Genomic DNA, 54,825 nt, shown 5'->3' with positions numbered 1-54,825 from the left:
CGGCCGGCTGGCTGGTGACTTGGAAAAGCTTTCAGGAACTGCCGGTACTACTGTTTCTCATCCTGCGGGAGCAGGCCCTGCAGAGCGGTCCAGCGGGGGTCGACACCGTCCTCGTGCTTGTGGCCGGGCTCGTCGTCCAGTCGCACCCCACACTCGGGGCACAGACCAAGGCAGTCGTCCGAACACAAGGGCTGGAACGGCAGCGCGAGCACCACCTGGTCCCTCAACGCCGGCTCGAGGTCGATCAGATCGCCCTCCATCCGGCTGGCCTCGTCCGGCTCGGCGTCGCTCTCCGGGTAGACGTACAGCTCCTGGACGTCGGCGAGGAACTCGTCCTCGACATCGACCAGGCACCGCGCGCACTCCCCGACCAGCCGGCCACTGGCCGAACCGGACACGAGCACCCCTTCGACCACCGCTTCCAGTCGCAGATCGAACTGGATCGGGTCGCCTTCGGGAACGCCGATCACGTCGATTCCGAGGTCGGCCGGTGCCGGTGCCGTGAAGGAGACTTCGCGCTGGGACCCGGCGCGGCGTGACAGCTCGTGGGTATCGATCACGAGTGGGGACCGCGGGTCCAAGGCGCTCAGGACATCCCTTTCAGGCGTAGGCAGGCAGAATCTCGGTCTCAACAAGACCAGTGGACAACATTACCAAGTCTCCACCGTTCGACCCAATTGGGGGCCGTCCAGCGCGTCGCTAGAGCGCGGCGAGCAACCTGGCATGAACGGCGGGAGGGAGGAAATCGGCGACCGGACCGCCGAGTTTCGCAATCTCCTTGACCAGGCTGGAGGAGATGTAAGCGTTCTCCGGCGCGGCCGGCAGGAAGACGGTGTCCACGCCGGACAGCTTGCGGTTCATCTGGGCCATCTGCAGCTCGTAGTCGTAGTCGGCCCCGGTCCGCAGCCCCTTGACGATCACCCCGGCCTGCTCGGCCCGGCAGTAGTCGACCAGCAGCCCGTCGAAGGTGCCGACCCGGACGTTCCCGTACGGCGCCGCGATCTCGGTCAGCATCGCGACCCGGTCCTCGACGCTGAACAGCCGCTGCTTGGACTGGTTCACGCCGGTCGCGACGATCACCTCGTCGAAGGCGGCCGACGCCCGGGCGATCACGTCCAGGTGGCCGTTGGTGGGCGGGTCGAAAGTACCGGGGAACACGGCCCTAGTCATGGCGGTGACCGTACCAAAGCCGGGCCTCGCCGTACTTGCGATCCCGGAGCGCGGCGAACCCCTCCGGCCACTCCCAGGGCTCACGCTTGGCCCGCTCGACCACGACAACCGCATCCTCGGCCAGCCAGCCGCGCGCCGCCAGCGTCGTCAGGACTTCCTGCAACTCGGCGGTCTCCAGCTTGTACGGCGGGTCGGCGAAGACCAGGTCGATCGGGTCGCCCGAATTGGTGCCGGTGGCAACCTTCTCGACGGGCCTGGTCAGCAGGGTCGCACCTGGCAACGACACCACCTTGATGTTCGCGGCGATCACCTCGGCCGCCTGACGATCGGCCTCGACCAGAACGACCCGCTTGGCGCCGCGAGACAGCGCCTCCAGGCCGACTGCTCCCGATCCGGCGTACAGGTCGAGGACGTGCAGGCCGTCGAAACCTCCGAATTCGGCTTCCAGGGAAGAGAAAAGTGCCTCCCGGGTGCGGTCGGTGGTCGGTCTGGTGCCGTCACCGGCCGGTACGGCGATGCGTCTGCCGCCGGCTACTCCCCCGACAATCCTGGTCACGTTTTCTCCAAGTAGTCGGTGGCTTCTGACTCCAGCGCGCTGCGCACGAAGGAGCGTAGTACGGGGTACTCCGTGAGCTCGGCGTCGACGGAGATGAGCGAGTTGGCGACGTGCCGGGCGGTCAGGATGATGTCCTCGTCGCGGAGCACGCTGAGCAGCTTGAGACTGCTCCGGCGGCCGGACTGGGCGACGCCGAGCACGTCACCCTCGCGCCTGGTCTCCAGGTCGATCCGGGACAACTCGAACCCGTCCGTCGTCGCCGCGACCGCCTCCAGCCGCTGCATGGACGCCGAGCCGGGCCAGGTGTACGTGACCAGCAGGCAGAGCCCCGGCACCTTGCCCCGGCCGACCCGCCCACGGAGCTGATGCAACTGCGATATGCCGAACCGGTCCGCGTCCATCACCACCATCGTCGACGCGTTCGGCACGTCGACGCCGACCTCGATCACGGTGGTCGCGATCAGCACGTCGATCTCGCCGGCCGCGAACCGGGTCATCACCGAGTCCTTCTCGTCGGCCGGCAGCCGCCCGTGCAGGATCTCGACCCGCAGGCCGGCCAGCGCCGTCTCGAGCACCTCGGCCACCTGGAGCACCGAGATCGCCGGGCGGGTCTTGGCCTTGGACTCGTTGCGGCCGTCGTCGCCGTCGTTGAGGTCGCCCTGGGCGAAGTCGCCTTCCTCGTCGGCGGCGTTCTTCACGTCGTCGCCGATCCGCGGGCAGACGACGTACGCCTGGTGGCCCTTGCCGACCTCCTCCCGGACGCGCTGCCAGGCGCGCTCCAGCCAGTCGGGCTTCTGCAGCGCGGGTACGACGTTGCTTGCGATCGGCGACCGGCCGGCCGGCAACTCGGTCAGCGTAGAGACCGCGAGGTCGCCGAACACCGTCATCGCGACCGTCCGCGGGATCGGGGTCGCCGTCATCACCAGGGTGTGCGGGGTCGCGTCGCCCGACTTCGTGCTCAGCGCGGCCCGCTGCTCGACGCCGAACCGGTGCTGCTCGTCGACCACGACCAGCCCGAGATCGGCGAACTGCACCTTGTCCTCGAGCAGCGCGTGCGTGCCGACCACGATCCCCGCGGCGCCACTGGCCGCGTCCAACATCGCCGTACGCCGCGCTGCCGCGTTCAACGACCCGGTCAGGAGCCCCACCCGCGTCGCCTGCTCAGCCCCACCGAGCATGCCCTGCTCGGCAAGCTCACCGAGCATCTTGGTCAGCGTCTTGTGGTGCTGGGTCGCCAGCACCTCGGTCGGGGCGAGCAGTACCGCCTGGCCGCCGGCGTCGACCACCGAGAGCATCGCCCGGAGCGCCACCACTGTCTTGCCGGAGCCGACCTCGCCCTGCAGCAGCCGGTGCATCGGGTGCGGCCGGGCGATGTCGGCGAAGATCTCCTCGCAGACCTCGGTCTGCCCGTCGGTGAGCGTGAACGGCAGCCGCTGGTCGAACTCGTCCAGCAGGCCGCCCTTGGTTCTTTGGCGCGGTACGGCCTTGAGCGCATCCGTGACGGCCCGGCGCTGGGCCAGGATCGTCTGCATCACCAGCGCTTCCTCGAACCGGAACCGCTTCTGGGCGATCTCGATGTCCTTCTCGGTCTCCGGCAGGTGCACCTTCTGCAGCGCCTCGCGCAGGCCGATCAGCCGCTCCTTGCGCAGGATCAGCTCGGGGATCGGGTCGTCGAGCTCCTCGAGGTTGTCCAGGACGATCTTGACGCTGCGCTCGATCGTCGCCGTCGGCAGCTTCGCGCTAGCCGGGTAGAGCGGGCGGAACGGCTTGGCCCGGCGCTCGATCTCCTCCTCGGTCAGGTCCTCCTCGTCGAGGATCTCGGTGCCCGGGCCCTTGAGCTGCATGGTCTCGCGGAACATCGTCACCTCGCCCCAGAACAGCGCGGCGGTACCGGCCACCAGCTTGTTCGCCAGCCAGGGCTGGTTGAAGAAGGCCAGCTCGAGGTCGTTGCGGCCGTCGGTGACGACCACCTTGGTGATCGTCTTGTGCCGGCGGAACTTCTGCACATCGTCCGGGCGGATCTCCTGCTTGGAGTCCAGCGAGCGGACGGTGACCTTCTTGACCCGCCCGCTGACGGTCGCCTGGTCGCCGACCTGCAGCTCGTCGAACGGGGTCAGCTCGCCCTTCTTCAGGTACCGCCGCGGGTAGTGCCGCAGCAGCTCGCCGACGGTCTCGATGCCGAGCACCTCGGAGAAACTCTTGGCCGTCTTCGCCCCGACGAAGTCGCGGAGCTTGCGGTCGATGTCGGTCTTCATTCCACCCCGATCAGCAACGGGTACCTTTCCTGTCCTCCGTCGTACACCACGACATCGACATCCCGGCGAATCCGGCGTACGTGCCGCACCACCGCGTCGACCAGCCCGGCCTCCACCTCGCTGCCGGTGACGACCGTCATCAGCTCGCCACCGCCGCCCAGGAGCCGGTCCACGACGCCGGTCGCGGCCGTCTCCAGGTCGTCGGTGATGAGGCTGAAGTCGCCGTCCACGACGCCGAGCGCGTCGCCGATCCTGCAGGTGCCGGCCATCGTCCAGGCGTCCTTCACGGCGATCGTCACCGCGCCGTGGCGGGTCTGGCCGGCGGCGGCCGACAGCTGGACGACAGCATCGTCGAAGCTGCGCTCGGGGTCGTGGACCGCGATCGCGGCCAGTCCTTGCACCTGGGCTCGTGTGGGGATCACTGCTACCCGGATGCCGTCCTGTCGGGCTGCGGTGGCCGCTGCTTCGGCTACTGCGATGGAGTCGCTGTCGTTCGGCAGTATGACGATCTCGGGCGCACCTGACCGCTCAATGGCCTTCAGCAGCTCACCGGTCGAGCATCTGCGCCCCGGGCCGCCGCGGACGACTACCGCCCCAGACTCTTCGAACAGCTCCGCCAGCCCGTCCCCTGCGGCCACGGCGATCACCGCCCGGTTCGGGACCGGCACACGGTGGGCCATGTCCGCGAAGTGGGTCACCCGGATCCGGTACGGCCGCCCAATCCCGATCCCAAGCTCGATAGTCGCGCCGACATCATCCGTATGCACGTGGACGTTCCACAGCTCATCCCCACCGACCACAACCACGGAGTCCCCCAACCCCGCAAGCTGCCTCCGAAAGTCCCCGATCTGCTCATCAGCCGCGTCCAGCAGATACATCACCTCGTACGACGGCCCGTCCGGATCCAGGTCGGTCCCAACCGCCCCCGGCAACTCCTGCGGCGCCACCCGAGCCGGTACGCCGGTAGTAGCCCCCGGAGCCCGCCCCGACAACACCGACTCCATGGCTCCCAAGATGACGACCAGCCCCGCGCCCCCGGCGTCCACAACCCCCGCCCGGCGCAGCACCTCCAACTGCTCAGTCGTCTTGGTCAACGCAACCCGAGCAGCCGCCACAGCCGCCAAACACACCTCAGCCAAGCTCTTCCCTGCATTGGCCGCCTCCAGCGCCGCCTCCCCGGCCTTCCGAGCCACCGTGAGCATGGTGCCCTCTACCGGCTGGGCCACCGCGCTGTACGCAGCATCAGCCGCAAACACCAACGCATCCGCAAACGCCGCAGCCTCACTCATCCGAGCATCCGCCAACACAGCTCGCGTCTCGCTAGCGCGAGCCGCCTCGCCCACTGCGGAGTTGTCGCGAGTGCCGCCCTCGGCGGTGGCCAGGCCCTCCCCACGCTGGGTCGTGGCCGGGCCCTCCCCGCCCCGGGCGGTGGCCGGGTCCTCCCCGCCTCCCCCGCTGGTGGCCGAGGCCGCTTCGGCGGTGCTGTAGCGGCTCGGCCGGTCCCTGGGGAGGTTCTCGGCCAGGCGGAGGCCGCAGGCTCGGACCAGCTGCGAGGTGATTACGCCGGAGTTGCCTCGGGCGCCCAGGAGGGCGCCTCGGCCGAAGGCTTGGACTGCTTCGGCGAAGGTGAGGTTGCCGGCGGGGAGGGCGTCGCAGGCGGCCTCCCAGGTCAGGTACAGGTTGGTGCCGGTGTCGCCGTCGGGGACCGGGTAGACGTTGAGCTCGTCGATCTCGACCCGGGCGCGCCCGAGCTCGGACAGCGCGGTACGGGCCCAAGCTCGCAGTACCGCCGTCGTCAGCACCTCTCCACGCACATCCACGCCCGGAAGGCTAACCGGTCCGGCCGCTCGGGGCCTGCCGGTGGACGTCCTACCATGTGGCGTGCTCTCATCCCTCTTCTCGGTGGCTACCGACAGCTATGACCTGGCGGTCCGCGAGATCCGGGACGAGTTCGGCCCCCGGGTGAAGGTCGAGCGGGTCAGCGGCGACCTCGGCCGGATCGTCGAGAACGGCCCGTCGATCGAGGAACTGGCCGCCGCCTGCAACGACGGGCGGATCGTCTTCATCCGCCACCTGACCGTCGAGATCGCCGGCTTCGGGGTCGGCGAGGTGCCGCCGGGACATGAGCTGGCGGAGCTGATCCTGGGTGAGCTGCCGCGTCATCCGCAGGCTCTCGCAGTACAGACGTGGACGGACGGAGCCAGCAGCGGCGGGTCGTACTACCACCTGCTGGAGCCTGCGCTGGGCGAGCGCGGGATCGAGGTGAGCCGCGCCGGGCAGGAGTACGTCGTGTCCTGCTTCGCCTCGAAGAAGAGCGTTCTGATCGGGCTCAACCGGCTCGAGTACAGCCTCTCGGACTGGCCGGGCGGGCGGATGCGGCTGGCCCGCTCGGACGAGCGGGTGTCGCGCTCGGAGTTCAAGCTCGAGGAGGCGATCGAGACCTTCGGCCTGCAACTCCCCGACGGCGGCAAGGCCCTCGACCTAGGCGCGAGCCCGGGCGGTTGGACCCGCATCCTGCGCCGGCACGGCCAGGAGGTCTGGTCCATCGACCCCGGCGCCCTGGACCGCCGAGTAGCCGCCGATCGAGGCGTCCACCACGTCGCGACCACAGCCGGCGAGTTCTTCCGCCGCAACCAGGTCCCGTTCGACGTCGTCGTCAACGACATGCGAATGGATCAACTGATGAGCGCCCGCGTCATGCTCGACGCCATCCCCCACCTCCGCCGAGGCGCCCTGGCCGTGGTCACCCTCAAAGGCGGCGCCCGAAACCCCCTCGACGCCGCCCGCCGAGCCATGGACCTCCTCCGCAAGAACTACGAAATCCAGTCAGCCCGCCAACTCCACCACAACCGCAACGAACTAACAGTCATCGCCCGAGCCAGGTAGCCGCCCGCGCTGAGCAACAGAAAGTACCCGTACTCTCACCCAGCCGCCTGCGGTCAAGCGTTGGAGGGCTGGAGAGCGCTACTGCTGGTCGCTCAGTGCAGCGGCAGACAGGGTCACGGGTTCGGTTGGACTGAGGTCACCCTGAAGTCTGCCGTCGCATCACCTTTAAAACCGGCGTCAGTCGTGACAGAGACCGACAGGCGGTAATTGCCGGCAATTTGCAGGGCATCCGGAGAGACGGAGAAGGCGCGGGTACAACTCTCGCTTCGAGCGGTCTCGACGACACTGCTCCCCCGTCTGAGCACCCACGTCGGGTAGCAGCCGACCATCACTGATCGACCGTTCTCGTCATAGACCACGGCGAAGGCGGTCGGGTTGGCGCCCGTCCGGTACTCGGCTGGCCCGATCTTGCCGTTTGTGCCGATGCTGAGGATGACGGCCACAGTTCCTGGCGGCGGCAGCTTGATCGAAGGTGACACCGAGGTGACCGTCGGTTCTGGTGATCCGGTGGTAATTACCGTGGCCGTAACGGTCGGGGGGCGGAGAGCCCTACCCGAGTTGGGCCCGGCCGATATCAAGCCCGCCTGGGTGAATGCGATCGTGCCGAAGGAGCCGACAACGAGGGCGGCGCTGGCAGCCACACTGGCAACTGTGGCGGGGTGACGGTGCCAGCTGAAGCCCAGATTTCTCGGGGACCGGCGAGCGTCTCCTGGAGGCCCAACGAACCGCGACCGAACCGTCGGGCTCCGTCGGCCGGCAAGATGGCCCGACGGCCTCTTGACAGGTCTCGGCGACTTCGGATGAGCCATGGTGGTCCCCCCACCTGACGAACGCGGTGGCCCCCGGCCACCTGAAAGGACCACGATTGCTCAAAACGGCGGTCAGGTCCATAGCGGAGAGTGACCGAACAGCAGTAGGCGCCCGGGGGATCCCGGGCGCCTCTGGGGCCCTACACGGAGGACGGCCTGCTGGAGGCCGGTCGTACTAGCCGACTACGCGCTGAACCTTGCCCGCCTTGATGCAGGACGTGCAGACCTTCAGCTTCACGGGCGTGCCCTTGATGACCGCGCGGATCGGCTGGATGTTGGGGTTGAAGCGACGGTTCGTGCGCGCCTTGACCCGACGGATCATCGCGCCCTTGCCCAGCCGGGCAACGCTCTTGCCGAACATCGGCTTCTTGTCGCAGATATCGCAAACTTTAGACATGATTCTCCGTGATTAGGGTCGAGACACCGACAGGCCATGTTACACAGCTGCTGATGCGTCCACCAATTCGGTGTCAGCCCAGATCGGCCGCTGTCAGCCAGGTCACATCCTGGGCCGACAACTCCACCGACAAGCCGGGCAACGAGGTCCGCGTCTCGCTCAGCTGACGCGGTCCGATCAACGGGAACACCGGGTACGGCTGATGGAGCAGCCAGGCCAGCGCGATCGCCGTCGCACCCACACCATACTTGTCGGCCAGTTCCTCCGCGCGCCGGAGTCGCTCGAAGTTGCCGTCCGAGTAGAAGCAGCGCACCAGCTCCTCGTCCGACCGGTCCTCCGGCTTGGCCCGCCCGGTGAAGAATCCGCGCGCCTGACTCGACCACGGGAACAGCGCGACCTGCCGCTCCCGCAGCCACGCCTGCGACTCGTCGTCGCTGACATGACGACAGCCCGCCCACGGTACGTCGTACGCCCGCGCCAGGCTCAAGTGATTGCTCAGCAACGTGAACGGCTGCTTGCCATGAGCCGCCGCATACGCGTTGGCCTCGTCGAACCGGGCCGTCGTCCAGTTCGACCCGCCGTACGCCTTGATCCGGCCCGCCCGGAAGTGCGAGTCGAGGACGTCTACGAACTCCCCCACCGGGATCGACTCGTTGTCGCGGTGCATCAGGTACAGGTCGACATGGTCGGTCTGCAGCCGCTCCAGCGACTCGAACAGCTGCCGGGTGATCGACTCCGGATCGCAGTGCGGCGTGTGCGCGCCCTTCCCGATCACGACCACGTCGTCGCGGTTGGCTCGCGACTTCAACCACTGCCCGAGCAGCTTCTCGCCACGCCCGCCGCCGTAGACGTACGCCGTGTCGAAGGTCGTCCCGCCCCGCTCGACGAAGTCGTCGAACATGGTCGCGGCGTGCGGCAGCGTCAACTGGTTGTCGACGCCCATCACCAGCCGCGACACCTGCTTGCCGAGGCCGGGTACCTCGCCGTACGTCATTGGCGCATCGGTACGCCGTACGAGCGGCCGCCCGGTCACCGTCGGGATCAGGATGTCGTCGCGCTCACTCGCGTACTGCTGCCCGATCAGCTTGCGCCACTCGTCCTGTACTTCGAGATTGCCCAGCGTGTCCGACCACGACATCTCCGGAGCCTGCCTGGCCTCGATCGCCGCCGCCACCGCATCGGCCTCGGCCGTGTAGATGAAGGCCGGCTCGGCGGAGATGTCGCGTGGCTCCTCCCCCACCTTGTGCAGCGTCACATGCGTCGGCTTGCCGTCGCCGCCGAACCACGGGTCCTCGACCACGAGGTACCCCTCGCTGCCCAGCACCCGGACCCGGTTCTCGTCGCTGAGGCGGACCCCGGTGCTCACCTGAGCGGTCATCCCGCTGTCGAAGAACAGCGTCGCGACCGCCCATTCGTCCACCCCGGTCTCGCCGACCTGGCCGACCGCGGTGACCGCCGCCGGATCGGCGTACGGGGCTCCGATGGCGGCGCCCGCGATCAGGCGCGCGTACGAGACCGGGTAGCCGCCCACGTCGAGGATGCCGCCGCCGGCCAGCTCGTTGGCGAAGATCCGGCTCTCGGCGTTGAAGGACGCCTGGAACGCGAACGACGCCTGGATCTGGTGCACCTTGCCGATCGCGCCGTCGAGGACCAGCTGGGCGACCAGCTTGGTCTGCGGCAGGCAGCGGTACATGAACGCCTCCATCAGGAAGACGTCGTTGCGGATCGCGGCCTCGATCATCGCCGCCGCCCAGGACCGGTTGATGGCGAGCGGCTTCTCGCAGAGCACGTGCTTGCCGGCCTCGGCCGCCTTGATCGCCCACTCCGGGTGCAGCGGATGCGGGGTGGCGATGTAGACGGCGTCGACGGTGTCGTCGGCGAGCAGGTCGTCGTACGACGCGTGCCGGTGCGGGATGTCGTACTTGTCGCCGAACGCGTCGGCCGACGCCTGGCTGCGGCTGCCGACCGCGGCCAGCTCGCCGGTCGAGGACGCGGGGATCTGGCTGGCGAACCGGGACGCGATGTTTCCGGTGCCCAGAATTCCCCAGCGGAGTTTGCTGTTCTGCACAGAGGTTCCCCTCATCGAGGTGCGGTCAATAGGGTCAGAACTTCATGGCGCCGGCGGCGATGTCGGCGATGAAGTGGCGCCCTCCGATCAGGAAGACGCCGATCAACGGAATCACACTCATCAGGGCACCCGCCATCACCATGCTGTAATCGGTGCCATAGACGCCGTTCAGCTGCTGCAGCGCGACCTGGAGGGTGAGCTTGTTCGGATCCGTCATCACGATCAACGGCCACAGGTAATCGTTCCAGACGTTGATGAACGTGAAGATGCCGAGGAACGCCAGCCCGGGCCGCAGGACCGGCAGTCCGACGGTCAGGTACTGGCGGAAGAAGCCGGCGCCGTCGACCTTCGCGGCCGAGATCAGCTCGTCGGGGATCGCGCCCTTGGCGTACTGGCGCATCCAGAAGATGCCGAACGCGTTCGCCGCGCCCGGCACGATCAGCGCCTTCAGCGACCCGATCCAGCCGAACTCGGCCAGCGTCACGAACTGCGGGACGAGCGCGAGCTGGGACGGGATCATGAAGGTCGCGAGCAGCAGCCCGAAGAGCAGGTTGCGGCCGGGGAACTCGTACTTCGCGAAGGCGAACGCGGCCAGTGAGTCGAAGAACAGCACCAGGACGGTGACGCCGAGGCTGGCGATCAGCGTGATCAGCATCGAGCCGAAGAAGTCGATGTTGTCGAGCACGTGGCCCATGTTCTCGAACAGGTGCGAGCCGACCAGCAGCTTCGGCGGGTAGGCGAAGATGTCCGGCGTGGTGTTCGAGGCCATCACGAGCATCCAGTAGAACGGGAAGATCGAGACCAGCACGCCGGCCATCAGCACGACGTGGCCGACGACGGTACGGATTCTCTCAGTGCGCATCGGTCAGCTCCCTGTCCTGAGCCTTGTCCTGGGCCTTCTCCTTGGCGATCTTCGCGTCGATCCGGCGGGCCGCGCGTCTGGTGATCCGTTCGTCGTCGGTGCCGCCGATCAGCCGCCAGTTGATGATCGAGAACAAGACGATCAGGATGAACAGCGCCCAGCCGATCGCGGCGCCGTAGCCGAACTGGTTCGAGCCGAAGGCGTTGTCGTACAGGTAGGAGACGATGGTCAGCCCACCGTCACCCGGGCCGCCGATCGCGCCGCTGCTGCCGAACAGCACCTGCGACTCGGTGAAGATCTGCAACCCGCCGATGGTCGAGGTGACCGCGGTGAACAGGATCACCGGGCGCAGCAGCGGCACGGTGATCCGCCAGAAGGTCTGCCGCGGCGAGGCGCCGTCCACCTTGGCGGCCTCGTAGATGTCGGACGAGATCGCCTGCAGGCCGGCCAGGAAGATGATCGCGTTGTAGCCGGTCCACCGCCAGGCGACGATGCTCGCGATCGCGATCTTGATCCCCCACGGCTGGCTCAGCCACTCGATCTTGTCCAGCCCGATCGACTGCAGGAACGCGTTCAGCAGGCCGAAGTTGTTGCTGAAGATCGAGCCGAAGACCATCGTCACGGCCACCACCGAGGTGATGTTCGGGATGAAGTAGGCGATCCGGTAGAAGCTGCGGAACCGCGTCGCGTTGTGCAACGCGTTCGCGATCACCAGGGCCAGCAGCAGCATCGGAACGGTCGAGATCACCCAGATGATCAGGGTGTTCGTGATCGACTTCCAGAACGTCGGGTCGGTGAGCAGGTAGCTGTACTGCTCCAGCCCGACCCACTTCATCGCGCCGATGCCGTCCCAGGAGTGGAACGACAGCCAGATCGAGAAGAACACCGGGAAGGCGCCGAAGATCGCGAACAGCACGAAGAACGGCGACACTGCGGCGTACTGCGGTAGCGCCTGGCGGATCTTGTTCGGTGGCTTGTCGGGGGCGGGCTCCTTGGTGGTCACCGCGGCGGTGTTGCGAATCGCGTCGCTGACGGCCATCTCAGATCGCCCCCGCCCGGGTGAGCTCGCGGTCGACCTGATGCTGGGCGTCCTTCCAGGCCTGGTCGGACGTCTTGCTGCCGATCTCCACGTTGACCAACTCGGCCTTCAACGGGTCGTTGATGATCGAGTCGTACGGGCTGAAGTAGGCGCCCGGGTACTTCTTCGCGGACTCGGCGAACACGTCGACGATGCGCTGGCCGCCGAAGAACGGGTCGGGCTCGGCCAGCCGGGGGTCGGTGTAGCTGGCCGGCGTGGACGGGAAGAGGACCGGGTCGAGGAAGGACTGCGCCTGGTTCTTCGACGACTCCAGCCAGCTGATGAAGGCGAAGGCGGCCGCGGGGTCCTTGCAGTACTTCGTGATCGCGAGGAACGAGCCGCCCCGGTTGCCGGGACCGCCGGGCGACGGTGTGACCCGCCAGAGCCCCTTCGTCTTGGGCGCCGCGTTCTTCGGTCCCAGCTGGGCCCACCAGACCGCGCCGATGAAGGCGACCAGCCGGCCGTTGGTGACCACGGCGTTGGCGTCGGTACTGCCTTCCTGCGCGTTGGCCGACAGACCTTCCTTGACCACCCGGACAGCCAGGTCCCAGGCCTTGCGGATGTGGTCGCCGTCGCCGATGTAGCGGCCGTCGGCGGTCATGTAGCGCTGGGGAAGCTGGGCCAGGGCGTAGAGATAGACCGAGGTGATGTTGTCGGTGATTGACGCGCCCGGGACGGCCTGCTTCAGCTTCCTGCCCAGCTGGATGTAGTCGTCCCAGTCGGGCGCGGCGGCGGCCACGTCGCTGGGCTCGGTCGGCAGGCCGGCCTTGTCGAAGACATCGCGGCGGTAGAAGAGCGCGGTCGGGCCGGTGTCCATCGGGTAGGCCATCATCCGGTTCTCGGGCGTGATGCCGAGCTTCCACTTCCACTCCAGGAACTCGCTCTTGAACCTGTCCGCGCCGAGTTCGTGCAGATCGTGGAACTGGTCGGCGTTCGGGAAGTAGGTGGCGACGTCGTCGTTGATCGCGACGATGTCGGGCACCATCGACTTGCCGGCCAGTGCCGTCAGCACCTTGGTCTTGTAGTCGCCGCCGATCCGGGTCATCGAGAGCTTCTTGCCACCGCCGCCCGGAATCGCCTTCTCGGCCTCGCCGACCAGGGCGTCGTTGACGGAGCCGGTCCACGCCCACATGCTCAGCTGGTCGGCGGCCCCGAGCGAACTTCGCGAACCACAACCGGTCAGCCCGGCCGCCGCGGCCCCTGCCCCGGCGCCGAGCACCAGGAACCTTCTGCGTGTCACTGTCATGAACCGCCTCACCTGCACCTTCGTCGCCGACCGGTTGGGGGAGTACTCGTGTTCATTTGCGCCAGAACTTGTCCACAAATGTTCGGACATGGTGAAGGTAAGCGCATACCAACTGAACCGGTCAAGGGCTCGCGCCGCGCCTGCTCACGCCTTGGCCCGATCGCTGTCGGCCGACCGGGCGGCTGACAGGATGGACGCCATGCCGCTTGCAGAGATCGACACGGTTCTGTTCGACGCCGATGGAGTGATCCAGCGCCCGACCATCGACTGGCGGGCAACGCTGTCCGGGTTCGTCCCGGCCGAGGCGGCCGATGAGTTCGTGCTCGACCTGATGGTGTCGGAGCGGCCGTCGATCGCCGGCAAGGGCGACTTCCGGGACGCTGTGGCCGAAGTACTGGAGCGCTGGTCGTCGACCGCCTCGGTGGACGAGGTACTTCAGTTGTGGCACCGGTTCGAGGCCGATCCGGTCGTGGTCGGCTGGATCCAGGAGTTGCGGGCGGCAGGAATCGGCTGTCATCTCGCCACCAACCAGCAGTCGTACCGGCGCGCGATCATGAACGACGAGCGGCATTACGGCGACTGGTTCGACCAGAGCTTCTACTCCTGCGACCTCGGTCTGGCCAAGCCGGATCCGTCGTACTTCAAGGCGATCCTGTCTGCGGTGGACCGGCCGGGTGCGACGACGTTGTTCATCGACGACAACCAGCCCAACATCGACGCCGCTCGCGAGGCCGGGGTGCATGCCGAGCTGTACGACCTCTCGGAGGGTCTCGAGGCGTTGCGGTCACTGCTGGCGCGCTATGGGCTGACGGTCTCCTCGAGTTCGTGACCGCGACTCAAGGGGCGGCTGACGAGGAAGAGCGCGGCCAGCAGCGGCAGGGTGACCAGGAAGGCTGTCCGTAGGTCGACCACTCCCGCCAGGGCGGCGAGGACTGCCGGTGCGAGCAGGATGGCGACGCCGGAGGCTGAGGCGCCTAGTGCGGCAAGCCTTGCCGAGCTGAGTCCTGGGGTGGCGACCAGAGCTGCCAGGGTCACTGGGTAGAGCGGCGCGACGCCGATTCCTGCTACGACGAGGCCTGCTGTCACCACTGCCGGAGTACCGAACAAGCTGACCAGCAGCGTCCCAGCGATCGCCAGGAGCCCGCCCGGGACGATCGGGGACCAGCCTCGGAGATGCAGCGGTCCGATGGCCCGCCCTACGGCCATACCGATCGGAAACGCACTGCCCAGCAAGGCGGCGCCGGCGATGGTCAGCCCCGAGTCCAGGAGCCGGGCCACCGCCCAGATCACAAAGCAGAACTCCACAGCAACCGCCAGCACCACACGCACCCAACCCCGGGCTACCTGTAGGACCACCTGACGGTCCATACGCAGCGCTGGCGCCCGCTGGTCATGCGCGGGCTGGTGCTGCTGGTGGGTTGCGCCAGGGCCTGCGATGACGGCCAGGAGCAGCAGCGGAGGTACCGCCGCAAGCATCGCCAACCGTCCGGTCGAAACCACCTTGTCCGCCGCCCCGATCGCAAGCGGCGCCAGAATCCCGCTAGCACTGGCGAACGCGTTGACTCTCGTGAGCCGAGCGGCAGCCGTCGGCCCACTCAGCAGCAACGGCGCAATCAAAATCAGCAACGCCCCACCCAGCCCGACACCCAGTCCCCCGGCAATCGCCAGCCCATAACTCGGCGCCAAGGCGATCAGCGCCCCACCCACCGCACAAACAACCACCCCGATCCGCAACACCACCCCGATAGCAACAACCCTGAGCACCCGCGGCCCCACCACCGCGACAACCAGCAACCCGACCGCAAACGCAGACGGCAACAACGCCAACCGATCAGCCGCCACCCCCAAATCCCGAGCCAGCACAGCCACACAGGCCCCCAACCCCGCCAGCAAAAACCCCAAAGCCGAAATCCCCACCCCAATCTCAACCCCAGCAGAAACCCCAAACCACCGCCCCACACCACCGCCCCCGCCCCACCGACCCGCACCACCGGAGCCACCCAACCGCCCCAGCTCCTGCCGACCCGCGCCACCGGCCTCCTCCCGCCGACCCGGCCCCTGCCCACCCGCACCACCTGACCCACCCGGCCAGGCGAACTCGTCGGTGCGGGCCGGAGGCCCGGAGCCCTCTGCCAGGCTCGCGGCTGGGCTGCTCGTTTCCTCCTGGGGGGTGGTCACTCCCCGGTCCGGTTCAGGAGTTCGGCTAGGTCGTGCAGGTTGTGGAGGCGGAGGTCGCCGTCTAGGCCCTTCAGGGCGGCTGTCAGCGCGCCGGCGGCGCGGCCGGCGGCTAGGCCGACCTCTGCGTCTTCTACTACCAGGCAGGAGCGGGCATCGACGCCGAGCAGCTCGGCTGCGCGGAGGTAGCCCTCGGGGTCGGGTTTGCCTCGGCTGATGTCTTCGATGGTGACCAGGAGAGGCGGCTCGATGCCGGCGGCTCCGAGCCGGGCCTTCGCGAGTTGGTGGTCGGCGCTCGTGACGACCGCCCAGGGCAGCCCAAGGCGTTCGAGAACAGCGAGTACCTCGAAGGCCCCGGGAGCGGCGACCACGTCGGAGAGGTCGTCGTACTGGAGTTCCATCTGCCGAGCCGCCGCCGCGGAGCGCCCCGCCCGATCGAGGTGCGGCAGCATCCGGTCTGCTGTCGACTCCGCGGGCGCGCCGTGTGCCTGCGACAACACCTCGACCGGATCGACGCCGTACTCCGCCGCCCAGGTCGTCCACGCGCGCTCGACAGACGCGTCCGAGGTGACCAAAGTGCCGTCCATGTCGAACAACACGGCCCGCAGTTGCCGCAACTCCATCGACGCCTCCATTAAACTCGTACTCCGAGCATAAGCCAGGAAGGTCCCATGACGGCAAGAGGCGACGTGAAACCGGCAGCCCGACGCGGCCAGTGGCAGACAGCCGCTGACGTCCTGGCACTCATCGCGCGCCAGCCAGGCATCACCCGCGCAGCCGTCGCCAGAGAGCTCCGCCTGAGCACCAGCTCGACCACCGAGCTCACCGCCCGGCTCCGCGACCTCCGCCTACTCACCGAAACTCCCGCCCCAACCCAGGGCCGCGGCCGGCCGACGACCGTACTACGCCCGCATCCGCGGGCCCCAGTAGTACTCGCGATGGAACTACGCCAAGCAGGCTGGCGCAGCGCGCTGGCGACCCTGGATGGCGTACTGCTCGACCAGCAGTCCACTCGTCACCGCAGCCGTCGGCCGGACGCAGTACTGGCCGCACTCCGAGCAGGGGTCGACAGCGCCAAGGAGCGGTACGGGGATCGCCTGCTAGCCGTCAGCCTGGCCGTGGCGGGCACTGTCCGCGACAACCACCTCATGCAGGCCCCGACGCTCGGCTGGAACACCATCGACCTGAGCCCAGTAGTAGCCGCTACCGGACTCCCCCTGCTCGTGGGCAACGACGCAACCCTCAGCGGGGTCGCTGAAGCACGCACTGGCGCGGCAGCAGGTGCAGGGACTGCCCTGCACCTCATCGTCGAGGTAGGGATCGGCGGCACCCTGATCATCGACGGCAGTCCGGCCAGCGGGGCCACCGGAGCCGGCGGCGAGTACGGGCATATCCCCTTCGGCGACCGCAGGCGCAGCTGTCCGTGCGGAGCCCGCGGCTGCTGGGACCTTGAGATCGACGGCCGAGCGCTCGCGGAGCACCTGCACGAGCCCGAGCCGGACGACCCGTACAGCTACGCCGAGGCACTGCTCCAGCGACTCGACGAGCGGCCAATCAGCCGTGCCGTCGCCAAGGTCGCCGCAGCGCTCGCAACCGGCATCGCAGGGCTCGTCAACGCGCACGACCCCGAGGTGGTGACGCTGGGCGGCCTGGCCGTCCCCCTCCGAGCAGCTGCCCCCACCGTGTTCAGCACTGCCTACTCGGACGGCCTGATGACCTTCCACCGCGCCAATCCGCCCGCAGTACTCGACTCAACCCACCAGCAGACCGGCGCTCTCCGAGGCGCCGCCGCCGTCGGCCTCGACCAGATCACCACCGAGACCGCCCTCGCCAGCTGGGCTGATCGCACAATCCTCTGAAGGTTGATCGGATCAGGCAAGAGCTGGAGAGGATGGATCTACCGTCCCGACGGGCTGGAACGAAAGACTCCAGTCATGAACATCACCCACGGATTCCACGCCACAATGACCGCCCACCCCGGCCAGGCGGACGAACTGATCGCCGCTCTGCTGACCGCCCCGAGCTTGCCCAATGACGACTGCATCGTATTCCTGGTCGGCCGCTCCGCAAGCAACCCCGACATAGTCCACGTCACCGAGGGCTGGGTCTCCGAAGAGGCGCACACCCGCTTCTTCAACTCCGAGGAAGCACAAACCTTCACCGCCGGTATCCAGCAACTCGTCGCCGACGCGCAGTACACCGACGAGATCCCAGTCGGCGGCAAGTCCGCGTTCTGACTCCCTCCCTCGAGCCGAAGGACCTGAACGATGAGCTTGCCGCGACCCGCAGTCGACCCCGAACTGCGCGACCTACTCACCACGATGCCGCTGACCACCACGCTCACGCCCGACCTGCTGGCCCAGCTCCGGCAATACCCATCGACCCCGCCTGAGACCTTCTACGGCCGCCGTACCGTCCAACGCCGCGAGCTCAGCATCCCCACCCCCGACGGCGCCCAGCTCCTACTCTCGATCTTCAGCCCGACCACCGCCGACGCCGCCGCGCCCTGCATCTACTGGATGCACGGCGGTGGGATGGTGATAGGCGATCGGCTGTCGCAGATCGACATCCCGCTGGAGTGGCTCGAGGAGTTCGGCGCCGTCGTCGTCTCGGTCGACTACCGCCTGGCACCCGAGGCCAACGGCTCGACGCTCGCCGACGACTGCTACCTCGGCCTGCAGTGGATCTCCGACCACGCCGACGAGCTGGGCATCGACCCAGCCCGCATCATCGTCGCCGGCACCAGCGCGGGCGGCGGCCTGGCGGCCGGCATCACCCTGATGGCCCGCGACCAACACGGCCCAGCGATCGCTGCCCAGGTACTGATCTGCCCGATGCTCGACCACCGCGGCATCACGGTCTCCAGCCGCCAGTACGCCGGTGAGCCCGGCATCTGGACGCGCGAGAAGAACGAGTTCGCCTGGCAATCGGTACTGGCCGGCCGTACCGATCCGTCGTACTACCTCTCCCCCGCCCTGGCCGACGACCTCTCCGGCCTGCCCGCCACGTACATCGATGCCGGCACCGCCGAGGTCTTCCGCGACGAGGACGTCGACTACGCGACCCGCATCTGGTCAGCCGGTGGCCAAGCCGCCCTGCACATCTGGCCGGGCGGCTTCCACGGCTTCGACGCCGTCTTCCCGCAAGCACACCTCTCCACCGAGGCCCGGCGCACCAGAACCGCCTGGCTCGCACGCACCCTGGACCTGCTGCCGACCTGAGCTGACCCGGCTGGCCGTGGCCACGCTCGTCGTCCCGGTCGCAGTTAGTCCCGCTCGGCCGCGCGCTGGTCTTCGACCTCGTCCGCCTCGGCGTCCGTGTCTGGCTCGGCCTGGGCGTCGACGCCGGGGTCGGCGTCCGCGGCGGGATCGACCTCGGTTGCGTCCTCGGTGACCTCGGGGTCGGGCTTCGGCGCCGGGATGATCGGCGGCTCCAGGACGGCGAGGATCTTGATGATGTCGTGGCGGTGGTGCTGGATCTCGTGGGCGGTGTGCCGGATGATCCAGCCGAGCGAGCGGGGCGCTCGTACCGGGTAGTTGTAGAGGCCGAGCTTGCCGAGCTGCGGCGGCGTCAGCACCCGTGCAGCGGCACCGAACTCGCGGGCGAACCGCATCAGCGCGGCCGCCACCTCCATCGGGTCCTGATCCTCGTACTTCTCCTGCTTGACCCGCCCGGTCCGATCCATCGGCGCGTAGACCGGCCGATCCTCCGCGAGGCACTGCGCGATCCGGAAGCGCTGCGTCTCCAGTACGTCGCGCACGTGGCAGGCGTACTCGATCGCCGACCAGACATCCGGCTCCGGCCGGACCCGCACGACGTTCGGGTCCTTGCTCGCGGCGGCCTTCGTCAACGCCATGCTGCTCTCGGCCGACTGCCGGATCAGCGTCGTCACCGTGCCCTGCAGATCACCCGTGTCGTAGTTGAAGCCGCATTCGTCGCACAGTCCGTCCACCGGGGGGCGGCTCTTGGTCACTGATCACTCCTGTTTCGAAACTCCCACGCGTGGTCCACCGGCCCGATCCCACCACCGAGCGCAAAACCGGCCGCCACCGCCCCGCTGATGTAGTCCTTCGCAGCGCCGACAGCCGCCGGTACGTCGTACCCGCGGGCCAGGTACGACGCGATGGTGCTCGCCAGTGTGCACCCCGTCCCGTGCGTGTGCCGGTTATCGGCACGCGGCGCACTGAACTCCATACGTACGCCGTCCCCGTGCAGCACATCGACAGCCAACGACCCGCTGTCATGCCCACCCTTCACCAGGACCCAGGACGCACCGGCATCGAGCAGTACCTTCGCCGCCAACTCACGGTCCTCGACACTGCGCAACTCAACCCCAGCCACCGGCCCGAGCTCGGTCAGGTTGGGCGTGAGCACGGTCGCCAACGGCACGATCTCCTCCCGCACCGCCACCATCGCGTCCTCCGCCAGCAACGCGTCCCCATGCTTGGACACCGATACCGGATCAACTACCACCGGTACGCCGGCCGCCAACGTCCGCAACAACCCCGCCACCACCCGAACCATCCCCGCCGACGCCAGCATCCCCGTCTTCACCGCGTCCACCCCGATGTCATCCACCACACTCCGGAACTGCGCCACCACCTGCTCCGAAGGCAACTCCCAAGCCCCCTGCACCCCAAGGCTGTTCTGCGCGGTGATCGCCGTGATCACACTCATCCCATGCACCCCACCGGCCAACATCGCCTTGAGATCAGCCTGAATCCCCGCCCCACCCCCAGAGTCCGACCCAGCAATCGTCAACACCCTGGGCGGCGCTGTAGTCATGAAAGCTCCTCGAACAGAACAACCCGCCGTCCGCCAGCGCTGCGCGCTGGCGGACGGCGGGTGGGGTGAGAGCAGCGCACGCAGTGCGCGGGGGCTCGCCGTGTGGCGTGGGTGCGCGCGGGGTGCGCGGGGGTGGGCATGAGTCAGCTCCGGAAGTGGGTGTGGCCGGTGGGGCCGGTGTAGGGGTGGCCGTCGACGGTCACCGTGCCCGACGGGTGGGCTTCGTTGCCTACGGCAACTGTGCCGATGACGGTCCAGGTGTCGGGGACGTCGGCCGGTTCGAAAGTGGCGACGAGGGCGTGGTCTTCGCCGCCGGTCAGGACGAAGGTCAGGGCGTCGGCGCCGGTGGCGGCGGCTACTGCTTGGAGTGGCTCGGGGATGGTGAGGGCGGTTGAGCGGATGTCGATCAGCACCTCGCTGGCGACGGCGATGTGGGTCAGGTCGGCGAGCAGTCCGTCGCTGACGTCGCACATGGAGGAGGCTCCGGCCAGCGCGGCTCGCACACCTTCGGCGTACGGGGGCGCCGGGCGGCGGTGTGCCTCGACGACGGTTCGGGGGGAACGAAAACCACGGTTGAGGACGGCGAAACCGGCCTCGGCCCACCCCAGGCGGCCGGCGACAGCGACCTCGTCGCCGGGGCGCGCGCCTGAGCGGAGTACCGGAGGTCGGCCGTCCAGCGAGCCGAAGGCGGTGACCGAGACGATGATCTTGTCCGACTGCACCGTGTCGCCGCCGACGATGCTCACGCCGAGCAGTTCGCACTCGTCACCCAGACCTTGCTGCAGCTCCAGCGCCCAAGCAGTCGGCAGATCGGCCGGCCCGCCGAAGCCGATCACGATCGAGGTCGGCCGGGCGCCCATCGCCACGATGTCGGCCAGGTTCTGTGCGGCGGCCTTGCGCCCCACGTCGTACGCCGACGACCAGTCCTGGCGGAAGTGGCGGCCCTCCACCAGCAGGTCGGTCGTGATCACCATCCGGCCGTCCGGCACGGCCACCACGGCCGCGTCGTCGCCCGGTCCGACCAGGACGTCCTCACCTTGGGGAAGGCTCTTGGTGGCGGCTTCGATGAAGCCGAACTCACCCGTGCTTCCCAACGTCTCTGTCACGTCAACAGACCTCCCATATGCCTCGAGCGAGTCTAGGCGGTACGGTGACGTGGCAACGACGAGTACGCCGGACCCTTGCGCAGTACTGTGGTCCAAACCAGCTGAGGACGACTGAGTGGAGAACGACGTGGTGGTCCAGGCCTACATCCTGATCCAGACCGAGGTCGGCAAGGCGGCCGACGTCGCAGCGCAGATCGCCGAGGTCCAGGGCGTCACCCTGGCCGAGGACGTGACCGGTCCGTACGACGTGATCGTCCGCGCGGAGGCCCGCAACGTCGACGAACTGGGCAAGCTGGTCGTGGCCAAGGTGCAGAACGTGCCCGGTATCACCCGCACGCTGACGTGCCCCGTCGTCCACATCTGATCCCGATCGCCGTCACACCCGGCCGGCGCGGCCGCTCACGAGTCGCGCTGGCCGTCGTCGTGCTCGGGCTCACGCTGACCGGTTGCAGTCCTGGACCGGTCGAGATCGCCGTACCGTCCCCTGCCCCAGAGGTCGCCGACGCCTGTACCGCGCTCATCCAGGCCATGCCCGCGAAGGTGCTCGACGCCAAGCGCCGCAAGGCCGAGCCGGCCAGCCCGCTGACCACGGCGTACGGGGATCCGGCGATCGAGGTGACCTGTGGCGTCGCCCCACCGGCTGGGATGGCGCAGGCCCAGTCCCAGTGCTTCGAGGTCAACGGCGTCGGCTGGTACGCCCAACAGGTCACCAACGGCTATCTCTTCACGACGATCGGCCGCAAGGTCTATCTCGAGCTGGCCGTCCCCAGCAAGTACGCCCCCGAGGCCAACGCCCTCACCGACGTCTCCGACGCGGTCAAGGCGCACAACACGCTCATCACTCCCTGCACCTGAGCCCTGAGCCCGCGCGAAAGTTCTGTGCGAGTGCACGTCCGGTTCCTGTTGAGGGCATCGACGTAACTGGTGAGAGGCACCAGAGTTGGTGCCAGGAGACGGGAGACACCGATGAAATACATGATCCTCACCTACGCCTCACAGCAGGACTACGACGGCATGGCCGGCAAGGACACGGACAAACCAGCCTGGACGGGCGAGGACTTCGCCGCGATGGGCGCGTTCATGGAGAAGTTCAACGCCGACCTCGCCGAGTCGGGCGAGCTCGTCGAGACGCGCGCGCTGGCCGCGCCCGTGCTGACGAGAAGGCTCGGTTCGAAGGACGGCGCCTCGGTGGTGACCGACGGCCCGTACGCCGAGACCCAAGAAGTCCTGGCCGGCTACTGGATCGTCGAGTGCGAGAGCTTCGACCGCGCCACCGAGATCGCCGCGCGATTGGCCGACACCCCCGTGCCGGAGTTCGTCCGGGCCACCGCGTACGCCGATATCCGGCCGATCGTGGAAGGCCAAGAGGACTTGGTCGGCTGATGTCCGAGCCGGTGTCGGAGGAGCTGCTTCGGGAGCTGGCGCCGCAGGTACTGGGGGCGCTCGTGCGGCGGTACGGGCACTTCGACACCGCGGAGGATGCTGTGCAGGAGGCTCTGCTCACGGCTGCGCGACAGTGGCCGGAGCAGGGTCATCCGGACAATCCGCGCGCCTGGCTGATCACCGTCGCGTCCCGGCGGCTGACCGACTTGCTCCGGAGCGAGCAGGCTCGGCAACGACGGGAGGACACCGTCTCGCAGTGGGTGCTTCCCGATGACTGGCTTGCGCCGGCGGCGGACAAGCCGGTCGAGGCTTCCGACGACACCTTGATCCTGCTCTTCCTCTGTTGCCACCCATCGCTGTCGGCGGCCTCGCAGATCGCGCTCACCCTGCGCGCGGTCGGCGGGCTGACGACGACCGAGATCGCCCGCGCCTTCCTCGTACCTGAGGCGACGATGACGCGGCGGATCACCCGGGCCAAGCAGAGCGTGAAGAACGCCGGGGCGCGCTTCTCGCTGCCACCGGACCGCGATGAGCGCCTGGAGGCCGTGCTGAAGGTCATCTACCTGATCTTCAACGAGGGCTACACCAGTACTGCCGGGCCGCGACTGCAGCGGGTCGAGCTGGCGACGGAAGGGATCCGGCTGGCCAGGATGGTGCATGCGTTGCTCCCCGACGACAGCGAGGTGGCCGGTCTGCTCGCCCTGATGTTGCTCACCGACGCTCGGCGCCCGGCCAGGACAGGTCCGAACGGCGAGCTGATCCCGATGGCCGAGCAGGACCGCTCGCTCTGGCTCCGTTCCAGGCTTGACGAAGGTATCGCGCTCATCACCGCAGCGCTGCCCCGCGGGCCAGTCGGCGCGTATCAGCTGCAGGCGGCGATCGCTGCTGTTCACGGCGAGGCGACGTCCTGGAGCGATACCGACTGGGCTCAGATCGTCGCGCTGTACGAGGTACTGCTGCAACTGAGTGACAACCCGATGGTCGCGCTGAACCATGTGGTCGCGGTGGCGATGGCGCGAGGTCCGGAGCGAGGACTCGAGTTGCTCGGCGAGATCGAGGGCGACGAACGCATCGCCCAGGACCACCGGCTCCATGCCGTGCGAGCGCATCTGCTGGAGATGTCAGGCGACACGGCCGGCGCACGGACGGCATACGAACTGGCGGCGACCCTGACCACCAGCCTGCCGCAGCAGCGCTACCTCAACGGCAAGGCCAGCGAACTCAACGAGAAGCCTGCCGGGCTCAGCGGGAAGGCTGCCGGCGCCGGTTCGAGCTGATCGTCAGGTCGGCGCATAGGCGGGTCAATGCAGCGCGCGCCTCGCGGTAGAGGTCGGCGAGCGCGCCGAGAACTGGCGCCGAGACGCCGTTCACGACCAGTACCCGAAGGATGAACTCAGCAGGCGTCTCGGCCTCGTTCCGCGGTACTCCGGCCGCTGCCGCGGCGTCCTCCAGACCCACCCAGCAGGCAATCACCGTGCCGTCGACAGTGTTGCGGGGCGGCCGCGGCCCAAGACTCCACTGGTTCTTTCGCCCGTCGAACGGCCGCACACTCCCAGCCGCCGAAGCGACCACCACGAGCAGCAGAACGCCCGCCCCCCACAGCCAGTACCCCAGCGCCTCGCCCCCGCGGCCTCATCCTCGAAGGCTGATCACCGCACGGCCTACATCCGGCAGCCCAAACCGAGTTGTGCCCTTCAGGGCAGCCCTCAGCGAAGACCGGTCGGCCTGGTCAGGGCAAGGGCGAGCAGCCGGTCGACCAGCTCCTTGTAGTCGACGCCGGACGCCGCCCACACCTGCGGGAACATGCTCTTCGGGGTGAAGCCCGGCATGGTGTTGATCTCGTTGATGATCACCCGCTGGTCGGAGTCGAGGAAGAAGTCGACCCGCGCCAGCCCCTCCGCCTCGATCGCGTCGAACGCGGTCAGCGCCTGGGCCCGGATCTCCGCCGCGATCTCGTCGGGCAGGTCGGCCGGGATCGACAACTCCGCGAACTCGTCGCCCTCGGGCAGGTACTTGGTCTCGAAGTCGTAGAACTCATGCCCGCCACCGGAGACCGCGATCTCACCGCACACACTGGCCGTCGGAGCCGCACCGTTCAGGCCGCCCAGCACACCCACCTCGATCTCGCGCGGGTTCTTGGCGGCCGCCTCGACCAGCACCTTCGGGTCGTGCGCTCGCGCCTCGGCGACCGCGTCGTCCAGTTCGTCGAGACTGTTCACCTTGCTGATCCCGAGGCTCGACCCGCCACGGGCCGGCTTCACGAACACCGGGTACCCGAGCTTGTCGACCGCCGAGCGGCAGGATTCCGGGTCACGGCTCCAGTCGCGGTCGCGGATCACGACGTACGGCGTGACCTCGAGCCCGGCCGCCGCGAAGACGACCTTCATGTAGTGCTTGTCCATGCCGACGGCGCTGGCCAGCACGCCCGACCCGACGTACCGGATGTCCGACATCTCCAGCAGGCCCTGGATCGTGCCGTCCTCGCCCCACGGGCCGTGCAGCAGCGGGAAGACGACGTCGACCGCACCGAGCGTGTTCGGCACCTCGCCAGGTTCGTGGACGACCAGCTCGCGATCCCCGCTGAACACCACCGGCATCGCGGTCACGTCGACCTCGGGCAGCTTGCCGTCGGTGATCGACAGGTGCTCCGGGTCGCCGCTCTCCAGCACCCAGTGGCCGCTGGCGGTGATACCGACCGGTACGACGTCGTACTTGTCCCGGTCGATCACCTGCAGCACGTTGGCCGCGGTGATACAGGAGATCGCGTGTTCGCTCGACCGTCCGCCGAAGACGACGGCGATCCGGGGCTTGCGTGTTTCGTTCGAGTGCTGACTCACCGAGTCGACGATAGCGTCAGCTCAGCGGTCCCAGGTGACGGGTAGGGCGGTCACGCCGTAGACGAGGGTGTTGTCCTTGTACGTGATCTCCTCGAACGGCACGGCCAGCCGCAGGGTCGGGATCCGGCGGTAGAGGCGGGTGTAGACCTCCTGCAGCTCGACCCGGGCAAGTTGTTGCCCAAGGCACTGATGTGCGCCGAACCCGAAGGCCAGGTGGCGGGACGCCTTGCGGGCCAGCTCGATGCGGTCCGGGTCGGGGAACACCTTCTCGTCCCGGTTGCCGGACTGGATCGCGGCGATCAGGTACTCGCCGGCCTTGATCGTCTCGCCGCCGACCTCGATGTCCTCCACCACCTCCCGGAACAGGCCGAACTGGATGACGGTCAGGTACCGCAGCATCTCCTCGACCGCACTCGGCGCGAGCTCGGGGTTGGCGCGCAGGGTGTCGAGCTGCTCCGGGTCGCGGAGCAGGGCGAGGGTGCTCAGGCCGATCATGTTCGCGGTGGTCTCGTGGCCGGCGATCAGCAGGGTGACGGCGAGCGTGACCAGTTCGGGCACGGTCAGCGGCTTGCCCTGCTCCTCGGCGCGGGTGATCAGGCGGGACAGCAGGTCGTCCTCGCGGTGCTCGAGCTTGGCTGTCACGAGGGCGGCCATGTACCCGTTGATCTCGTCGCTGGCCCGCACGACCTCTTCCTCGGGCCGGTCGACCGAGACGAGGATCGCGCTCCGCTCCTGGAACTCGGCGCGGTCGGCGTACGGGACGCCGAGCAGTTCGCAGATCACCAGCGACGGGATCGGCAGCGCGAACGCCTGGACCAGGTCGACCGGCCCCTCGCTCGCCAGCATCGCGTCGATGTGCTCCTCGACCAGCTCGACGATCCGCGGCCGCAACGCCTGCACCCGGCGGACGGTGAACTCGCTGGTCAGCAGGCGGCGCAGGTACGCATGCCGCTCCCCGTCGGTCTGCAGGATCGACCCCGACTCGACCTCCCGCTCCAGATCGGCCCCCGGTACCACGTGAGCCGACGGCGCGGACCTCGAGCTCAACCGCGCGTCGGGCAGCACGGCGCGCACGTCGTCGTACCGGCTGACGAGCCAGGCCTCGACACCGGCCGGCGTGGAGACCTTCGTCGGCCCCCCGCGCTCGCGCAGCTCGGTGAAGTCGCTCGCCGGGTCGAAGGGACAGCCGGTCGGACGGGTCGCCGGAAAAGACGTCTGAACGGTGTCGGTGCTGTCGGTCATCGGCAGGATCCTCGCTTCGGTGGTTTGAACAGCGGAAGAATTTGGTAGTAACTACCATATGACTGCACGAGTCATTTGAATTCAGCTGTCGGCGTGTTCGGATCCGTTACGCTGCCCGCACGTACTAACAAGGGGCACGGGCATGGGGCTTCGGGAGCTGAAGCGGGAACGCACCCGCCGGCTGATCTCGGACAAGGCGTTCGAACTGTTCACCGACCACGGCTTCGGCCGGACAACGGTCGAGCAGATCGCCGCGGCGGCGGAGGTCGGGCCGAGCACGCTCTACCGGTACTACTCGACCAAGGAGACGCTGGTCCTGGAGTTTGTCGAGGACAGCATGTTCGGGGCGCTGAACTGGTTCCGCGAACAGCCCGCCGAACTGGACCTGCCGGACGGCCTGCAGAGCGTCATCGAGCTGGTACTCGACCAGTTGGAGCGTAATCCCGACCGTGTCCGGGCCGTGTACGAACTGGCCGGGGCGACGCCGTCGGTCAGCGCACGCCTCGCCGAGGTGACCTGGCGCTGGCGCAACGAGCTGACCGTGGAGCTGGCCGGACGACTCGCCGGCGACTCGGTGGAGTTCACCGCGGCCCTCGCCGCTGGTGCGGTGATGAACATCATCGAGGTCGTCGTACAGACCTGGGTGGACAACCCGGACGGCACCGAGGTCAAGGACCTGGCGCACGAAGCGATGGGCCTGCTCCGCGGTGGCGGGATCCCGCTGCCTACAGTGCAGGCATGACGCCTGACCTGGACCCCTCGACCGTTGTCGTCCACGCCGGCCGCCCTTCCCGGGTACCGGATGCTCCGCTGGGTGAGTCGCCGGTCTTCAGTTCGACGTACATCGCGGGCGGGGACCGGGGGTACGGACGATTCGACAACGATGCCTGGGCCGCATTGGAGACAACCCTCGGAGCCCTCGAGGGCGGACGCGGCCTGAGCTTCGCCTCCGGTATGGCGGCCGCTGCGGCTGTTGGCGACCTGGTGCCGGTCGGTGGCCGGGTGGTTGCGCCGCAGCACGCCTATAGCGGAGTACTGGCTCTGCTGGACCAGCAGGCGGCCACTGGGCGGTTGACTGTCACGCGGGTGTCGGTCACTGATGCTGAGGCGGTGTCGGCGGCAGTCGCCGGGGCAGACATGCTGTGGATCGAGTCGCCGACCAACCCGGCGATGGAGGTCGCTGACATCCCACTGCTCGCCGCGGCCGGCCGTGCCGCGGGGGCGACGGTCGTCGTCGACAACACCTTCGCCACGCCGCTGTTGCAGCAGCCGCTGTCGATGGGTGCCGACATCGTGGTGCACTCGGCCACCAAGTTCATCGCCGGGCACTCTGACGTAGTACTGGGTGCTCTCGTCACCGCATCCGACGACCTCTGGACCGCCCTGGAGCTGCGCCGCCGAAGCCTCGGCGCGATCCCCGGCCCGATGGAAGCCTTCCTGGCCCTTCGCGGCCTCCGCACCTTGGCCCTGCGCCTGGAGCGAGCCCAGTCGAACGCAGCCTTCCTGGCCCAGCGCCTGCTTGAACACCCTCGGGTGAGCCGCGTCCGCTACCCCGGCCTGCCCGACGACCCCGGCCACGCCCTCGCCTCGAGCCAGATGTCCGGCTTCGGTGCGATCCTCGCCGTCGAGCTGGGCGGCGACGCCGCCTACGCCCAGAGAGTCTGCGAAAGCACCACCCTCTGGGTCCACGCGACCAGCCTCGGCGGCGTCGAGTCCATGCTCGAACGCCGCCGCCGCTGGGCCATCGAGGTCCCCACCATCCCCGAAGACCTGATCCGCCTGTCGGTAGGCATCGAACACCCGGCCGACCTCTGGTCCGACCTGGAACAAGCCCTCGACGGGGAGTAGCTCCCCGGCCCGCTCAGGCCGAGGCGACGCGCTGTTCCAGCGAGTCGATGATCGCCGGGGTGACGTCCACGTCGTAGAGCCGTTCGACGCTCTGCATGCCGCCGGGCGATTCGGCGTTGATCTCCACCACCTTGTCGCCGATGACGTCGATGCCGACGAAGGACAGGCCGTCGGCCACGAGCTTGCTGGTCATCGTCTCGACGATGGTGCGTTCCGCCGGGCCGATCTCGAGCGGGACGGAGCGGCCGCCCTTGCTGATGTTGGCTCTCGGGTCGTTGCCGGTGGGCACCCGGCGGAAGGCGGCCCGGGTGCCGTCGTGTTCCAGCAGCCGGCCGTCCAGCAGGAAGATCCGGGCGTCGCCGTTCTCGCCGCCGTCGACGAACTCCTGGATGATCGCGTAGCCGTCCTGCAGGACCGCCTCGGTCAGCTGGGCGAGGTTGGCCTCGTTCTCGCCCTCGACCAGGAACACGTTGCGGCCCTTGGCGCCGTACAGCGGCTTGACCACGCAGTGACCGACCTCGGCGGCGAAGCGTTCGATCGCGGCCGGATCGCGAGTCACCAGCGAGCGGGGCCGGATCGACGCGGGGAACTCCTCGAGATAGAGCTTGCTGGTGGCCCGGCCGAGGGAACGCGGGTCGTTCACCACCGTGACGCCGCGGGCCTGCAGCATCTGGCCGAAGACGACACCCATCGGGCTGGCCCACGGCCGGGCCTGCAGGTCCTCGATCGACTCGTTGCGCAGGAACAGGACGTCCAGGTCGTCCAGCACGATCGGTTCGGCGTCGCGCTCCTTGATCCGCTGCATGAACGACGCGAGCGTGTCATCGCGCTCGAAGACGGCGCGCGCGGCCCGCGCCATCAACTGTCCGGCGCTCTCGCCGAGCTCGACATCTCCGACGCCGACGTACCAGACCTCGTGCCCGCGCTGGGCCGCGGCCCGGGCGAGCCGGGTGGTCGTGTACTCGTCGATCTCGGTTTCCACTGCATTGACGAAGAAGGCAAGTCTCATGCCGCCACGTCTCCTTCGTAGAGGTCCGTGACCGACGCGCCGGCGCGCAGTCTGTCCAGCCGTTCCTGAGCGCCGGGCACGTCCAGCCAGCGCGGCCGGACCCATGGTTTCTCCAGTACTTCGCGGTCGAGCAGATCCTGGATCAGCGGGATGTGGTCCAGCGCCAGCTTGCCGACGAAGAGGACATCGAGATCGCTGCCCTCGGCGATCAGTTCGAGGATGCGGCTGATCCCGCGCAGATAGATCGCGTCCTTCACCGAGCCGCCGCCGACCACGACCCGGCTGGCGATCGACCACGCTGTCCTGGCCGGGATCCGGTGCTCGGCCCGCAACGACTCGAAGATCTCCAGGAAGTTCGCACCGTCCAGCATCTTGCCGACGGCAACGACCCGGCCCGCCAGCACCCGGAGCCGCCGCGGGTCCAGTCCGCCGGTCAGGTACTCCGCGAGCACGGCAAGCCCCTCCTGGGTCTCGTCGTAGCCAGGCAGTCCGATCGTGAGCAGTTGCAGAGGTTGCCGCGCGCCGTTCTGGTACGTGACGACATGCGTGCCGACCTCGTGGTGCAGCAACGGCTCGACCCGGTCCGCCCGGATGGTCGCGGTCTCGGGAATGAGCAACCGGCCGAACGACACCATCAGTTCGGAGACGTCGTCGCGTACGTCGAAGGACGCCGGGAACTCCGGATACACGGCGCGATAGCGCTCGAACTCAGCACGAGCCGCCTCCGCGAAAGCACCGGCCGTGACGCTGCTGGAGCTGGGCGCCTGGGGCGGAATCAGCTCCAGCAACTCCATCGCGGCAGCAGCGAGCGGTTCACCCACGGTGCCGTACAGCTGCAGCGATCCGTACACATAGCGTGAGGTGTCGCGATCCTCCAATGCCGTGAGCTGGCGGGCGATCTCGTCTCGTTTGGCCCGGAACAGGGTGTGCAACGCGGGGTCGGTGACGTTCTCGATCTCGAGGTCGTAGAGATCGCGGCGGACCAGGTCCGGCTCGAACTCCAGCGGTCTGAGCCGGAGGACGGGAGCCGTCGCGAAGTCGCTGCGCTCGAAGTCCGTCCAGGCCTCTGCCGCGTTCACCGGGGTGTTGTTGAGCAGCAGATCCAGACCACGTTCGAGTTCGGTCAGCCGGGCGTCGATCGCGAGCGCCGGGGCAAGTTCCTCGGTTGAAGAGCTCATCTAGAAGTCGTACCCAACGGCCCCCGCAACAATCAGCGTTTCATCACCGAGGCCGAAGTCACGGTGAGCACACAAAGAATCACCGGAAGAACGAAGGCGATGTTGAGGGGCATGAAATGAGTGAGGCCGCCGATCAGCGCGGGGCCGGCGAGAAGGCCGACGTAGCCGAGTCCTACGACCTTGGCCATCAGGGCTCCCGAGGCTCGGGGGTCCAGGTTGCCTGCTGCTGTGAAGAGTTGGGGAACGCCGCCGGAGAGGCCTAGACCAAACAGGGCCCAGCCCATCAGAGCGACCGGCACCCAGGGCACCACGATGACGGTGGTGAGGCCGATGGCGGCGAGCAAGGCGCCGTACCGGACGATGGCTGCTGGGCCGACGACAGCGGCGACACGGTCCGTGGCGAAGCGGCCGACTGTCATGGCGACGGCGAAAGCGCCGTACGCGTACGCCGCGGTGCTGGTCGACGTACCGAGGACGTCCCGGAACTGCAGCGCCGCCCAGTCATTGGCAACGCCCTCCGCAAGCATCAGCGCGAACGCCAGCGCCCCGAGCTTCCACACCAGCTTGCTGGGCGGCGCGACCCGCTCGGGCTCGTCCGCGGCGGCCTCCGGCTCGGCAGGCGCCTCGATCAGGAAGCGCCCCGCCGCCAGCGACACGACGATGACGACCACGCCGGACACGCTCAACGACACAGCAGTCGGTACGTCCGCCCTCAGCGCCGCTGCTCCGATCAGCGCCGCGAACGCCCCACCGATCGACCACATCGCATGGAAAGCAGCCATGATCGGCCGCGGATAGGCCCGCTCGACGACCACCGCCTGCGAGTTCATCGCGACATCGATCGACCCGTTGCCGAAACCGACCGCGAGCAGCGTCAGCCCGAGTGTCCACCAATTGTTGGCCAGCCCCGGACCGAACAACGAGATGCCCAGCAGTACGCCGGCCGCCGGCACCAGCCGACGTTGACCGAGCCGGTCAGCCAGCGGGCCTGCCACCTGCATCCCGATGAACGCGGCTCCACCCAGGACGAGCAGCAACAGCCCGAGCGTGCTGTGCGAGATACCGGTCGCCCGCTCGACGTTCGGGATGTGCACGACCCACATACCGACCGAGAAGCCGTTCAGGCCGAAGTAGATCCACGTTGCCACCCGGGCCGCGCGCGGTGGCGCGGCGGTGACGGTCTCGACGCTCAAGACAGCCCTTCTACAGATAGGTCCGCAACCTCGACCAGTACTCCGCGCTGCGCGAGCAACGTGCGGGACTCCTCGGGTGCGGTGGAATCGGTGATGATCAGATCGGGACGGTCGGCCGGACAGATGTACGCGAGCGCGGCCCGATCCCATTTGGCGCCATCGGCCAGCACCATCGATCGGGTGGCCACCGCCATCGCCTGCTGCTTCACCTCGGCGTCGCCAAGATCGAACGCGGTCATTCCCGCGTCGAGACTGAACGCACAGGGACTCAACACAGCGACGTCGAACCGCAACGCGCGCAGCGACGCCAGCGTGAGCGGCCCGATCATCGACAGCTCCCCCGGCCTCGGCTCACCACCGGGCATCAGCAGCCGCACGCGCGGAGCATCGATGAGCTCCTGCGCCACATGCAGCGACAACGGCATCACCGTCACCGCGCGATCGCGCAGCAACTTGGCGACCTCGAGTGCCGTCGTACCGCTGTCCAGCACGATCGTGTCGCCGTCCTTCAAGTGCTCGACCGCCGCCCGCGCGATCGCCTGCTTCGGGCCCAGATCAGCGGTCGCCCGCGCCGCGAAGGGCGGCTCGACCCCGGTCGGCATCGCGGCGATCGCGCCACCGTGGACGCGCTTCAGCACACCCTGCGCCGCGAGGTAGTCGAGATCGCGCCGGACGGTCATGTCCGAGGCGCCCGTCGCCGCCACCAGTTCGGCCACGCCGACCCGGCTCCCGGCCCTGAGATGCTCGACGATGACGCGTTGCCGTTCCGTACTCTTCACTGTGTGAAACTATCAGCCGATTGTTCGTTCAAACAATCGGTTTGTTTGAATGGTGGACTCTAGTGTGAGGTTGACGACCCAGTGAGCGAACTCCGCCAGGCCCGGTACGCCGTCGCAGCGGTCTTCTGCGTGCACGGTTCGGTGACGGGGTCGTTCGCGACCCGGGTGCCGTGGATCCAGGACCACGCGTCGTTGAGCCCCGGCCAGCTCGGCCTGGCGCTGGCCTTCCCGGCGATCGGCGCGTCGCTGTCCATGCCACTCGCCGCCCGGATCAGCCACCGTTTCGGCAGCCGGGCCGCCCTTCGGGGGCTGATCGCGCTCTGGACGCTCGCCCTCGTCCTACCGTCACTTGCGCCCAACCTGGTCACACTGTGCGCCGCCTTGTTCGTCTACGGCGCTACAGCCGGTATGGCCGACGTAGCGATGAACGCGATCGGGGTGGAGGTCGAGCAGCGGCTCGGCAAGTCGATCATGTCCGGCCTGCACGGCATGTGGAGCGTAGGGACACTGATCGGCTCCGGGATCGGCACACTGGCTGCGCACCTCGACGTGAGCGCCCAACTGCATCACGCGGTCGCTGCGGTAGTACTGACGGTGGCCGGTACTACGGCCTGCCACTGGGTGCTCAACCTGCGTCCGGCCGAGGACGAGGAGGCACCACCACGCTTCGCCCTGCCACCCAAGTCTGCTTGGTTGATCGGTGCGGTGGGCTTCTGTGCCGTCTTCGCCGAGGGTGCGAGCCTCGACTGGTCTGCGGTGTACCTGCGCGACATATTGAGCACCTCAGCCGGTGTGGCCGCTGCAGCCACTACTGGCTTCGCACTGACGATGGCAGCGGCTCGGATCGCCGGTGACGCGGTGGTCGATCGCTTTGGGGCGGTACGGACCGTGCGGATCAGTGGTGCGGTCGCCACGCTCGGCGGCGTACTAGTAGTGCTCGCTGGGCACCCGCTGGTCGCTATGGCCGGCTTTGGCCTGCTGGGGCTGGGCATTGCGGTCGTAGTACCGCTTGCGTTCGCCGCAGCCGGGCGTACCGGCCCCAACGCCAGCCAGGCGATCGCCGGCGTCGCCACGGTCACCTACACCGCCGGCCTGATCGCCCCATCGATCATCGGCGGCATCGCCCAGGCCAGCAACCTCACTGTCTCCTTCATCCTGGTGACAGTGCTCGCAACGGGCATCGCCGCCTTCTCCGCCGTACTACGGCCTGCCGGCGTGCGGGACGCTCACCTCGACAGTTGAGACGAGGCCGGTGCGGTCCGGGCTCAACATGTGTTCGAACCCACGCCACTGGGCGCTGAGCATGTACAGCGTGGTGCCATCGGAGCCACCGAGCACGCAGGAGAAGGCGCCGCGATCGAGGTCGACCGTCTCGAGCACCTCGCCGCCCTCCTGCACCCGGACACACCGTTGCGCAGGCACATCGGCGTACCAGACGGCGCCGTCCGCATCGAGGCAGATGCCGTCGGGGTGCCCGTCGTCGAGCTCGGCCCAGCTACGGCGGCCGGACAAGCTGCCGTCGGCCGCGATGTCGAAGGCGGTCAAGCACTGGCCGTGCGACTCGGCGACGATCAGCGTCGAGTCGTCGGGCGTGACCGCCATCCCGTTGCCGAACCTGATGCCGTCGGCAATCTGTCGGGCCTTGCCGTCCGGCGTCACGACGACAACGACTCCGGGCCGGGCGAAGTCGAACCAGCCGCCGTTGACGAAGACGTTGCCACGGCTGTCGACGACGATCTCGTTGAACAGGTCGGCCAGCCCGCTCAGGTCGGCGTACGGGACCAGCTCGTCGTCCTTCTGCCGGAACAGCGTCGCGCCGGCGATCACCAGCAAGGTGCCGTCGGGCGTCCAGTCGATCGAGAACGGGATCGTCTCCGGCGGCACGGTGACGACCACCTCACGCTCACCGTCGCCGCCGATCGCGAGCACCTCACCGGTGCCCCAGTTCGCGAGCCACAGCCGCCCGTCGTGCCAGCGCGCCGATTCGCCGTACCCGAGTCCGTCCACCAGAATCTTCGTCATACCTCTGGTACGAAGTGGGCGGCCGGATTTCGACATCAGCCGCGCCGGGCCGTCACGATCGCGTACTGATTGGAGACCTTGTAAGCCGCCGGGTCCTCGTTGATCTCCTGGACCGCGGCCAGCAACCGCCGCTCGAGCTCGGCCTGCAACTCGGCGCCGTCAGGGCGCGATGCCAACGCCTGCGCCGCGCTCACCGCCATCGGATGCTGCGCCGACTTCGCCAGGAACTCCTCGGCCGACTTCGCCGTGAGGTCCATCGACCGCCGCTCGACCTTCACCCCGAACCCGTACTTCGCGAAGGCCGCTCGCAACGCGTCCTCGTCATGCCAGGCAAGCGGCTCCGGGCCGGCCGGCTTCGGAGCGCCGAAGACCTCGGCCATGAACTTGCCGGCCGTACCGTTGATCGCCATCATCGAGCCGCCCGGAACCCACGAGGTCAACCGAATCAGCCCGTCCGGCGCCGTCACCCGGGTCATCTCCGCGATCGCCGCATCGGCGTCCGGCGCGAAGATCACCGCGAAGACAGACAGCAGCAGATCCGCGCCACCGTCAGCCACCGGGATCGAGGCAGCATCACCGACCACGAAGTCAGCCTGCACCCCGCGCTCGACAGCCCGCTTCCGGGCAACCTCCACCAACCTCGCGGCCGGGTCGACGCCAGTCACCACGGCGCCCCGCTCGGCAGCCAGCAGCGCCGCATTTCCTGTGCCGGTCCCCAGATCGACGACCCGCTTGCCGGCCAGTGGCTCCGACATCGCCACCACGATCTCGGAGATCGGCAACAGCGACTGCCCCGTCGGTTCGTACTGCCCCAGACCCCAGTCCAGCTCCACAGCCCACTCCCTCAACCCCGATGACGTGTCCGCCCCAGTAGACCACCCCTTGCAGTTGACACTGTGTGAAGCCGAAGAGTGAGAGGGCCATGATGAACATCGGAGAATTCGCCCGCCTCGGCGGCATCACCACCCGTATGCTGCGCCACTACGACGCGCTGGGCCTGCTCGTCCCTGCCCATGTCGACCCGCACAGCGCTCGTCGCTCGTACGACCTGGCGCAGCTGTCGACGCTCAATCGCCTGCTGGCGCTCAAAGGTCTCGGCTTCCGTTTGGACGAGATCGGCCCGTTGCTGGCCGAAGGTGTCGACCCAGCGGAATTGCACGGCATGCTGCGCCTGCGCGAGGCCGAGCTGGAGCGTCAGGTACGGCACCAGCGGCACACGCTCGACCGGGTGCGAGCGAGACTCCGACTGATCGAGCAGGAGACCCAGATGCCCGTCGAAACCAAACACCTCGAACCCATCACCCTCGCCGCCCTCTCAGCCGACTCCCCCGACGCCAGCCGCCAGCAAACAGGTGCCGTCGTCCAAACCCTCTTCGACCAGGTCATCGACCGCATGGAAGCCGCCGGCGCGGACCGCACAACCCCCATCGCCCGCTACCACCCCCATCCCACCACCACCCCGCACCCCACCAAGACCACAGCCACCGGCTCCCAGAGCAACGCGGACGGCGCGGGCGATCCCGCAGTGCGGGTGGTTGCGGGCTATGCGCTCTCCGGGGAGCCAGTGCCCGGCCTCGACAGCTATACGCTTCCGGCCACCGAGGTGGCAGCGGTCCTACATCGGGGGCCGATGAACACCATCTCCGTGGCATACCAGGAGCTCGCTCGGTGGGCTGAATCCACCGGGCGAGCTCCCACGACGTTCAGCTGGCGTGAGTACTATCTCGAGGCTCCTGGCGACGATCAGAGCGACTGGATCGTCGAGGTGCAGCTGGAGCTCTGACGGCTACTTGTCGGTGGCGAAGGCGTCGTCGAAGGAGCCTTCGGGCTTGTCGAAGGCCAGCGCGCGGATGGTGTTGACCGCCTCGGCGGCGCCGAGCTTGCGCTCCATCCCGGCGTCTTCCCACTCGACCGAGATCGGCCCTTCGTAGCCGATCGAGTTGAGCACCCGGAAGCAGTCCTCCCAGTTCACGTCGCCGTGGCCGGTCGAGTAGAAGTCCCAGCCGCGCCGCGGGTCACCCCACGGCAGGTGCGACCCGAGCCGACCGTTGCGCCCGCCGCCGACCCGCATCCGGGTGTCCTTGCAGTCGACGTGGTAGATCCGGTCCTTGAAGTCCCACAGGAATGCTGCCGGGTCGATGTCCTGCCAGACCATGTGGCTCGGGTCCCAGTTCAGCCCGAACGCCTCGCGATGCCCGATCGCCTCCAACGTCAGCGTCGTCGTCCAGTAGTCGTACGCGATCTCCGACGGGTGCACCTCGTGCGCGAACCGCACGCCGACCTCGTCGAACACGTCCAGGATCGGGTTCCACCGATCCGCGAAGTCCTTGTACCCCGCCTCTATCCGCTCGGCCGGTACCGGCGGGAACATCGCCACGTACTGCCAGATCGACGACCCGGTGAAGCCGATCACCGTCTTCACGCCGAGCTTCGCCGCGGCGCGAGCGGTGTTCTTCATGTCCTCGGCCGCTCGCTGCCGGACGCCCTCGGGATCGCCGTCGCCCCAGACCCGCGACGGCAGGATCGCCTGGTGCCGGAAGTCGATCGGGTCGTCGCAGATCGCCTGCCCGACCAGATGGTTGGAGATCGCGAAGACCTGCAGCCCGTGCCGCTTCAGGATCTCGTGCCGGCCGGCGATGTAGTCCGGATCGTCGATCGCCTGCTGGACGTCGAAGTGGTCACCGGAGCAGGCGATCTCGACGCCGTCGTATCCCCAGGAGGACGCCAGGCCGCAGACCTCCTCGAAGGGCAGGTCGGCCCACTGACCGGTGAACAGGGTGATCGGGCGTGGCATGTGCTGGCTCCTCGATGATCAGTCGTGCGATGAGGTCGTGGGGTTCAGTTCCCCGATGGTCGAGTTCTCGACCGGGGTCCAGACGCCGTCCGCGGCAGCGGACCGGAGTACGGCGTCGACGAGATGGGCGGAGCGGGCGCCGGCGGCGAAGTCGGGCAGGCCGTCGGGGTGGTCGCCGTCCAGCGCGGCCGCGTAGCTGTCGGCGACGAAGGAGTCGAAGGCATCCTGGTAGCCCTGCGCGTGACCGGCCGGCAGCCGGCTGATCCGCGCGGCGGGCGGGCTGAGAGTGTCCGGATCGCGGGTCAGCAACTGACTCGCCGCCCGCCGCCCGACCCACAGCCGATCCGGGTCTTCCTGATCGAAGCCGAAGCTCGACTCGGTCCCGGAGACCTCCAGATACAGCCGGTTCTTGCGACCCGCCGCGACCTGGCTGACCACCACCGTCCCGACCACACCGGCCACGGTACGAAACTGCGCGGTCGCCAGATCCTCGGTCCGTACTTCGGCCCCGCCCCGGTTGGCGCGAATCGTGCGGGTCTGCGCGCTCACGTCAGCGATCCGGTCGCCGGTGACGAACTCGGTCAGGTCGCACCAGTGCGAGCCGATGTCCGCGAACGCCCGCGACGGACCGCCCGCGGTGTCGTCGACCCGCCAGTTCTGATCGTTCGCACCCGCCAGCCAGTCCTGCAGATAGCTCCCGTGCAGGCTGGTGATCTGGCCGGCCTCGCCCTCGGCGATCCTGGTCCGCAGCTCCCGCACCATCGGGTGGTACCGGTAGACGAACGGCACCGTGGCGACCCGGCCGGCCTCCAGCGCGGCCGCGAGCAGGCCGGTCGCATCCTTGGCCGAGGTGGCCAGCGGCTTCTCGCAGATCACGTGTTTGCCCGCTTCGAGTGCTTGCAGGGTGACCGGCAGGTGCGTGTTGTTCGGCGTACAGACGTGGACGAGATCGATGTCGGCGGCAAGCAGCTCGCCGAGCGTCGCGAACCCGCGCTCGGCACCGGACGCCTCGGCCGCCGCCCCGGCCCGCTCTGGGCTGGACCCGACCGCGCCGACGATCTGGGCGCCCGCGACCAGCGCCGACCGCCCGTGCACGCGCCCCATGAAGCCGCCACCGACGATCCCGACCCTGAGCTTGCGCGCTGTGGTGGACATGACGGCGACGCTATGTTGAACTTTTGTTCCCCGTCAAGCAAAAGCCTGGCGATCCGCGACGAAAGTGCTGGCGATGAGCGAGTTCGGTCCCGCGCACGGAGTACTGCGGCTGCTGCTCGACGGGCAGCCGCGGACCCGGGCCGAGCTGATCGACCTGAGCGGACTCGGACGATCGACTGTCACCGGCCGGCTCGACGAGCTGGTCGCGGCGGGCTTCGTCGTACCGTCCGGCGAGGCGGCATCGAGCGGTGGCCGGCCGCCGGCTCGGTTCGCCTTCAACCCATCGGCACGATTGGTACTCGCGGCCGATGTCGGCGCAACCCACCTGTCGGTCGCGCTGACGGATCTGAGCGGCACGATCCTCCACAGCACCACCACGGCCCTCAACATCGCCGAAGGACCCGAGACCGTCCTCGCCGCCCTCGCCAGCACCGGCCGCGCCCTGCTCAAGCAGGCCAGGCGATCGGCCAAGGATCTGGCCGGCATCGGCGTCGGGCTGCCCGGCCCGGTCGAGCACAGCACCGGCCGCCCGAACCATCCACCGATCATGCCCGGCTGGGATTCGTACGACGTCGTCGGCCGGCTCACGAAAGAGTTCGGCTGCCCGGTCCTCGTCGACAACGACGTCAACCTGATGGCCCTCGGCGAGCACACCTTTCAGTACGCCGACGTCGAACACCTGCTGTTCGTCAAAGTCGCCACTGGAATCGGCGCCGGCGTCATCAGCGGCGGCCGTCTCCATCGAGGCGCCCAAGGCGCGGCCGGCGACATCGGCCACATCCAAGCCCCTGGTCACACCGAACCCTGCCGCTGCGGCAACACCGGCTGCCTGGAGGCCGTCGCCTCGGCCGCCGCGATCGCCACCCGACTCAGAGCCGCCGGCCTGCGAGCCAGAACCAGCCAGCAGGTAGTGGACCTGGTCCGCGCCGGCAACCCGATCGCCACCCAGGCAGTCCGCCAGGCAGGCCGCGAAATCGGCACCGTCCTGGCGGCCTGCGTCAGCCTGATCAACCCATCGGTGCTGGTGATCGGCGGCTCGCTGTCCCAGGCAGGCGACCACCTCCTGGCCGGCATCCGGGAAACCATCTACGCCAGATCGTTGCCCCTAGCCACCACCAACCTGAAGGTGGTCACCTCCCACACCGCCCACCGAGCAGCCCTGCACGGAGCAGCCGCGATGCTGCTTCAGCACACGCTGGCGTTGTAAGGCGCTAGCCGGTCAGCCGATGCACCGGCCGCCGGTGGAGACCTTCTTCAGGTAGTTCTCGTGGATGTAGGTGCGATCAGTGCGGCCCCAGACGATGCCGCCGCGATAGTGGTTCCACTCGATGTTCACGGTGATCTTCTGCCCGGTGTTCACCCAGGCGACGATGTGGTACGGCAGGCCGGCATCCGTCGGGTTGTCGTAGACCGGGACGCCAGTCGTCGTCACCACGCAGTCGTAGGTCGGAGCCGCCGACGCCGACGCCGCCGGTACCACGGTGCCGGCGGCGGCCAGCGCCACCCCGGCCACGGTTGTCACCCATCGCTTCGTGTTCACAGAACCTCCGTTGCTCGACCGATCTGGTCTGCTCCGGATCCTGCTGCACCGCCCTGCGGCGAACAATCCTTTCAACGACGACCGAAACGGCTATCCCCAGCGTTCGGACTTGGCTGACCTGGAGACGAGGCTGAAGAGCATGTCCTTGGGGGTCATCTCGCCGGCGACGACCTTGGTGACGTGTTCGGCGATGGGCATCTCGACGTCGTGGTGGTGGGCGAGTTCGGTGATCGAGGCGCAGGACTTGACGCCCTCGGCGACCTGACGGGTGGCGCCGGCGATCTCGGCCACCGTCATGCCCTGGCCTAGTTTTTCGCCGAAGGTCCGGTTGCGAGACAGCGGCGAGGAGCAGGTGGCGACCAGGTCGCCCAATCCGGCCAGGCCGGAGAAGGTGTGTTCGTCCGCGCCCAGCGCGGTACCCAGGCGGGCGGTCTCGACGAGGCCGCGCGTGATGACGGAGGCGCGCGCGTTGTCGCCGAAGCCCAGGCCGATGGCCATCCCGACGGCGAGCGCGATCACGTTCTTGGTGGCGCCGCCGAGTTCGCAGCCGATCACGTCGTTGTTCGTGTACGGACGGAAGGTCGGCGAATGGCAGAGCTTCTGCAGCCGGGCGGCCGTGCCCTCGTCGGCACACGCGACGACGGCCGCGGCGGGTTGTCCCTCGGCGATCTCGCGGGCCAGGTTCGGACCGGAGACGACGGCGATGCGCTCGGGGCCGGCGCCGGTGAGTTCGGCGATCACCTCGCTCATCCGCTTCGTAGTACCGACCTCGACGCCCTTCATCAGCGAGACCAGCGGTACCGCCGCCGGCAGTACGTCGGCCCAGTCGCGCAGGTTGTCCCGCAGGGACTGCGACGGTACGGCGAGCACGATCGCCTCGGCTCCGTCGGCGGCCAGCGCCGGGTCATGCGTTGCGGTGATGGCGTCCGGGAGCCGCAGACCAGGCAGGTAGTCGGGGTTCTCGTGCCGCGTGTTGATCGCCTCGCAGAGCGATTCGCGGCGTCCCCAGACGGACACCTGATTGCCGGCCTGGGCCAGGACGATGGCGAACGCGGTCCCCCAGGACCCCGCACCGAACACCGCAACCTTGGTCATCGACTCTCCCCATCCTCACGGTTCTTGTGCTTGCGCAAGTCGTAGAGCTCCTTCGGCGGCGTCTCGCCACGCAGTACGCCGAGCTCGCCGGCCACCCGCTGCATGATCACCTCGGTTGCCTCGTGCAACAGCTCGTTGGTGATCGGCTTGCCCTGGAAAGCACTCAGGTCGACCGGCTCCCCCGCGATCACCCGCATCGTCTTGCGCGGCAGCAACCGCACCCGCAGGCTGCCGTACGACGCGAACACCTCCTGCGCGCCCCAGTTCGCGATCGGGATCACCGGGCAGCCGGTCATCAGCGCGATCCGGGCAGCGCCGGTCTTACCGGTCATCGGCCAGTGGTCCGGGTCGCGGGTGATCGTTCCCTCGGGATAAACGCCGACGCACTCACCCTTCTCCACCGCGGCGACGGCGGCCCGGAACGCGTCCGCGGCCTCGGCCGAATCGCGATAGACCGGGATCTGCCCGGCGCTGGTGATGATCCGGCCGGCGATCGGCAGCTTGAACAGCGACGCCTTGCCGAGCAGCCGCGGAATCCGCCGGCATTCCCAGATGTAGAGCCCGAGCACGAACGGGTCGAAATGCGAGATGTGGTTCGTCACGAACACCATGCCACCGGTCCGCGGCACGTTCTCGCGGCCGCGGAAGTCCTGTTTGGTCCAGGTCAGCATGAAGGGTTTGACGATGGCGACCACCAGGCCGAACCAGAATCCGCGGCGTGGCCGGGGACCCTCGGTGGTGCGCTGGCCGTTCACTGCTGCCTCCTGGTGGCTGTGGTTGCCCTCGGTCATGGGAGAATCCTGCCTGATGGCAGACCTACAGGTCGCTCCCTGGACCCTGGTGATCCCGGTGAAGCGTACGGCGATCGCTAAGAGCCGGCTTGCTTCCGCCTACCCGCAGCACCGGCCAGAGCTCGCTCGTGCCTTCGCAGTCGACACTACTGCGGCCGCACTCGAGTCTCCTCTGGTCCGCGCCGTTCTGGTCGTCACGGATGACCCAGTGGTCGCAGCGGACGTCACTGCGATCGGCGCGCGCGTAGTACCGGACGTCGAAGGTGCTGGGCTCAATGGAGCTCTGGAGCATGGTGCGGCGTTCGCTGCCGTTGAATACCCCGGTACCGGAGTGGTGGCGCTGTCGGCCGACCTACCGGCTCTCAGAGCTTCCGAGCTGACTGCTGCCTTGGCAGCGTGCACAGCAGACCGCTGCTTCGTCATAGACGAGCCAGGGACCGGTACTACGATGCTCGCCGCCGCCCCTGGCGTCCCCTTGGATCCCCGCTTCGGTGTGGGCTCCGCGCAGGCCCACGAAGGCTCCGGCGCAGTGCCGATCGCGTTGGCCACCATCGAGTCGGTGCGACGCGACGTCGACACAGCAGCGGACCTGGCGCACGCAGTACAGCTAGGTGTCGGTGCCCGGACGGCTGACGTGATGTCGCTCGTGATGGGCGCAGCGACAGGCACTGAGGGCCTGGCCTGCTGAAAGGCCGCTACCGTAAGGGCATGCAAGCAACAGTCAGCCGCTACGACGCTGCTACGGCCTCTGGCGCCGTGTTGACGGATACCGGGATCGAGCTTCCCTTCGACGCCGAGGCTCTGGTCGATACTCCGGTGCGATTGCTTCGGCTCGGCCAGCGGGTCCGGCTGACCACAACAGGTTCGGGCGCCGGACTGGCGATCTCGGAGGTTCACTTCATCACCTTGCCGTAGGTGAAGAGACCAGCAACGGCGAAGGCCGGTCGCCCCTGGTGTGGGGAGACCGGCCTTCGCTAGTACAGCGGGTACTACAGGTGCTGACGGGTCAGCGGGCGGCTGCGCGCTTCGCCGGAGCCTTCTTGGCGGGGGCCTTCTTGGCCGGCGCCTTCTTGGCAACGGTCTTGGCCGGGGCCTTCTTCGCGACCGGGGCCGTCTTCTTGGCGGCGGCCTTGACCGGGGCCTTCTTGGCCGGGGCCTTCTTCGCAACCGTCTTGGTGGCAGCGGCCTTGGCCGGGGCCTTCTTGGCGGCGGCCTTGACCGGAGCGGCCTTCTTGGCCGGCGCGGCCGTCTTGGCCGGAGCAGCCTTGACGGCCGGGGCCGCCTTCGGTGCAACCAGCTTCGGCAGCTTCTTCGCACCGGAGACAACGGCCTTCAGCTCCGCACCGGCGCGGAACTTCGGAACCACGGTCTTCTTGGCGCGCTTGGTCTCGCCGGTCCGCGGGTTGCGGACCATCCGTGCACCGCGCTCGATGGCCTCGAAGGCCCCGAACCCGGTGATGGCGACCTTGCCGCCCTTCTTGGTCAGCTCGCGCTGGACGGTGTCGATGACCGACTCCAGGGCGTGCTGGGCCGAACGGCGATTTCCGTCGAAGTGCACTGCGAGCGCTTCGACCAACTGGCTCTTGTTCACTGTCTTCCCTCCGTGAACTCCTGCGTCGAGCACAGCGCTCGATCTTCCGTGAACGTTATGGACTCTTCGGCGTGTGCACAAACACCAACGCGGCAATTCGGCCTTGTTTCAGGCGATTTGGGCAAAATTTTCCCTCGAATCGCCTCTCACCCGGCTTCTGAATCCCTTCAGAGCAACGAACCGGCGCCAGACGGTGACGTCTGCCACAGCCTCGATCGCCACCTCCGTTGGGCTCTCAGCGCCGCTTTCCGGTCAGGCTCCGGGCCGCCGACCGGGCCGAATCAAGGCCCTTGGTCACCACGCTCTCGCCCTTGCGCGCCTTCAGTTCCGCACTGACCTTGCCCAGCAACCAGTCCAGCAAAGGCACCGCGATCGCCAGCACCACCCACATGATCAGCCGTCGCCGCAGGAACAACCACATCGTGTCCGCCTCCTTCGTCATTGGTTCGGACAGACCAGTGCCCCTCGGGCAAACGGACTCTAAAGCCAGCCGCGGCGCTTGAAGATCAGGTGCAGACCACCACAGACCATCGCCATCAGGCCGATCGCGAAGGGATAGCCGAACTGCCAGTGCAGCTCCGGCATCGAGTCGAAGTTCATCCCGTAGACGGTGCCGATCAGGGTCGGCGCGAACAGGATCGCTGCCCAGGCAGAGATCCGCTTCACCTCTTCGTTCTGGTCGTTGCTGGCGACGGTGAGGCTCTTCATCTCCTCGTTCTGCTGCTGGGCGACCAGGGTCGCGTTCACCGTCAGGATGTCGCGCAGCAGTTCGCGGAACGCGTCCACCCGCTCGACCACCTGGGTGACGTGGTCGGCCACGTCGCGCAGCGAGCGTTGCAGTTCCTCGTCGACGCCGTACTTGTCGAAGCCGGCCCGCAACGAGTCCAGCATGCCGACCAGCGGCCGGGTCGCGCGCTGGAACTCGATCACCTCACGGGACAACTCGTAGATGCGCCGCGACACCTTCGGATCGCCGCGGAACACCTCGGTCTCGATCTCGTCGATGTCGTTCTCCAGGCCGGCCACCACCGGCGCGTACCCGTCGACGACCTTGTCCATGATCGCGTAGAGAACAGCCTCGGTACCGCGCCGCAGCAACTCGGGATCGCGTTCGACCCGGCGCCGGACCGCGGCCAGGTTGGGCGCCTCGGCATGCCGGACCGTCACCACGAAGTCCGGGCCGACGAACACGTGCACCTCGCCGAACTCGACCTCCTCGGTCGCGTCCCGGTATCGAGCAGCCTTCAGTACTACGAACAACGTGTCGCCGTAGCGCTCGAGCTTCGGCCGCTGATGGGCCTGGATGGCGTCCTCGATCGCCAGCTCGTGCAGATCGAACTCCTGCGCCAGCGAGGTCAGCTCGCGCCGGTCAGGGCGGTACAGGCCGATCCAGGCAAGGCTTTTCGGCGACTCGTGCAGCACCTGGTAGGTGTCGGCCAGCGACTCCGGCGACGCGACCCGCGAGCCGTCGCAGTAGATCGCGCTGTCGACGACGCTGTGCCCTTTGGGCTTGGGGCCGGCCGGAGGGGTGGCCTTCTGCTCCAATGCGACCGGCTCGGCGGCAGTACCGGCGTACCGGCGGGCGGCGGCGCGCAGGGATGGGGTGCGGCTGAACGCACGCAGGGTGCGCAGGCGAATGTCGGACATGACAAGTCCTCCAGGTGCGAGGTGTGGGATCGATGGAAGAAACACATCGCCCAGCCCCGCGCCGCAGGTCACCCCGCGCTGGTACGCGACGGGGTGACCTGACCTGTCAGAAGAGGATTCAGCGCCTCAAGGCCGGACGAGATCCGTATGTCTGGAGGGTTCGCTGCTCATGGCGCCCCACCTCCAAGATCTCGTCGTGTCTTGTGCTGACAACTTCGCAAGGATAACACCGGAGTTATCGGTGTCGTTGTGCGATGCGTTACGCCTTCGCCGGCAGGGTGGCCGGCTTGAAGGCCGGCCGGGTCGCCTCGTACGCCGTGATGTCGGCCTCGTGGGACAAGGTGATGCCGACGTCGTCGAGCCCGTTCAGCAGCCGGTAGCGGGTGTAGTCGTCGATCTCGAACGGCGCCGAGACGTCCCCGGCCGAGATCGTCTTGTTCTCCAGGTCGACGGTCACCTTGGTACCGGGATCCTGCTCGACCGTGGCCCAGAGTTGGTCGACGACGTCCTGCTCGACGAGGGCCGCGAGCAACCCGGCCTTGCCCGAGTTGCCCCGGAAGATGTCGCCGAACCGCGATGCCACGACGACGCGGAACCCGTAGTCCATCAAGGCCCAGACGGCGTGCTCACGCGACGACCCGGTGCCGAAGTCCGGTCCGGCGACAAGCACCGAGACCCCTTCATACTCGGGCTGGTTCAGGACGAAGGTGGGATCGTTGCGCCAGGCAGCGAACAGTCCGTCCTCGAAACCGGTCCGGGTGACCCGCTTGAGGTAGACCGCCGGGATGATCTGGTCGGTGTCGACGTTGCTGCGCCGCAGCGGAACCGCGGTGCCGATGTGCTGGGTGAAGGCTTCCATGATTCCTTTGTCCTCAGACGTTCTCGGGTACGGCGATCTCGAGCGGCGGCAGGTCGGCCGGCGCCGCGAGAGTGCCCGTGACGGCGGTTGCGGCGGCGACCAGCGGCGAGACCAGGTGCGTCCGGCCGCCCTTGCCCTGGCGTCCTTCGAAGTTCCGGTTGGAGGTCGAGGCGCTGCGCTCGCCCGGGGCCAGCTGGTCCGGGTTCATCCCCAGGCACATCGAGCACCCCGCTCCACGCCACTCGGCGCCGGCGTTCTTGAAGATCACGTCCAGGCCTTCGGCCTCGGCCTGCAGCAGCACCCGGCCCGATCCCGGTACGACGAGCATCCGGGTGCCGTCGGCAACCTTCCGCCCGGCCAGTACGCCGGCGGCCGCGCGCAGGTCCTCGATCCGGCCGTTGGTGCAGGAGCCGAGGAAGACGGTGTCGACGTGCACCTCGCGCAGCGGCGTACCGGCGGTGAGGCCCATGTACTCCAGGGCGCGCTCGGCGGCGATCTTCTCGTTGGGCTCGTCGAAGTCGTCCGGCGACGGCACGTTGGCCGACAGCGGCGCGCCCTGACCGGGGTTGGTGCCCCAGGTGACGAACGGCGCGATGTCCTCGGCGCGCAACGCGATCTCCTTGTCGAAGGTCGCGTCCTCGTCGGTGGCCAGGCTGTTCCAGTACTCGACCGCGGCTTCCCAGTCGAGGCCCTGCGGCGCGTGCGGCTTGTCCTTCAGGTATGAGTACGTCGTCTCGTCCGGCGCGATCATGCCGGCCTTGGCGCCCCACTCGATCGACATGTTGCAGATCGTCATCCGGGCTTCCATCGACAACGCGCGGATCGCTTCGCCGCGGTACTCGACGATGTAGCCCTGGCCGCCACCGGTGCCGACCTGGGTGATCAGCGCGAGTACCAGGTCCTTGGCCGAGACACCGTCCGGCAGTACGCCGTCGACGGTGACCGCCATCGTCTTGGGGCGGGCCTGCATCAGCGTCTGGGTGGCGAGCACGTGCTCGACCTCGCTGGTACCGATGCCGAAGGCAATCGCGCCGAAAGCGCCGTGGGTGGAGGTGTGGCTGTCACCGCAGACCACCGTCATGCCGGGCTGGGTCAGGCCGAGCTGTGGGCCGATCACGTGCACGACGCCCTGGTCCGGGTCGCCGAGCTTGTGGATCCGGACGCCGAACTCCTCCGCGTTCTTGCGCAGTGTGTCCACCTGGGTTCGGGATGTGAGGTCCGCGATCGGCTTGTCGACGTCGAGGGTCGGGACGTTGTGGTCCTCGGTCGCGATGGTCAGATCCGGGCGGCGGACCTTCCGGCCGGCCAGCCGGAGGCCGTCGAACGCCTGCGGACTCGTCACCTCGTGCACGAGATGGAGATCGATGTAAAGGAGGTCGGGCTCTCCGTCGGCATGGCGCACGACGTGCGCATCCCAGACCTTTTCCGACAACGTCCTACCCATCAGATGCTCCTTCATGGTTTTGTGGGTGCTGTTCTCTCGCTCACAGTGCGCCGAGATCGGCTGCAGAAGCGACTTGCGTTCCACGATTCGAGACGGCAATATCGTCTCATGGACAACTCTAGCGGAGTCGGCGTTCTCGACAAAGCAGCTCTCGTTCTGTCCGCACTCGAGTCCGGACCGGCGACCCTGGCCGGACTCGTGGCGGCGACGGGACTGGCCCGGCCGACGGCACACAGGCTCGCTGTCGCTCTGGAGCACCACCGGTTGGTGGGTCGCGACATGCAGGGCCGCTTCGTGCTCGGGCCACGCCTGAGCGAGTTGGCCTCCGCTGCCGGTGAGGACCGACTGCTGGCGACAGCCGGTCCGGTGCTGGCGCGACTGCGCGACATCACTGGTGAGTCGGCGCAGTTGTTCCGCCGCCAGGGTGAGTACAGGGTCTGTGTCGCGGCCGCCGAGCGCCCGTCCGGCCTGCGCGACACCGTGCCGGTCGGCAGCCAGCTGACGATGGCCGCTGGATCCGCCGCTCAAATACTGCTTGCCTGGGAGGACCCGGAGCGGATGCACCGCGGCCTCCACAACGCCACCTTCAACGCGGCCGCCCTGGCCGGCGTACGCCGCCGTGGCTGGGCCCACTCGGTCGGCGAACGCGAGCAAGGCGTCGCCTCCGTCTCCGCTCCGGTCCGCTCCCCCTCCGGCAAGGTGATCGCCGCCGTCTCCGTCTCCGGCCCGATCGAACGCCTCTCCCGCCAGCCCGGCCGCATGCACGCCCCCGCCGTAATGGCCGCCGCCGAACGCCTCTCCGAAGCCCTCCGCCGCGCTTCCGAGTAGTCCTCTTCTGTACTGCGAACAGCCCGTCGCGTCCCCCGGCGGGCTGTTCCCTTTCCCCGCGCACTACACCGTTTCGGCGGTTAACCACCGAGCTTGTGGGTTGTCACCCGGGATTCCGGGGTGACAACCCACCATTTCGGTGGTTAACCGCCGAAATTGCGTGGGCGAGGGTAGGGGTTTCGGTTGTTGCTCAGTGGCGTGGGGTGCTTGCTGGTGGGAGTGGGGAGGATCACGATGAGTTGGGGGTACTGCTCTTCGGGAGGTACTGCGATGGTGCGGGACTGGATGACTGTCGGATGGAAGATGCTGATCGTCCGTGGGGTGATCGGTGTCGTGTTCGGGGTGCTGGCGATCGTCTGGCCGATCTCGACGGCGATCGCACTGGCGTTGCTGTGGGGCTTCTGGGCCCTGATGGACGGCATCGGCTCGATCACCCAGGCGCTCCGGCCCGGATCCGGCGGCAGCAGGCTGTGGTTCGCGGCAATGGGCGTGATCGCCTTGGTCGCGGCGTTCTTCGCCATCTTCAGTCCCGCAGTCACCGCGGTCACCCTGACGTGGATCCTGGGCATCTGGCTGATCGTCCGTGGCGTGTTCGAGGCCGTTGGCGCCTTCACCACCGATCACCTGGCGCCTCGCTGGTTCTTCCTGCTCGGTGCCGCCTTCTCGATCCTGCTCGGCATCCTCTTCGCTGCCAACCCCGGCAAGGCCGCGGTCGGTATCGCCGTCCTCCTCGGAGTCGTCGCCCTGCTCTGGGGCGCGGCCTACCTGGTGTCCGGACTGGCCATGCGCCGGCTCGTTACTGCTTCACCCACGTCAGCGTCTGAATGAGCCGGTCGACGTGCCCGGCGAGTGCCCGACCGGACGGAACGAACTGCGGCGTCGAATGCGCGAGCTGCGCGTGCCCCAGGAACGCGGCATAGGCGAGTAGTCCACGATCACGCGCTCGCGCCGGCGAAAGACCTGACTCCGTGAACAACGAGGTGAGGTAGGCCAGCCGGCGTTCGGTGACTCGCGCCAGCGTGGGTGCGACGAGTGGATGCGTCGCCGTCGCCTGCAACGCGAGCTCCACCGACCCGGCCCCCACGCCTGGATCTCCCAGGACGTCCGTGAACACCAGACGCAGCAGGTCCCGGAGCCGGGCATCGGCGTCCGGGGCCTGCTCAACCGTCGCGATCACCCGATCTGTGTCGCGCCGCTCCCAGCGCTCGAGCGCGGCCGCGACGAGCGCGTTCCGATCGGCGAAGTGCCAGTAGAAGCTGCCCTTGGTGGTCCCCAGCGACTTCGCCAGCGGCTCCACGGCGACCGCCCCGAGGCCGCCCCGGGCGAGTGCTTCGAGCGCAGCCGCGGTCCAGTCGTTCGCCGTCAACGATTCGCGCTTCCCAGTTGCCATGACCATACGCTACCGTATGGTGCTGCCTCCATACGGAGGCGTATGGAAGGGAGAGTCATGGAGGCACTCACGATCGAATCGACGCCGGCCCAGGGGATCAACCCCGTTCGCGGAGCCGTCCAGCAGTACCCGATCCTCAGTTTCATCGCGCTGGCCTGTCTGTTCGGCTGGCTGTTCTATCCCCTGGCGTACTTCGGCATCGGATCGAACCCGGGCAACTTCCCGATCGGCCCGATCATCGCCGCCCTCATCGTCGCCGCCTGCCAGGGCCGCCCGCAGCTCCGCGCCTGGGGACGACGGCTGCGCAACTGGCGAGCCAGCTGGAAGTGGTACCTGGTCGCGCTGCTGGCACCGATCGCGATCCACATCACGAACGTGCTGGTGAATCACGCGTTCGGGGCGCCGCTGCCCACCTCCGCCCAATGGGCCGGCGCACCCGCGGCCCTGGCGACGATCCCGGTCCTGCTGGTGCTCATCGGCATCGGCGAGGAGGCCGCCTGGACGGCGTTCGTCGCGCCCATCCTGCTCCGGCGGCACGGATTCGTGGTCGCCTGGCTGCTCGCCTCCGCGCTGCGGATCTTCTGGCACCTGCCATTGATGCTCGACGGCAACCTGCCCTGGGTGATGGGCATCCTGGGCAACGCGGCCTTCACGATGGTGCTCCTGCAGGTCCTCGTCGCGACGCGCGGCGGCTGGCAACTGGCGGCTGTCTGGCACGCGAGCCTGAACGCGTTCGGCAGCGGTTTCTTCTTTCCGCTGGTCACCGGCCGCGACAACGCCCGGCTCGGGATCCTGCTCGCCGTCGCCTACGCACTACTGGCTGCCGTCGTGTACTTCCGGAAGCAGCCGGATCCCGCTGCCGTCCGGGGGGATGTGACGCTCGCCTCACTCCGGTACAGAGAGAAAAACAAGCGCCCCTCACCTGGTGGTGAGGGGCGCTTTCTCTGGTAGCCCCGACGGGATTCGAACCCGCGCTACCGCCTTGAGAGGGCGGCGTGCTAGGCCGCTACACAACGGGGCCAGAGCGCTTGCCGACCGGTTCCGGAGAGCCGGCCAACGAGGATGAACTGTACCTAACTTCCAGCGATACGGTCCAATCGCTGGGGTACTAGGACTCGAACCTAGACTAACTGGACCAGAACCAGTCGGGCTGCCAATTACCCCATACCCCAAAGCTTGTTACTGCGATTGTCAGCGCGTTTCCGCCCTCACAACCTGGCCCGCAGAGCCTATCGCAGCATGCCGCCAGAAACCAAAACGAGGTCACCGCCCCCAACTGTCACACCTGTCACAGCTGGGACTGTCGGTCCCAGCTGATTGGGTTGGCGACATGGCTCGATTCCGGATGTACCCGACGCCGACGCAGAAGGCTGCGTTGCTGGAGCAGTGCGGGCATGCCCGGTACGTGTGGAATCTGGCCCTCGAGCAGTGGTCGCTGTGGACCCCCGACAAGGCTACGGCGGCGCCGAACTTTGCTGAGCAATGCCGGCAACTGACCAGGGCACGAGCCACGTCCGACTGGCTGCGGGCCGGCTCGCAGACCGTCCAGCAGCAGGCGTTACGGGACTTCGACCAGGCCGTCAAGAACTTCTACGCCGGCACACACCGGCGGCCGACCTGGCGCAAGAGAGGGGCGCATGAGGGATTCCGCATCGTCGGCCCTCAAGCGTCCCGGGTCGTGAAGCTGAATCGGAAGTGGGCCGCGGCAAACGTCCCGAAGATCGGCTGGATACGGTTCCGGCTGTCTCGTGCGATACCTGACGCGAAGTCGTACCGCATCACCCGCGACCGGGCGGGGCGCTGGCACCTCGCATTCGCCGTCATCCCGCCACCGATCCCAACACCCGGCACGGGCGAGATCGTCGGCGCATGCTCGAGCAGGTGACCGTCGTAAGGACTGGGTGGAGAAGACCAGCACCAACCTCGCCCGACGCTTCGACGTCATCCGCGTGGAAGACCTGCGCATCGCTCCGATGACCCGGCGCCCCAAACCGAAGCCTGATCCGGAACAACCAGATGCGTACCTGTCGAACCGCCGTCGAGCGAAGGCCGGACTCAACCGCAGCATCCTGGCTAACGGCTGGGGACTGCTCGTCCAGCGCCTGGAGCACAAGGCCGCGGGACGGGTCGAGAGGGTGAATCCTGCGTACACGTCGCAGACCTGCAACGCTTGCGGGCACTGTGCACCTGAGAACCGCGAGAGCCAAGCGGTCTTCCGGTGCGCAGCCTGCGGACATCAGGCGAACGCAGACATCAACGCGGCAGTCAACATCGCGGCCGGACGGGCCGTCAGCGCACGCCGAGAGACGCCGTTAGGGGTCTCGCCGAAGCGTGAACCTCAACTCGCTACTCCACGTAGAAGTTGAAATCCCCGGCCCTCCAAGGGAGGGGAGGACGTCAAACCCGTCACAGCAGTCGCTTGCCGGGACCGCGATCCGCTACCAGCGAAGTCGACAGCGGCAGGTCGCAGCGGGTGGCCATTCCCTGCTTGCGGGCCAGCAGCAACGCGATCGCACCGAAGGCGGCGAACTTCACCACGTCGACGGCAACGAGCGACCAGGGCGCGTCGGAGGCTCCCAGGCTGTCGCCGACGGTGTTGGTCAGAGCCGCGTAGATGAAGGTGATCACGTTGTTCGCCGCATGCGCCGCGATCGGCGCCTCCAGCCCACCGGTACGGACCGCGAGCAACCCCGCCACCAGTCCGAACGCGAACCGGTCGAGGAACAGCGCTGGGCTCTCCCATGGCCAGATCCCGTGCGCCATCGTGAACAGCACGGTCGTCACCAGTACCGCGATCAGTGAGCTGCGCACCAACGCGCCGACCGCCTGCAGCAGGTAGCCGCGGAAGAAGTACTCCTCCCCCGCCGCCTGGAACGTCGACGTCAGCAACGTCACCACGATCACGCCGGCCGCGTCGGAGGCCACTCCATTTGATCCGCTGCCAAGTACGTCGACGCTGCCGAGCTCGATCACCCCGAGCATCACCAGCTCGAGCACCACGGCCGCGACGCCGAAGATCGCCAACGGCCGCCAGCGCAGCTTGCCGATCACCGACGACAGCAACCCCGGCGTCTGCTTGTTCAGCAACGTCGCGACGATCATCGTCAACGGGATCAGCACGATCAGCGACAGGTTCGTCGCCAGCAGCCCGAGCCAGGACACGGTGCCCTTGGGATCGGTCCGGATCGCCTGCTGCACCGACAGGACCAGCACGCTCCAGAACATCCAGCCGACCAGCACGGTCAGTGCTCCGAGGAGCACGAACGCGGACGGTGTGACGTTGTTGCGCAGCAGCCGGTGGTACGGCTGCGGGCCGGTGTCCCGGGGGTCGATCGCCACCCCGGGTCCCGGCGTACCGGCGTACGCCATCAGTCGGCCGGGAGGCTCGCGCGGGCCTGCTCGATCCGGCGGAGCGAACTCTCCCGCCCGAGCAGTTCCAGCGACTCGAACAACGGCGGCGAGATCCGGCGGCCCGAGATCGCGACCCGGACCGGGCCGAACGCGTTCTTCGGCTTCAGCCCCAGCCCCTCGATCAGCGCGGTCCGCAGCGCGGCCTCGATCGGCTCGGTCTTCCACTCGCCGACCCCGGCCAGCGCCTTGCCGGTCGCCTCCAGCACCGCGCCGGCGTCACCGGTCAGCACCTTGGCAGCCGAGTCCGGGTCGATCGAGAAGGCCTCGTCCGGTACGAACAGGAAGCCGAGCATGTCCGGCGCCTCGGAGAAGGTGTTCATCCGCTCCTGGACGTGCGGCACCGCCGCGTTCAGCAACGCGAGCTGCTCGTCCGACGGCTCGACCGGCAGCACGCCTGCCTTCGCCAGGAACGGCACCGCGCGGTTGGCCCAGTCGGCCGGCTCCAGCAACCGCATGTGCGAGGCGTTGATGGCCTCGCATTTCTTCGGGTCGAAGCGGGCCGCGTTCGCGTTCACCTTGCGGATGTCGAACGCCTTGATCATCTCGTCCATGGTGAAGACGTCGCGGTCGTCGGCGATCGACCAGCCCAGCAGAGCCAGGTAGTTGAGCAGCCCCTCGGGCAGGAAGCCACGCTCCATGTACTCGCCGAGGCCTGCGCCCGGGTCGCGCTTGGACAGCTTCTTGTTGCCCTCGCCCATCACGAACGGCAGGTGCCCGAAGCGCGGCGTCCGGCCGGAACCGATGCCGATCTCGGCCAGTGCCTCGTACAGCGCGATCTGGCGCGGCGTCGACGGCAGGAGGTCCTCGCCCCGCAGTACGTGGGTGATCTCCATCAGTGCGTCGTCCACCGGGTTCACCAGCGGGTACAGCGGGTAGCCGTTGGCCCGGACGAGCACATAGTCGCCCAGGTTCTCCGGCAGGAAGGTGATCTCGCCGCGGACCAGGTCGTCGAAGGTGATCGGGCGGTCGGGCATCCGCAGCCGTACTACGGGACGCCGCCCCTCCTCGACGTAGGCCTGCACCTGCTCGGGCGTCAACGCGCGGCAGTGACCGTCGTACCCGCTGTGCTGCCCCGCGGTACGGGCGGCCTCGCGGCGCTGGTCGAGCTCCTCCTGCGAGCAGTAGCAGTGGTACGCCCGGCCCGCCGCGAGCAGCTTCGCCACGACGTCGGCGTACGTGTCCATCCGCTCGGACTGCAGGTAGGGGCCGAACTCGCCGCCGACCTCCGGGCCCTCGTCCCAGTTCAGGCCGAGCCAGCTGAGCGAGTCCAGCGTGTACTGCATCGCCTCGGGGGTGTTGCGGGACTTGTCGGTGTCCTCGATCCGCAGGACCAGCTTGCCGCCGTAGTGCCGGGCGAAGGCCCAGTTGAACAGCGCGCTGCGGATGTTGCCGACCG

58 protein-coding genes, 2 tRNA genes and 1 pseudogene (1 of these 61 cut by a window edge) are annotated in these 54,825 nt (G+C 68.1%); 21 read left to right on the top strand and 40 right to left on the bottom strand.

Annotated elements, in window-relative coordinates; genetic code table 11:
* Window positions 1–47 precede the first annotated feature (47 nt).
* The 5 genes from ACIA12_RS35795 to ACIA12_RS35775 form a co-directional block, all read right to left on the bottom strand.
* Window positions 48–560, bottom strand: coding sequence for a YceD family protein (locus tag ACIA12_RS35795; protein WP_396371774.1), 513 nt, complete (start codon window positions 558–560; stop codon window positions 48–50).
* A gap of 139 nt (window positions 561–699) precedes the next feature.
* Entirely contained in the window at window positions 700–1,170 is a 471-nt protein-coding gene (gene coaD, locus ACIA12_RS35790) for a pantetheine-phosphate adenylyltransferase (protein WP_396371773.1), read from the bottom strand.
* Complete coding sequence (rsmD, locus tag ACIA12_RS35785; RefSeq protein WP_396371771.1) at window positions 1,163–1,726, bottom strand: 16S rRNA (guanine(966)-N(2))-methyltransferase RsmD; 564 nt, start codon at window positions 1,724–1,726, stop codon at window positions 1,163–1,165. The genes coaD and rsmD overlap by 8 nt, the downstream gene beginning before the upstream one ends.
* The gene (gene recG / locus ACIA12_RS35780) at window positions 1,723–3,981 is read right to left on the bottom strand and encodes an ATP-dependent DNA helicase RecG (protein WP_396371770.1); all 2,259 of its coding nucleotides are present in this window, start codon (window positions 3,979–3,981) and stop codon (window positions 1,723–1,725) included. The genes rsmD and recG overlap by 4 nt, the downstream gene beginning before the upstream one ends.
* A complete protein-coding gene (locus tag ACIA12_RS35775) occupies window positions 3,978–5,801 on the bottom strand; it encodes a DAK2 domain-containing protein (protein WP_396371769.1) in 1,824 nt (607 codons plus the stop codon). Before ACIA12_RS35775 ends, recG begins: the two co-directional genes overlap by 4 nt.
* 61 nt (window positions 5,802–5,862) lie before the next feature.
* Between ACIA12_RS35775 and ACIA12_RS35770 the strand changes: the two genes are divergently transcribed.
* Window positions 5,863–6,867: an SAM-dependent methyltransferase gene (locus ACIA12_RS35770; RefSeq protein ID WP_396371768.1), complete on the top strand. Its 1,005-nt coding sequence runs from the start codon at window positions 5,863–5,865 to the stop codon at window positions 6,865–6,867.
* 113 nt (window positions 6,868–6,980) lie between these two features.
* On the opposite strand, the gene ACIA12_RS35765 is transcribed toward ACIA12_RS35770, so the two are convergent.
* The 6 genes from ACIA12_RS35765 to ACIA12_RS35740 all read right to left on the bottom strand — a co-directional run bounded on the left by ACIA12_RS35765 (window position 6,981) and on the right by ACIA12_RS35740 (window position 13,327).
* Window positions 6,981–7,508 carry a hypothetical protein gene (locus ACIA12_RS35765; RefSeq protein WP_396371766.1) on the bottom strand — a complete coding sequence of 176 codons (528 nt, stop codon included), beginning with the start codon at window positions 7,506–7,508 and terminating at the stop codon, window positions 6,981–6,983.
* A 343-nt stretch (window positions 7,509–7,851) separates the two neighbouring features.
* Entirely contained in the window at window positions 7,852–8,073 is a 222-nt protein-coding gene (gene rpmB, locus ACIA12_RS35760) for a 50S ribosomal protein L28 (protein WP_328326414.1), read from the bottom strand.
* 73 nt (window positions 8,074–8,146) lie between these two features.
* Window positions 8,147–10,156 (bottom strand): aldo/keto reductase, encoded by a 2,010-nt coding sequence (locus tag ACIA12_RS35755; RefSeq protein ID WP_396371765.1) that lies wholly within the window; start codon window positions 10,154–10,156, stop codon window positions 8,147–8,149.
* 19 nt (window positions 10,157–10,175) lie between these two features.
* Complete coding sequence (locus ACIA12_RS35750) at window positions 10,176–11,003, bottom strand: carbohydrate ABC transporter permease (RefSeq protein WP_396371763.1); 828 nt, start codon at window positions 11,001–11,003, stop codon at window positions 10,176–10,178.
* On the bottom strand, window positions 10,993–12,042 hold the full coding sequence (locus ACIA12_RS35745; protein ID WP_396371762.1) for a carbohydrate ABC transporter permease: 1,050 nt from the start codon (window positions 12,040–12,042) through the stop codon (window positions 10,993–10,995). The genes ACIA12_RS35750 and ACIA12_RS35745 overlap by 11 nt, the downstream gene beginning before the upstream one ends.
* A 1-nt stretch (window position 12,043) precedes the next feature.
* Window positions 12,044–13,327 (bottom strand): ABC transporter substrate-binding protein, encoded by a 1,284-nt coding sequence (locus tag ACIA12_RS35740; RefSeq protein WP_396371761.1) that lies wholly within the window; start codon window positions 13,325–13,327, stop codon window positions 12,044–12,046.
* A gap of 199 nt (window positions 13,328–13,526) precedes the next feature.
* Here ACIA12_RS35740 and ACIA12_RS35735 point away from each other — a divergent pair, with 199 nt between their 5' ends.
* Window positions 13,527–14,156: an HAD family hydrolase gene (locus ACIA12_RS35735; RefSeq protein WP_396371760.1), complete on the top strand. Its 630-nt coding sequence runs from the start codon at window positions 13,527–13,529 to the stop codon at window positions 14,154–14,156.
* Here ACIA12_RS35735 and ACIA12_RS35730 read toward each other — a convergent pair.
* Entirely contained in the window at window positions 14,126–15,169 is a 1,044-nt protein-coding gene (locus ACIA12_RS35730; protein ID WP_396371758.1) for an MFS transporter, read from the bottom strand. The two genes, ACIA12_RS35735 and ACIA12_RS35730, sit on opposite strands and share 31 nt — an antisense overlap.
* Window positions 15,170–15,501: 332 nt before the next feature.
* Window positions 15,502–16,125 (bottom strand): HAD-IA family hydrolase, encoded by a 624-nt coding sequence (locus tag ACIA12_RS35725; RefSeq protein ID WP_396371757.1) that lies wholly within the window; start codon window positions 16,123–16,125, stop codon window positions 15,502–15,504.
* Window positions 16,126–16,173: 48 nt separating this feature from the next.
* Between ACIA12_RS35725 and ACIA12_RS35720 the strand changes: the two genes are divergently transcribed.
* The 3 genes from ACIA12_RS35720 to ACIA12_RS35710 all read left to right on the top strand — a co-directional run bounded on the left by ACIA12_RS35720 (window position 16,174) and on the right by ACIA12_RS35710 (window position 18,723).
* The gene (locus ACIA12_RS35720) at window positions 16,174–17,361 is read left to right on the top strand and encodes an ROK family protein (protein ID WP_396371756.1); all 1,188 of its coding nucleotides are present in this window, start codon (window positions 16,174–16,176) and stop codon (window positions 17,359–17,361) included.
* A 75-nt stretch (window positions 17,362–17,436) separates the two neighbouring features.
* Window positions 17,437–17,739, top strand: a complete 303-nt coding sequence (locus ACIA12_RS35715) for a putative quinol monooxygenase (protein ID WP_396371754.1) — start codon at window positions 17,437–17,439, stop codon at window positions 17,737–17,739.
* A 30-nt stretch (window positions 17,740–17,769) separates the two neighbouring features.
* Window positions 17,770–18,723 carry an alpha/beta hydrolase gene (locus ACIA12_RS35710; protein ID WP_396371753.1) on the top strand — a complete coding sequence of 318 codons (954 nt, stop codon included), beginning with the start codon at window positions 17,770–17,772 and terminating at the stop codon, window positions 18,721–18,723.
* Window positions 18,724–18,767: 44 nt separating this feature from the next.
* On the opposite strand, the gene ACIA12_RS35705 is transcribed toward ACIA12_RS35710, so the two are convergent.
* From ACIA12_RS35705 to ACIA12_RS35695, 3 genes are all read right to left on the bottom strand, one after another.
* Entirely contained in the window at window positions 18,768–19,475 is a 708-nt protein-coding gene (locus ACIA12_RS35705) for a DinB family protein (protein ID WP_396371752.1), read from the bottom strand.
* Entirely contained in the window at window positions 19,472–20,287 is an 816-nt protein-coding gene (gene thiD, locus ACIA12_RS35700; protein WP_396371750.1) for a bifunctional hydroxymethylpyrimidine kinase/phosphomethylpyrimidine kinase, read from the bottom strand. The genes ACIA12_RS35705 and thiD overlap by 4 nt, the downstream gene beginning before the upstream one ends.
* Window positions 20,288–20,430: 143 nt before the next feature.
* Window positions 20,431–21,393, bottom strand: a complete 963-nt coding sequence (locus tag ACIA12_RS35695; RefSeq protein WP_396371748.1) for a thiamine-phosphate kinase — start codon at window positions 21,391–21,393, stop codon at window positions 20,431–20,433.
* 130 nt (window positions 21,394–21,523) lie between these two features.
* On the opposite strand from ACIA12_RS35695, the gene ACIA12_RS35690 reads away from it, so the two are divergent.
* The 4 genes from ACIA12_RS35690 to ACIA12_RS35675 all read left to right on the top strand — a co-directional run bounded on the left by ACIA12_RS35690 (window position 21,524) and on the right by ACIA12_RS35675 (window position 24,053).
* Window positions 21,524–21,757: an Lrp/AsnC family transcriptional regulator gene (locus ACIA12_RS35690; protein ID WP_040455366.1), complete on the top strand. Its 234-nt coding sequence runs from the start codon at window positions 21,524–21,526 to the stop codon at window positions 21,755–21,757.
* Window positions 21,736–22,248, top strand: coding sequence for a DUF3515 domain-containing protein (locus ACIA12_RS35685; protein ID WP_396371747.1), 513 nt, complete (start codon window positions 21,736–21,738; stop codon window positions 22,246–22,248). The genes ACIA12_RS35690 and ACIA12_RS35685 overlap by 22 nt, the downstream gene beginning before the upstream one ends.
* A gap of 111 nt (window positions 22,249–22,359) precedes the next feature.
* Window positions 22,360–22,776: a YciI family protein gene (locus ACIA12_RS35680; protein WP_396371745.1), complete on the top strand. Its 417-nt coding sequence runs from the start codon at window positions 22,360–22,362 to the stop codon at window positions 22,774–22,776.
* Entirely contained in the window at window positions 22,776–24,053 is a 1,278-nt protein-coding gene (locus ACIA12_RS35675; RefSeq protein WP_396371744.1) for an RNA polymerase sigma factor, read from the top strand. The genes ACIA12_RS35680 and ACIA12_RS35675 overlap by 1 nt, the downstream gene beginning before the upstream one ends.
* Here ACIA12_RS35675 and ACIA12_RS35670 read toward each other — a convergent pair.
* From ACIA12_RS35670 to ACIA12_RS35660, 3 genes are all read right to left on the bottom strand, one after another.
* Window positions 24,019–24,348, bottom strand: coding sequence for a DUF4129 domain-containing protein (locus tag ACIA12_RS35670; protein ID WP_396371743.1), 330 nt, complete (start codon window positions 24,346–24,348; stop codon window positions 24,019–24,021). The genes ACIA12_RS35675 and ACIA12_RS35670 overlap by 35 nt on opposite strands.
* A gap of 134 nt (window positions 24,349–24,482) precedes the next feature.
* Window positions 24,483–25,613, bottom strand: coding sequence for a D-alanine--D-alanine ligase family protein (locus tag ACIA12_RS35665; protein WP_396371742.1), 1,131 nt, complete (start codon window positions 25,611–25,613; stop codon window positions 24,483–24,485).
* A gap of 21 nt (window positions 25,614–25,634) precedes the next feature.
* Complete coding sequence (locus tag ACIA12_RS35660) at window positions 25,635–26,855, bottom strand: cytochrome P450 (protein ID WP_396371741.1); 1,221 nt, start codon at window positions 26,853–26,855, stop codon at window positions 25,635–25,637.
* Window positions 26,856–26,997: 142 nt separating this feature from the next.
* On the opposite strand from ACIA12_RS35660, the gene ACIA12_RS35655 reads away from it, so the two are divergent.
* Together ACIA12_RS35655 and ACIA12_RS35650 are read left to right on the top strand one after the other, a co-directional pair.
* Window positions 26,998–27,597 carry a TetR/AcrR family transcriptional regulator gene (locus tag ACIA12_RS35655; RefSeq protein ID WP_396371740.1) on the top strand — a complete coding sequence of 200 codons (600 nt, stop codon included), beginning with the start codon at window positions 26,998–27,000 and terminating at the stop codon, window positions 27,595–27,597.
* Window positions 27,594–28,703 (top strand): trans-sulfuration enzyme family protein, encoded by a 1,110-nt coding sequence (locus ACIA12_RS35650; protein WP_396371739.1) that lies wholly within the window; start codon window positions 27,594–27,596, stop codon window positions 28,701–28,703. The genes ACIA12_RS35655 and ACIA12_RS35650 overlap by 4 nt, the downstream gene beginning before the upstream one ends.
* A gap of 13 nt (window positions 28,704–28,716) precedes the next feature.
* On the opposite strand, the gene ACIA12_RS35645 is transcribed toward ACIA12_RS35650, so the two are convergent.
* Genes ACIA12_RS35645 through ACIA12_RS35630 form a run of 4 tightly spaced genes read right to left on the bottom strand, consistent with a single transcriptional unit; the run spans window position 28,717 to window position 32,862 of the window.
* The gene (locus ACIA12_RS35645; protein WP_396371738.1) at window positions 28,717–29,712 is read right to left on the bottom strand and encodes a glutathione synthase; all 996 of its coding nucleotides are present in this window, start codon (window positions 29,710–29,712) and stop codon (window positions 28,717–28,719) included.
* On the bottom strand, window positions 29,709–30,890 hold the full coding sequence (locus ACIA12_RS35640; RefSeq protein WP_396371737.1) for a flavohemoglobin expression-modulating QEGLA motif protein: 1,182 nt from the start codon (window positions 30,888–30,890) through the stop codon (window positions 29,709–29,711). The genes ACIA12_RS35645 and ACIA12_RS35640 overlap by 4 nt, the downstream gene beginning before the upstream one ends.
* A 32-nt stretch (window positions 30,891–30,922) precedes the next feature.
* Window positions 30,923–32,083 carry an MFS transporter gene (locus ACIA12_RS35635; RefSeq protein WP_396371735.1) on the bottom strand — a complete coding sequence of 387 codons (1,161 nt, stop codon included), beginning with the start codon at window positions 32,081–32,083 and terminating at the stop codon, window positions 30,923–30,925.
* On the bottom strand, window positions 32,080–32,862 hold the full coding sequence (locus ACIA12_RS35630) for a DeoR/GlpR family DNA-binding transcription regulator (RefSeq protein ID WP_396371733.1): 783 nt from the start codon (window positions 32,860–32,862) through the stop codon (window positions 32,080–32,082). Before ACIA12_RS35630 ends, ACIA12_RS35635 begins: the two co-directional genes overlap by 4 nt.
* 81 nt (window positions 32,863–32,943) lie before the next feature.
* Here ACIA12_RS35630 and ACIA12_RS35625 point away from each other — a divergent pair, with 81 nt between their 5' ends.
* The gene (locus ACIA12_RS35625; protein ID WP_396371732.1) at window positions 32,944–34,104 is read left to right on the top strand and encodes an MFS transporter; all 1,161 of its coding nucleotides are present in this window, start codon (window positions 32,944–32,946) and stop codon (window positions 34,102–34,104) included.
* Here ACIA12_RS35625 and ACIA12_RS35620 read toward each other — a convergent pair.
* Both ACIA12_RS35620 and ACIA12_RS35615 read right to left on the bottom strand, forming a co-directional pair.
* Window positions 34,063–34,884 (bottom strand): SMP-30/gluconolactonase/LRE family protein, encoded by an 822-nt coding sequence (locus tag ACIA12_RS35620; protein ID WP_396371731.1) that lies wholly within the window; start codon window positions 34,882–34,884, stop codon window positions 34,063–34,065. The two genes, ACIA12_RS35625 and ACIA12_RS35620, sit on opposite strands and share 42 nt — an antisense overlap.
* A gap of 35 nt (window positions 34,885–34,919) precedes the next feature.
* Window positions 34,920–35,717 carry a class I SAM-dependent methyltransferase gene (locus tag ACIA12_RS35615; protein WP_396371730.1) on the bottom strand — a complete coding sequence of 266 codons (798 nt, stop codon included), beginning with the start codon at window positions 35,715–35,717 and terminating at the stop codon, window positions 34,920–34,922.
* An 89-nt stretch (window positions 35,718–35,806) separates the two neighbouring features.
* Between ACIA12_RS35615 and ACIA12_RS35610 the strand changes: the two genes are divergently transcribed.
* Window positions 35,807–36,667, top strand: a complete 861-nt coding sequence (locus ACIA12_RS35610; protein WP_396371729.1) for a MerR family transcriptional regulator — start codon at window positions 35,807–35,809, stop codon at window positions 36,665–36,667.
* A 3-nt stretch (window positions 36,668–36,670) separates the two neighbouring features.
* On the opposite strand, the gene ACIA12_RS35605 is transcribed toward ACIA12_RS35610, so the two are convergent.
* On the bottom strand, window positions 36,671–37,678 hold the full coding sequence (locus ACIA12_RS35605; RefSeq protein ID WP_396371727.1) for a sugar phosphate isomerase/epimerase family protein: 1,008 nt from the start codon (window positions 37,676–37,678) through the stop codon (window positions 36,671–36,673).
* Between the two features lie 18 nt (window positions 37,679–37,696).
* Window positions 37,697–38,833: a Gfo/Idh/MocA family protein gene (locus tag ACIA12_RS35600; protein WP_396371725.1), complete on the bottom strand. Its 1,137-nt coding sequence runs from the start codon at window positions 38,831–38,833 to the stop codon at window positions 37,697–37,699.
* A 73-nt stretch (window positions 38,834–38,906) separates the two neighbouring features.
* On the opposite strand from ACIA12_RS35600, the gene ACIA12_RS35595 reads away from it, so the two are divergent.
* Entirely contained in the window at window positions 38,907–40,040 is a 1,134-nt protein-coding gene (locus tag ACIA12_RS35595; protein WP_396371724.1) for an ROK family protein, read from the top strand.
* Between the two features lie 12 nt (window positions 40,041–40,052).
* Here the strand turns inward: ACIA12_RS35595 and ACIA12_RS35590 are convergent, their stop codons facing one another.
* From ACIA12_RS35590 to ACIA12_RS35580, 3 genes are all read right to left on the bottom strand, one after another.
* Window positions 40,053–40,373: a hypothetical protein gene (locus ACIA12_RS35590; RefSeq protein WP_396371722.1), complete on the bottom strand. Its 321-nt coding sequence runs from the start codon at window positions 40,371–40,373 to the stop codon at window positions 40,053–40,055.
* 90 nt (window positions 40,374–40,463) lie between these two features.
* On the bottom strand, window positions 40,464–41,468 hold the full coding sequence (locus tag ACIA12_RS35585) for an NAD(P)H-dependent glycerol-3-phosphate dehydrogenase (RefSeq protein WP_396371721.1): 1,005 nt from the start codon (window positions 41,466–41,468) through the stop codon (window positions 40,464–40,466).
* Window positions 41,465–42,259: a lysophospholipid acyltransferase family protein gene (locus tag ACIA12_RS35580; protein WP_396371719.1), complete on the bottom strand. Its 795-nt coding sequence runs from the start codon at window positions 42,257–42,259 to the stop codon at window positions 41,465–41,467. The genes ACIA12_RS35585 and ACIA12_RS35580 overlap by 4 nt, the downstream gene beginning before the upstream one ends.
* A gap of 16 nt (window positions 42,260–42,275) precedes the next feature.
* Between ACIA12_RS35580 and cofC the strand changes: the two genes are divergently transcribed.
* On the top strand, window positions 42,276–42,947 hold the full coding sequence (gene cofC, locus ACIA12_RS35575; protein ID WP_396371718.1) for a 2-phospho-L-lactate guanylyltransferase: 672 nt from the start codon (window positions 42,276–42,278) through the stop codon (window positions 42,945–42,947).
* Window positions 42,948–42,967: 20 nt separating this feature from the next.
* A complete protein-coding gene (locus ACIA12_RS35570) occupies window positions 42,968–43,174 on the top strand; it encodes a hypothetical protein (protein WP_396371717.1) in 207 nt (68 codons plus the stop codon).
* Window positions 43,175–43,265: 91 nt separating this feature from the next.
* Here ACIA12_RS35570 and ACIA12_RS35565 read toward each other — a convergent pair whose 3' ends face one another.
* The 5 genes from ACIA12_RS35565 to leuC form a co-directional block, all read right to left on the bottom strand.
* Window positions 43,266–43,850: an HU family DNA-binding protein gene (locus ACIA12_RS35565; RefSeq protein ID WP_396371715.1), complete on the bottom strand. Its 585-nt coding sequence runs from the start codon at window positions 43,848–43,850 to the stop codon at window positions 43,266–43,268.
* 235 nt (window positions 43,851–44,085) lie between these two features.
* Entirely contained in the window at window positions 44,086–44,292 is a 207-nt protein-coding gene (locus ACIA12_RS35560; RefSeq protein ID WP_396371714.1) for a hypothetical protein, read from the bottom strand.
* 38 nt (window positions 44,293–44,330) lie between these two features.
* Entirely contained in the window at window positions 44,331–45,497 is a 1,167-nt protein-coding gene (corA, locus tag ACIA12_RS35555) for a magnesium/cobalt transporter CorA (RefSeq protein ID WP_396371713.1), read from the bottom strand.
* Between the two features lie 259 nt (window positions 45,498–45,756).
* A complete protein-coding gene (gene leuD / locus ACIA12_RS35550; protein ID WP_396371712.1) occupies window positions 45,757–46,356 on the bottom strand; it encodes a 3-isopropylmalate dehydratase small subunit in 600 nt (199 codons plus the stop codon).
* Window positions 46,357–46,369: 13 nt separating this feature from the next.
* The gene (gene leuC / locus ACIA12_RS35545) at window positions 46,370–47,800 is read right to left on the bottom strand and encodes a 3-isopropylmalate dehydratase large subunit (RefSeq protein WP_396371711.1); all 1,431 of its coding nucleotides are present in this window, start codon (window positions 47,798–47,800) and stop codon (window positions 46,370–46,372) included.
* 108 nt (window positions 47,801–47,908) lie between these two features.
* Between leuC and ACIA12_RS35540 the strand changes: the two genes are divergently transcribed.
* Complete coding sequence (locus ACIA12_RS35540; protein ID WP_012922430.1) at window positions 47,909–48,628, top strand: IclR family transcriptional regulator; 720 nt, start codon at window positions 47,909–47,911, stop codon at window positions 48,626–48,628.
* Window positions 48,629–48,913: 285 nt separating this feature from the next.
* A complete protein-coding gene (locus ACIA12_RS35535; protein WP_396371710.1) occupies window positions 48,914–49,456 on the top strand; it encodes an HdeD family acid-resistance protein in 543 nt (180 codons plus the stop codon).
* Here ACIA12_RS35535 and ACIA12_RS35530 read toward each other — a convergent pair.
* The gene (locus tag ACIA12_RS35530; RefSeq protein WP_396371709.1) at window positions 49,425–50,018 is read right to left on the bottom strand and encodes a TetR/AcrR family transcriptional regulator; all 594 of its coding nucleotides are present in this window, start codon (window positions 50,016–50,018) and stop codon (window positions 49,425–49,427) included. The genes ACIA12_RS35535 and ACIA12_RS35530 overlap by 32 nt on opposite strands.
* Window positions 50,019–50,075: 57 nt before the next feature.
* Between ACIA12_RS35530 and ACIA12_RS35525 the strand changes: the two genes are divergently transcribed.
* Window positions 50,076–50,969 carry a CPBP family intramembrane glutamic endopeptidase gene (locus ACIA12_RS35525; RefSeq protein ID WP_396371708.1) on the top strand — a complete coding sequence of 298 codons (894 nt, stop codon included), beginning with the start codon at window positions 50,076–50,078 and terminating at the stop codon, window positions 50,967–50,969.
* Here ACIA12_RS35525 and ACIA12_RS35520 read toward each other — a convergent pair.
* Both ACIA12_RS35520 and ACIA12_RS35515 read right to left on the bottom strand, forming a co-directional pair.
* Window positions 50,964–51,039: transfer RNA gene (locus ACIA12_RS35520), tRNA-Glu, on the bottom strand. The genes ACIA12_RS35525 and ACIA12_RS35520 overlap by 6 nt on opposite strands.
* A gap of 79 nt (window positions 51,040–51,118) precedes the next feature.
* Window positions 51,119–51,190 (bottom strand) — tRNA-Gln (locus ACIA12_RS35515).
* A gap of 158 nt (window positions 51,191–51,348) precedes the next feature.
* Between ACIA12_RS35515 and ACIA12_RS35510 the strand changes: the two are divergent.
* Window positions 51,349–51,408: pseudogene (locus ACIA12_RS35510) on the top strand (hypothetical protein); the annotation flags it as partial.
* Window positions 51,409–51,766: 358 nt separating this feature from the next.
* On the top strand, window positions 51,767–52,384 hold the full coding sequence (locus tag ACIA12_RS35505) for an RNA-guided endonuclease InsQ/TnpB family protein (protein ID WP_396371707.1): 618 nt from the start codon (window positions 51,767–51,769) through the stop codon (window positions 52,382–52,384).
* A gap of 40 nt (window positions 52,385–52,424) precedes the next feature.
* Here the strand turns inward: ACIA12_RS35505 and ACIA12_RS35500 are convergent, their stop codons facing one another.
* Window positions 52,425–53,357: a lysostaphin resistance A-like protein gene (locus tag ACIA12_RS35500; RefSeq protein WP_396371705.1), complete on the bottom strand. Its 933-nt coding sequence runs from the start codon at window positions 53,355–53,357 to the stop codon at window positions 52,425–52,427.
* A 29-nt stretch (window positions 53,358–53,386) separates the two neighbouring features.
* A protein-coding gene (gene gltX / locus ACIA12_RS35495; RefSeq protein ID WP_396371703.1) for a glutamate--tRNA ligase crosses the window boundary here: on the bottom strand, window positions 53,387–54,825 show its 3' portion. 100 nt of this gene lie beyond the right edge of the window; only the last 1,439 of its 1,539 coding nucleotides appear in the window; its start codon lies off the right edge, out of view; its stop codon occupies window positions 53,387–53,389.

The organism is Kribbella sp. NPDC051620, assembly GCF_044453825.1.
Lineage (GTDB): Bacteria > Actinomycetota > Actinomycetes > Propionibacteriales > Kribbellaceae > Kribbella.
The sequence above is the reverse complement of the archived record's forward strand: the minus strand, read 5'-3'. Positions and strand labels throughout refer to the sequence as shown.

Excerpts from the sequence above, each read along its gene's own strand:
- ACIA12_RS35600 (WP_396371725.1), bottom strand. The coding sequence starts at position 38,833 with ATGTCCACCACAGCGCGCAAGCTCAGGGTCGGGATCGTCGGTGGCGGC.
- ACIA12_RS35585 (WP_396371721.1), bottom strand. The coding sequence starts at position 41,468 with ATGACCAAGGTTGCGGTGTTCGGTGCGGGGTCCTGGGGGACCGCGTTC.
- ACIA12_RS35710 (WP_396371753.1), top strand. The coding sequence starts at position 17,770 with ATGAGCTTGCCGCGACCCGCAGTCGACCCCGAACTGCGCGACCTACTC.
- ACIA12_RS35750 (WP_396371763.1), bottom strand. The coding sequence starts at position 11,003 with ATGCGCACTGAGAGAATCCGTACCGTCGTCGGCCACGTCGTGCTGATG.
- thiD (WP_396371750.1), bottom strand. The coding sequence starts at position 20,287 with ATGACTACAGCGCCGCCCAGGGTGTTGACGATTGCTGGGTCGGACTCT.
- ACIA12_RS35660 (WP_396371741.1), bottom strand. The coding sequence starts at position 26,855 with ATGACCGACAGCACCGACACCGTTCAGACGTCTTTTCCGGCGACCCGT.
- ACIA12_RS35560 (WP_396371714.1), bottom strand. The coding sequence starts at position 44,292 with ATGACGAAGGAGGCGGACACGATGTGGTTGTTCCTGCGGCGACGGCTG.
- ACIA12_RS35680 (WP_396371745.1), top strand. The coding sequence starts at position 22,360 with ATGAAATACATGATCCTCACCTACGCCTCACAGCAGGACTACGACGGC.
- ACIA12_RS35540 (WP_012922430.1), top strand. The coding sequence starts at position 47,909 with ATGGACAACTCTAGCGGAGTCGGCGTTCTCGACAAAGCAGCTCTCGTT.
- coaD (WP_396371773.1), bottom strand. The coding sequence starts at position 1,170 with ATGACTAGGGCCGTGTTCCCCGGTACTTTCGACCCGCCCACCAACGGC.
- cofC (WP_396371718.1), top strand. The coding sequence starts at position 42,276 with ATGGCAGACCTACAGGTCGCTCCCTGGACCCTGGTGATCCCGGTGAAG.
- leuD (WP_396371712.1), bottom strand. The coding sequence starts at position 46,356 with ATGGAAGCCTTCACCCAGCACATCGGCACCGCGGTTCCGCTGCGGCGC.
- ACIA12_RS35605 (WP_396371727.1), bottom strand. The coding sequence starts at position 37,678 with ATGCCACGCCCGATCACCCTGTTCACCGGTCAGTGGGCCGACCTGCCC.
- leuC (WP_396371711.1), bottom strand. The coding sequence starts at position 47,800 with ATGGGTAGGACGTTGTCGGAAAAGGTCTGGGATGCGCACGTCGTGCGC.
- ACIA12_RS35715 (WP_396371754.1), top strand. The coding sequence starts at position 17,437 with ATGAACATCACCCACGGATTCCACGCCACAATGACCGCCCACCCCGGC.
- ACIA12_RS35530 (WP_396371709.1), bottom strand. The coding sequence starts at position 50,018 with ATGGCAACTGGGAAGCGCGAATCGTTGACGGCGAACGACTGGACCGCG.
- ACIA12_RS35570 (WP_396371717.1), top strand. The coding sequence starts at position 42,968 with ATGCAAGCAACAGTCAGCCGCTACGACGCTGCTACGGCCTCTGGCGCC.
- ACIA12_RS35645 (WP_396371738.1), bottom strand. The coding sequence starts at position 29,712 with ATGAGACTTGCCTTCTTCGTCAATGCAGTGGAAACCGAGATCGACGAG.
- ACIA12_RS35595 (WP_396371724.1), top strand. The coding sequence starts at position 38,907 with ATGAGCGAGTTCGGTCCCGCGCACGGAGTACTGCGGCTGCTGCTCGAC.
- ACIA12_RS35720 (WP_396371756.1), top strand. The coding sequence starts at position 16,174 with ATGACGGCAAGAGGCGACGTGAAACCGGCAGCCCGACGCGGCCAGTGG.
- recG (WP_396371770.1), bottom strand. The coding sequence starts at position 3,981 with ATGAAGACCGACATCGACCGCAAGCTCCGCGACTTCGTCGGGGCGAAG.
- ACIA12_RS35610 (WP_396371729.1), top strand. The coding sequence starts at position 35,807 with ATGATGAACATCGGAGAATTCGCCCGCCTCGGCGGCATCACCACCCGT.
- ACIA12_RS35745 (WP_396371762.1), bottom strand. The coding sequence starts at position 12,042 with ATGGCCGTCAGCGACGCGATTCGCAACACCGCCGCGGTGACCACCAAG.
- ACIA12_RS35725 (WP_396371757.1), bottom strand. The coding sequence starts at position 16,125 with ATGGAGTTGCGGCAACTGCGGGCCGTGTTGTTCGACATGGACGGCACT.
- rpmB (WP_328326414.1), bottom strand. The coding sequence starts at position 8,073 with ATGTCTAAAGTTTGCGATATCTGCGACAAGAAGCCGATGTTCGGCAAG.
- ACIA12_RS35740 (WP_396371761.1), bottom strand. The coding sequence starts at position 13,327 with ATGACAGTGACACGCAGAAGGTTCCTGGTGCTCGGCGCCGGGGCAGGG.
- ACIA12_RS35755 (WP_396371765.1), bottom strand. The coding sequence starts at position 10,156 with ATGAGGGGAACCTCTGTGCAGAACAGCAAACTCCGCTGGGGAATTCTG.
- ACIA12_RS35580 (WP_396371719.1), bottom strand. The coding sequence starts at position 42,259 with ATGACCGAGGGCAACCACAGCCACCAGGAGGCAGCAGTGAACGGCCAG.
- ACIA12_RS35620 (WP_396371731.1), bottom strand. The coding sequence starts at position 34,884 with ATGACGAAGATTCTGGTGGACGGACTCGGGTACGGCGAATCGGCGCGC.
- ACIA12_RS35650 (WP_396371739.1), top strand. The coding sequence starts at position 27,594 with ATGACGCCTGACCTGGACCCCTCGACCGTTGTCGTCCACGCCGGCCGC.
- ACIA12_RS35640 (WP_396371737.1), bottom strand. The coding sequence starts at position 30,890 with ATGAGCTCTTCAACCGAGGAACTTGCCCCGGCGCTCGCGATCGACGCC.
- ACIA12_RS35655 (WP_396371740.1), top strand. The coding sequence starts at position 26,998 with ATGGGGCTTCGGGAGCTGAAGCGGGAACGCACCCGCCGGCTGATCTCG.
- ACIA12_RS35525 (WP_396371708.1), top strand. The coding sequence starts at position 50,076 with ATGGAGGCACTCACGATCGAATCGACGCCGGCCCAGGGGATCAACCCC.
- corA (WP_396371713.1), bottom strand. The coding sequence starts at position 45,497 with ATGTCCGACATTCGCCTGCGCACCCTGCGTGCGTTCAGCCGCACCCCA.
- ACIA12_RS35675 (WP_396371744.1), top strand. The coding sequence starts at position 22,776 with ATGTCCGAGCCGGTGTCGGAGGAGCTGCTTCGGGAGCTGGCGCCGCAG.
- ACIA12_RS35535 (WP_396371710.1), top strand. The coding sequence starts at position 48,914 with ATGACTGTCGGATGGAAGATGCTGATCGTCCGTGGGGTGATCGGTGTC.
- ACIA12_RS35735 (WP_396371760.1), top strand. The coding sequence starts at position 13,527 with ATGCCGCTTGCAGAGATCGACACGGTTCTGTTCGACGCCGATGGAGTG.